General features: G+C 49.6%; 53 protein-coding genes and 1 pseudogene (2 of these 54 cut by a window edge). 11 read left to right on the forward strand and 43 right to left on the reverse strand.

The features are described from left to right. Window positions 1-881: the 3' portion of a glycosyltransferase family 4 protein gene (locus AC50Y5_RS23955; RefSeq protein WP_494863984.1), read on the forward strand. 292 nt of this gene lie to the left of the window's left edge; the window shows 881 of its 1173 coding nt (coding positions 293-1173); the start codon falls outside the window, past its left edge; it ends in the stop codon at window positions 879-881. On the opposite strand, the gene AC50Y5_RS23960 is transcribed toward AC50Y5_RS23955, so the two are convergent. Further along, the gene (locus tag AC50Y5_RS23960; protein ID WP_494863985.1) at window positions 878-2824 is read right to left on the reverse strand and encodes a DUF4214 domain-containing protein; all 1947 of its coding nucleotides are present in this window, start codon (window positions 2822-2824) and stop codon (window positions 878-880) included. The genes AC50Y5_RS23955 and AC50Y5_RS23960 overlap by 4 nt on opposite strands. 209 nt (window positions 2825-3033) lie before the next feature. Here AC50Y5_RS23960 and AC50Y5_RS23965 point away from each other — a divergent pair, with 209 nt between their 5' ends. Together AC50Y5_RS23965 and AC50Y5_RS23970 are read left to right on the forward strand one after the other, a co-directional pair. Continuing rightward, window positions 3034-3696: an acetyltransferase gene (locus AC50Y5_RS23965; RefSeq protein ID WP_494863986.1), complete on the forward strand. Its 663-nt coding sequence runs from the start codon at window positions 3034-3036 to the stop codon at window positions 3694-3696. A 15-nt stretch (window positions 3697-3711) separates the two neighbouring features. Continuing rightward, the gene (locus AC50Y5_RS23970; protein ID WP_056038409.1) at window positions 3712-4827 is read left to right on the forward strand and encodes a DegT/DnrJ/EryC1/StrS family aminotransferase; all 1116 of its coding nucleotides are present in this window, start codon (window positions 3712-3714) and stop codon (window positions 4825-4827) included. 590 nt (window positions 4828-5417) lie between these two features. On the opposite strand, the gene AC50Y5_RS23975 is transcribed toward AC50Y5_RS23970, so the two are convergent. The 4 genes and pseudogenes from AC50Y5_RS23975 to AC50Y5_RS23990 all read right to left on the reverse strand — a co-directional run bounded on the left by AC50Y5_RS23975 (window position 5418) and on the right by AC50Y5_RS23990 (window position 6602). Continuing rightward, window positions 5418-5885, reverse strand: a complete 468-nt coding sequence (locus AC50Y5_RS23975; protein WP_494863987.1) for a DUF6985 domain-containing protein — start codon at window positions 5883-5885, stop codon at window positions 5418-5420. Window positions 5886-5902: 17 nt separating this feature from the next. Next, window positions 5903-6043: pseudogene (locus AC50Y5_RS23980) on the reverse strand (HNH endonuclease); the annotation flags it as partial. After that, on the reverse strand, window positions 6018-6362 hold the full coding sequence (locus AC50Y5_RS23985; protein WP_056038416.1) for a hypothetical protein: 345 nt from the start codon (window positions 6360-6362) through the stop codon (window positions 6018-6020). The pseudogene AC50Y5_RS23980 and the gene AC50Y5_RS23985, both read right to left, overlap by 26 nt. Window positions 6363-6392: 30 nt before the next feature. Further along, a complete protein-coding gene (locus tag AC50Y5_RS23990) occupies window positions 6393-6602 on the reverse strand; it encodes a hypothetical protein (RefSeq protein ID WP_494863988.1) in 210 nt (69 codons plus the stop codon). A gap of 28 nt (window positions 6603-6630) precedes the next feature. Here AC50Y5_RS23990 and AC50Y5_RS23995 point away from each other — a divergent pair, with 28 nt between their 5' ends. After that, window positions 6631-6804 carry a hypothetical protein gene (locus AC50Y5_RS23995; RefSeq protein WP_494863989.1) on the forward strand — a complete coding sequence of 58 codons (174 nt, stop codon included), beginning with the start codon at window positions 6631-6633 and terminating at the stop codon, window positions 6802-6804. Window positions 6805-6858: 54 nt separating this feature from the next. Here AC50Y5_RS23995 and AC50Y5_RS24000 read toward each other — a convergent pair whose 3' ends face one another. From AC50Y5_RS24000 to AC50Y5_RS24045, 10 genes are all read right to left on the reverse strand, one after another. Further along, window positions 6859-7338 (reverse strand): SitI3 family protein, encoded by a 480-nt coding sequence (locus AC50Y5_RS24000; protein WP_494863990.1) that lies wholly within the window; start codon window positions 7336-7338, stop codon window positions 6859-6861. A gap of 30 nt (window positions 7339-7368) precedes the next feature. Then, window positions 7369-10119 (reverse strand): CdiA C-terminal domain-containing protein, encoded by a 2751-nt coding sequence (locus AC50Y5_RS24005; protein WP_494863991.1) that lies wholly within the window; start codon window positions 10117-10119, stop codon window positions 7369-7371. A gap of 329 nt (window positions 10120-10448) precedes the next feature. Next, entirely contained in the window at window positions 10449-11564 is a 1116-nt protein-coding gene (gene gmd / locus AC50Y5_RS24010) for a GDP-mannose 4,6-dehydratase (RefSeq protein ID WP_494863992.1), read from the reverse strand. Between the two features lie 187 nt (window positions 11565-11751). After that, window positions 11752-13752, reverse strand: a complete 2001-nt coding sequence (locus AC50Y5_RS24015; RefSeq protein ID WP_494863993.1) for a beta-galactosidase — start codon at window positions 13750-13752, stop codon at window positions 11752-11754. Next, the gene (locus AC50Y5_RS24020) at window positions 13752-14579 is read right to left on the reverse strand and encodes a carbohydrate ABC transporter permease (protein WP_056038436.1); all 828 of its coding nucleotides are present in this window, start codon (window positions 14577-14579) and stop codon (window positions 13752-13754) included. The genes AC50Y5_RS24015 and AC50Y5_RS24020 overlap by 1 nt, the downstream gene beginning before the upstream one ends. Next, window positions 14576-15457 carry a carbohydrate ABC transporter permease gene (locus tag AC50Y5_RS24025; protein WP_430154609.1) on the reverse strand — a complete coding sequence of 294 codons (882 nt, stop codon included), beginning with the start codon at window positions 15455-15457 and terminating at the stop codon, window positions 14576-14578. The genes AC50Y5_RS24020 and AC50Y5_RS24025 overlap by 4 nt, the downstream gene beginning before the upstream one ends. 95 nt (window positions 15458-15552) lie before the next feature. Then, window positions 15553-16848 carry an ABC transporter substrate-binding protein gene (locus AC50Y5_RS24030; protein WP_494863994.1) on the reverse strand — a complete coding sequence of 432 codons (1296 nt, stop codon included), beginning with the start codon at window positions 16846-16848 and terminating at the stop codon, window positions 15553-15555. A 152-nt stretch (window positions 16849-17000) separates the two neighbouring features. Then, window positions 17001-18062, reverse strand: a complete 1062-nt coding sequence (locus AC50Y5_RS24035; RefSeq protein ID WP_056038444.1) for a response regulator transcription factor — start codon at window positions 18060-18062, stop codon at window positions 17001-17003. After that, a complete protein-coding gene (locus AC50Y5_RS24040; protein WP_494863995.1) occupies window positions 18055-19881 on the reverse strand; it encodes a sensor histidine kinase in 1827 nt (608 codons plus the stop codon). Before AC50Y5_RS24040 ends, AC50Y5_RS24035 begins: the two co-directional genes overlap by 8 nt. Before the next feature lie 94 nt (window positions 19882-19975). Continuing rightward, complete coding sequence (locus AC50Y5_RS24045) at window positions 19976-21316, reverse strand: glycoside hydrolase family 30 protein (protein ID WP_494863996.1); 1341 nt, start codon at window positions 21314-21316, stop codon at window positions 19976-19978. Window positions 21317-21449: 133 nt separating this feature from the next. Between AC50Y5_RS24045 and AC50Y5_RS24050 the strand changes: the two genes are divergently transcribed. Beyond that, window positions 21450-22355, forward strand: a complete 906-nt coding sequence (locus tag AC50Y5_RS24050; RefSeq protein WP_494863997.1) for a helix-turn-helix domain-containing protein — start codon at window positions 21450-21452, stop codon at window positions 22353-22355. Window positions 22356-22814: 459 nt separating this feature from the next. On the opposite strand, the gene AC50Y5_RS24055 is transcribed toward AC50Y5_RS24050, so the two are convergent. The 3 genes from AC50Y5_RS24055 to AC50Y5_RS24065 are packed head-to-tail and all read right to left on the reverse strand — an operon-like array spanning window position 22815 to window position 25005. Beyond that, entirely contained in the window at window positions 22815-23831 is a 1017-nt protein-coding gene (locus AC50Y5_RS24055) for a Gfo/Idh/MocA family protein (protein WP_494863998.1), read from the reverse strand. Beyond that, the gene (locus AC50Y5_RS24060; RefSeq protein ID WP_494863999.1) at window positions 23828-24598 is read right to left on the reverse strand and encodes a sugar phosphate isomerase/epimerase family protein; all 771 of its coding nucleotides are present in this window, start codon (window positions 24596-24598) and stop codon (window positions 23828-23830) included. Before AC50Y5_RS24060 ends, AC50Y5_RS24055 begins: the two co-directional genes overlap by 4 nt. Window positions 24599-24648: 50 nt before the next feature. Next, window positions 24649-25005 (reverse strand): cupin domain-containing protein, encoded by a 357-nt coding sequence (locus tag AC50Y5_RS24065; protein ID WP_056038461.1) that lies wholly within the window; start codon window positions 25003-25005, stop codon window positions 24649-24651. Window positions 25006-25181: 176 nt separating this feature from the next. On the opposite strand from AC50Y5_RS24065, the gene AC50Y5_RS24070 reads away from it, so the two are divergent. Both AC50Y5_RS24070 and AC50Y5_RS24075 read left to right on the forward strand, forming a co-directional pair. Continuing rightward, window positions 25182-25736 carry a helix-turn-helix domain-containing protein gene (locus AC50Y5_RS24070; protein ID WP_056038465.1) on the forward strand — a complete coding sequence of 185 codons (555 nt, stop codon included), beginning with the start codon at window positions 25182-25184 and terminating at the stop codon, window positions 25734-25736. 56 nt (window positions 25737-25792) lie between these two features. Further along, window positions 25793-26767: an aldo/keto reductase family protein gene (locus tag AC50Y5_RS24075; protein WP_494864000.1), complete on the forward strand. Its 975-nt coding sequence runs from the start codon at window positions 25793-25795 to the stop codon at window positions 26765-26767. 182 nt (window positions 26768-26949) lie between these two features. Here AC50Y5_RS24075 and AC50Y5_RS24080 read toward each other — a convergent pair whose 3' ends face one another. After that, window positions 26950-28164 carry an MFS transporter gene (locus tag AC50Y5_RS24080; protein WP_056038469.1) on the reverse strand — a complete coding sequence of 405 codons (1215 nt, stop codon included), beginning with the start codon at window positions 28162-28164 and terminating at the stop codon, window positions 26950-26952. 231 nt (window positions 28165-28395) lie between these two features. Here AC50Y5_RS24080 and AC50Y5_RS24085 point away from each other — a divergent pair, with 231 nt between their 5' ends. Genes AC50Y5_RS24085 through AC50Y5_RS24095 form a run of 3 tightly spaced genes read left to right on the forward strand, consistent with a single transcriptional unit; the run spans window position 28396 to window position 30520 of the window. Beyond that, window positions 28396-28767: a YhjD family protein gene (locus AC50Y5_RS24085; protein ID WP_056038472.1), complete on the forward strand. Its 372-nt coding sequence runs from the start codon at window positions 28396-28398 to the stop codon at window positions 28765-28767. Next, window positions 28764-30032 carry a DNA polymerase IV gene (locus tag AC50Y5_RS24090; protein ID WP_494864001.1) on the forward strand — a complete coding sequence of 423 codons (1269 nt, stop codon included), beginning with the start codon at window positions 28764-28766 and terminating at the stop codon, window positions 30030-30032. The genes AC50Y5_RS24085 and AC50Y5_RS24090 overlap by 4 nt, the downstream gene beginning before the upstream one ends. Further along, window positions 30029-30520, forward strand: a complete 492-nt coding sequence (locus AC50Y5_RS24095) for a YhjD family protein (protein WP_494864002.1) — start codon at window positions 30029-30031, stop codon at window positions 30518-30520. Before AC50Y5_RS24090 ends, AC50Y5_RS24095 begins: the two co-directional genes overlap by 4 nt. Before the next feature lie 84 nt (window positions 30521-30604). Here the strand turns inward: AC50Y5_RS24095 and AC50Y5_RS24100 are convergent, their stop codons facing one another. The 15 genes from AC50Y5_RS24100 to AC50Y5_RS24170 all read right to left on the reverse strand — a co-directional run bounded on the left by AC50Y5_RS24100 (window position 30605) and on the right by AC50Y5_RS24170 (window position 48624). After that, entirely contained in the window at window positions 30605-31405 is an 801-nt protein-coding gene (locus AC50Y5_RS24100; protein WP_494864003.1) for an undecaprenyl-diphosphate phosphatase, read from the reverse strand. Beyond that, entirely contained in the window at window positions 31405-32142 is a 738-nt protein-coding gene (locus AC50Y5_RS24105; RefSeq protein ID WP_494864004.1) for an ABC transporter permease, read from the reverse strand. Before AC50Y5_RS24105 ends, AC50Y5_RS24100 begins: the two co-directional genes overlap by 1 nt. After that, on the reverse strand, window positions 32135-33055 hold the full coding sequence (locus tag AC50Y5_RS24110) for an ABC transporter ATP-binding protein (RefSeq protein WP_046230629.1): 921 nt from the start codon (window positions 33053-33055) through the stop codon (window positions 32135-32137). Before AC50Y5_RS24110 ends, AC50Y5_RS24105 begins: the two co-directional genes overlap by 8 nt. Before the next feature lie 59 nt (window positions 33056-33114). Further along, complete coding sequence (locus tag AC50Y5_RS24115; RefSeq protein ID WP_056038486.1) at window positions 33115-34140, reverse strand: sensor histidine kinase; 1026 nt, start codon at window positions 34138-34140, stop codon at window positions 33115-33117. Next, window positions 34130-34843, reverse strand: coding sequence for a response regulator transcription factor (locus tag AC50Y5_RS24120; protein WP_056038489.1), 714 nt, complete (start codon window positions 34841-34843; stop codon window positions 34130-34132). Before AC50Y5_RS24120 ends, AC50Y5_RS24115 begins: the two co-directional genes overlap by 11 nt. A 301-nt stretch (window positions 34844-35144) precedes the next feature. After that, window positions 35145-36044, reverse strand: a complete 900-nt coding sequence (locus AC50Y5_RS24125) for a carbohydrate ABC transporter permease (RefSeq protein ID WP_056038491.1) — start codon at window positions 36042-36044, stop codon at window positions 35145-35147. A 24-nt stretch (window positions 36045-36068) separates the two neighbouring features. Then, window positions 36069-36980 (reverse strand): ABC transporter permease, encoded by a 912-nt coding sequence (locus AC50Y5_RS24130; RefSeq protein ID WP_056038494.1) that lies wholly within the window; start codon window positions 36978-36980, stop codon window positions 36069-36071. A 43-nt stretch (window positions 36981-37023) separates the two neighbouring features. Continuing rightward, complete coding sequence (locus AC50Y5_RS24135; RefSeq protein ID WP_494864005.1) at window positions 37024-38646, reverse strand: extracellular solute-binding protein; 1623 nt, start codon at window positions 38644-38646, stop codon at window positions 37024-37026. Between the two features lie 352 nt (window positions 38647-38998). Continuing rightward, window positions 38999-41272 carry a helix-turn-helix domain-containing protein gene (locus tag AC50Y5_RS24140; RefSeq protein ID WP_056038500.1) on the reverse strand — a complete coding sequence of 758 codons (2274 nt, stop codon included), beginning with the start codon at window positions 41270-41272 and terminating at the stop codon, window positions 38999-39001. A 269-nt stretch (window positions 41273-41541) separates the two neighbouring features. Beyond that, a complete protein-coding gene (locus AC50Y5_RS24145; protein WP_494864006.1) occupies window positions 41542-42960 on the reverse strand; it encodes a DUF2515 domain-containing protein in 1419 nt (472 codons plus the stop codon). 152 nt (window positions 42961-43112) lie between these two features. Then, window positions 43113-43400: a stage VI sporulation protein F gene (locus AC50Y5_RS24150; protein ID WP_494864007.1), complete on the reverse strand. Its 288-nt coding sequence runs from the start codon at window positions 43398-43400 to the stop codon at window positions 43113-43115. A 71-nt stretch (window positions 43401-43471) separates the two neighbouring features. After that, window positions 43472-45523: an ATP-dependent DNA helicase RecG gene (recG, locus tag AC50Y5_RS24155; RefSeq protein WP_494864020.1), complete on the reverse strand. Its 2052-nt coding sequence runs from the start codon at window positions 45521-45523 to the stop codon at window positions 43472-43474. 12 nt (window positions 45524-45535) lie between these two features. Beyond that, window positions 45536-46390: a DegV family protein gene (locus AC50Y5_RS24160; protein ID WP_056038505.1), complete on the reverse strand. Its 855-nt coding sequence runs from the start codon at window positions 46388-46390 to the stop codon at window positions 45536-45538. 56 nt (window positions 46391-46446) lie between these two features. Next, window positions 46447-48246 carry a DAK2 domain-containing protein gene (locus AC50Y5_RS24165; RefSeq protein ID WP_494864008.1) on the reverse strand — a complete coding sequence of 600 codons (1800 nt, stop codon included), beginning with the start codon at window positions 48244-48246 and terminating at the stop codon, window positions 46447-46449. Between the two features lie 18 nt (window positions 48247-48264). After that, window positions 48265-48624: an Asp23/Gls24 family envelope stress response protein gene (locus AC50Y5_RS24170; protein ID WP_046230618.1), complete on the reverse strand. Its 360-nt coding sequence runs from the start codon at window positions 48622-48624 to the stop codon at window positions 48265-48267. A gap of 396 nt (window positions 48625-49020) precedes the next feature. Between AC50Y5_RS24170 and rpmB the strand changes: the two genes are divergently transcribed. Beyond that, window positions 49021-49209 (forward strand): 50S ribosomal protein L28, encoded by a 189-nt coding sequence (gene rpmB / locus AC50Y5_RS24175; protein ID WP_046230617.1) that lies wholly within the window; start codon window positions 49021-49023, stop codon window positions 49207-49209. A gap of 107 nt (window positions 49210-49316) precedes the next feature. Here the strand turns inward: rpmB and spoVM are convergent, their stop codons facing one another. The 9 genes from spoVM to fmt form a co-directional block, all read right to left on the reverse strand. Then, a complete protein-coding gene (spoVM, locus tag AC50Y5_RS24180; protein WP_040711006.1) occupies window positions 49317-49397 on the reverse strand; it encodes a stage V sporulation protein SpoVM in 81 nt (26 codons plus the stop codon). A 183-nt stretch (window positions 49398-49580) separates the two neighbouring features. Further along, window positions 49581-49862, reverse strand: a complete 282-nt coding sequence (locus tag AC50Y5_RS24185) for a hypothetical protein (RefSeq protein WP_056038513.1) — start codon at window positions 49860-49862, stop codon at window positions 49581-49583. Window positions 49863-49989: 127 nt separating this feature from the next. Next, on the reverse strand, window positions 49990-50634 hold the full coding sequence (rpe, locus tag AC50Y5_RS24190; protein WP_056038516.1) for a ribulose-phosphate 3-epimerase: 645 nt from the start codon (window positions 50632-50634) through the stop codon (window positions 49990-49992). 7 nt (window positions 50635-50641) lie between these two features. After that, window positions 50642-51583: a ribosome small subunit-dependent GTPase A gene (gene rsgA / locus AC50Y5_RS24195; RefSeq protein WP_056038519.1), complete on the reverse strand. Its 942-nt coding sequence runs from the start codon at window positions 51581-51583 to the stop codon at window positions 50642-50644. Further along, entirely contained in the window at window positions 51567-53759 is a 2193-nt protein-coding gene (pknB, locus tag AC50Y5_RS24200; protein ID WP_056038522.1) for a Stk1 family PASTA domain-containing Ser/Thr kinase, read from the reverse strand. Before pknB ends, rsgA begins: the two co-directional genes overlap by 17 nt. After that, complete coding sequence (locus tag AC50Y5_RS24205; protein ID WP_056038525.1) at window positions 53746-54528, reverse strand: Stp1/IreP family PP2C-type Ser/Thr phosphatase; 783 nt, start codon at window positions 54526-54528, stop codon at window positions 53746-53748. The genes pknB and AC50Y5_RS24205 overlap by 14 nt, the downstream gene beginning before the upstream one ends. A gap of 6 nt (window positions 54529-54534) precedes the next feature. After that, window positions 54535-55581 carry a dual-specificity RNA methyltransferase RlmN gene (gene rlmN / locus AC50Y5_RS24210; protein WP_056038530.1) on the reverse strand — a complete coding sequence of 349 codons (1047 nt, stop codon included), beginning with the start codon at window positions 55579-55581 and terminating at the stop codon, window positions 54535-54537. A gap of 104 nt (window positions 55582-55685) precedes the next feature. Beyond that, window positions 55686-57221 carry a 16S rRNA (cytosine(967)-C(5))-methyltransferase RsmB gene (gene rsmB, locus AC50Y5_RS24215; protein WP_494864009.1) on the reverse strand — a complete coding sequence of 512 codons (1536 nt, stop codon included), beginning with the start codon at window positions 57219-57221 and terminating at the stop codon, window positions 55686-55688. Further along, a protein-coding gene (gene fmt / locus AC50Y5_RS24220; RefSeq protein WP_056038536.1) for a methionyl-tRNA formyltransferase crosses the window boundary here: on the reverse strand, window positions 57218-57671 show its final stretch. It continues 524 nt past the right edge of the window; 454 of the gene's 978 nt are visible here — the last part of the coding sequence; the start codon falls outside the window, past its right edge; the stop codon is at window positions 57218-57220. Before fmt ends, rsmB begins: the two co-directional genes overlap by 4 nt.

Below are 57671 nucleotides of genomic sequence, written 5' to 3' on the forward strand. Positions count from 1 at the left end.
CCGTCTGCACCTTTCACGATACGACGATGTTCGATTATGTACCGCCATTTACGGATGGGGAGCAGCTTAAGAGCCACTGGATTTTATCGAAAAAATGGCTGGACCACGTCACGTCCGTCGTCGTTTCTTCGGAGCATGTGAAAAATCGCCTCATTGCCCATTTCGGCGCCCGCAATCAATCGGCAACTGTTGTGCCCCATGCCATTACACCGATTGCCGCACAATATGCAAGCCAGGTCTCTCCAGCCACCGCTGCCCGCATTCCGTCCAAATACATCATCTACCCATCCAATACTTCGCCGCATAAAAACCATAACAATCTGCTCGAAGCCTTGTCCCACTGGAAGGGGCGCACGAAATGCCCGCTAGTGCTCACCGGCTATTTAACTGAAACGCTGCGGCAGCCGTTTCCGGATTGCACACCGCAGCACAGCTGGATTCCAACGCTCATTTCCACCATTCGCCGAACAGGCCTTGTCGTCAATCGTGATCTTTACCCGCTCGGCTTTGTAGGGGATGAGGATATTCCCGCGCTCATTAAAAATGCCTGGGCGCTCATTATGCCCAGCCTTTCAGAAGGTGGCGGGAGCTATCCTGTCGAAGAAGCGCTTCGCCTCGGTACTCCGGTGCTCTGCTCGGACATTCCGGTCATGCGCGAGCATCTGGCGCGGCATAGTGCCAAAATCGCCTGGTTCAACCCCCATAGCCCCGATTCCATCGTTCAAGCGCTTGAAGATTTGACTGCAAATTATGATGAATACAAAAATGCCGCCGTAGCGGGCATTCATGATCCAGCTGAAAGCTGGGATGATGTGGCAAAGCGTTATTTGAACGTTTTTCGCGATACGTATTGGCGGTATTATGGCAAGCAGCTGCGCTAATCGGCAGCTGCTTGCACCTCATCAATGACGTTTGCATAATCTCCTGCGACATCCAGCCATCTCCTGTTCAACGCGCCGCTAAGTGCGGCCTGCTGAAGTGGGACAACCTCTTTTCCCTCCAGTGACAGACGTGCGATAGCGTCCGCCATCTCCTGGATATTATGCGGATGGAAGGTTGCGAAGCGGCTCATGTCACTGATAACCTCCTGCACCACTTCCAGTCTTCCGAAGGCGACTGGCGTATTCATCAGCAGCGACTCGAGTATAGGAAAAGGGCAGCTTCCCTCGAAGAGCGTCGGGACGATTGTGCCTGCGGCATAGCGGTATAGGGAAGGCAAATCTGCCGAAGCTATGCGCCCCATAAACACAATTGAGCCGCGGATAACGGGATCGGCAATTTCGTTGAGCGCTGCCAAAATTTCCTGCTGCCGCGGGCGGTTTCCAAGATCATCTGTAAAAACAAGCTTCATCCCAGAAGCTCTTCCTGCTTCCGTCTGCTTGAACAGCGAAAAGGCTTTGATGAGGCCTTCATGATTTTTATGCAGCCTTACCACCGACGGGAAGGTCAAATATGGACCATCCAGCTTGTAGGCATGGCGGAACTTCTCCTCGCTATGCGTTTGAAAAACCGCATATTCCTCATGCGGCGCTGCAAAGCGCACGACAGCCGTTTTATGGACAGCCAGCTTAAGAAACTCCAACCCCTCATGATTGCGCGTAAACTCGGAAGCGAAGACTACCTTCGCCGCTTTTTCCGTCACCTTTTGCGCTACAGAATGGATATATTGGTAATGCTGGGTATACGCGCTGTACAGCTCAGGCAAATGCAAATATACGAGATCATGCAGACAAACCATATAAGGTTTTTCCAAATATTGCGCGAGCGCCATCCCTACATACGGCACAATCCATATATCCGCAGGCACGCTGCGATTCACCGTATCCATGCTGTCTGTACGGTGCAGCCTCAAGCGATTGCCATAAACCGCGAGCAGCGGGGCATAAACAGCCGCAGCCTCGGCATAATTTGCTTCCGTTGTCGCCACATGAAGTGTGAACTCATGCTCCAGCGCCAGTAAACCTTCCGACAAACGAACGATGAAACGGCCAATGCCTTCGCCATCCATCGCAATTTGCACCCCAAAGCAAAGGAACATACCGATTTGACGGCTGTTTACACGGGCTGCACTTGCTGCAAGCGGAGGCAAATAAGCCATTTCAATGAGCAGGCCGAACTCCTTCGACATGACAAGGCTCGCTATCCATGCGCGCCGCAGCAGTCCTTGCTTCAAGGCCGTCGTGTATCGTCCTACTTTATTGCTATCCGGTGCCCGATTGAGCATTTGCACGTGAATGCCATGAATAAAATCCAAATCCGCAGCGGGGAACAAATGCTGAATCAGGTGGGCAGTCGTATTCGCTTCTCCAGATGGCACGCGGGAAAAAATAGCTTCCGCCTCTGCACTCTGAAGAAGAGCCGCAGCAATAACCGCCCGAGGCGTACCGTGGGCCAAATGGCTGCGATGGCCGTTGAAGCCTTCGATATCCGGTTCGCGCTGGAGTACCTGACGATACAGCTCCCATATAAAATCTTCGTCCCCCAACCGGAATACCCGGCGCAGCAGCTCTACAATTGGTGCCCCTGCGGGCAATCCGTGCCGGAATGCCGCATTATTCGCTTTTAACTGCTCCGTATCTATTGGTGCTGGAGGCGGCTCGACCGGTGCCGGCGGCTCGACTGCAAGCTGTATCTGTTCGATTGCCTTCTGCCTATTCCTGCTTTTTTTCGAGCCGCGCAGTTTCCTGCCGCCCCGCTTGCCTTTGCGTCTTCCTGTCCTTGCTACTTTTCCAACTCGCGCCTGCTTGCCGCGTTTTCTTCGCGATATGCGGCTATGCGAGCCGCGCTTCGCTGTTCCTTGTTTACGAGCTCTTTTGCGTTTCATATCACGCCTCCAATCGCTCTGCCTTCTCCATAGCGTATTGTCCCGCTGATAAATAGCAACGGCACATGCCCCCGCCTGCTAGGGATTTCAACTATATTTGAAAAAATGGACGACTGCCCGGCTGCATGTGAAGCAATTTTCCGGCCTTTGAATATGATGGGAGTAGCTGCATCACCCCCTCATTTTATAGTTGAAGGAGCCTATACGGCATGAATGCTGTTTCAGCGAATCCTTATCGTACCATTGTTGTTGGAGCCGGCGGACATGCCAAAGTCGTCGTTGATATTTTTCGGACCAGCCAGACATATGAGGTTATTGGCTGCATCGGCCGCGAGCAAGGCGGGCAGATCTTGAATGTCCCTGTGCTTGGCGATGATGCCCTGCTCCCTCTGCTGCTGGAGCAGGGCGTACGCCATGCTTTTATCGCGATTGGCGATAATGCGACGCGGCTGCGGCTCGCCCGCCATGTGCAAAGCCTCGGCTTTGAGTTGATTAATGCCATAAGCCCGTTAGCTTATATCGCTCCTAGCGCCAAGCTTGGCTATGGCATTGCGGTTATGCCGGGAGGCATCATTCAGCCGGATGCCCGAATTGGCTCCCTCACTATTATTAACACGGCTGCAACAGTTGACCATGATTGCATCATTGGCGAGGCTTGCCACCTGGCACCTGGCACCACGCTGTCCGGCGGCGTAACCGTCGGCGACGGCTCTTTTCTTGGAACAGGCACCGTTGTCATCGATGGCATTCGCATTGGCGCAGGCTGTATGATTGGTGCCGGTGCCGCCGTCATTCGGAATATTCCGGACCAAACGCTTGCCGTCGGCGTTCCCGCCACAGTGAAGCGTCTTTTGAACCATGAGCGAACGTAACACGGAGGAGGCATAATGTTGGGCGACAAATTTTATCCGGTTGCCGTTCCGATTTTTAATGGAAATGAGAAAAAATACGTGATGGATTGCCTGGATTCCACCTGGATTTCCTCAACAGGCAAATATATTCATACGTTCGAGGAAGCTTTCGCCAACTATTGCGGGACGAAATTTGCTGTCTCCTGCAGCAATGGCACAACCGCTCTGCATTTGGCGCTGCTGGCTCACGGGGTAGGCCCGGGAGATGAGGTCATCGTCCCAACGCTGACGTTTATCGCTACAGCCAATGCCGTCACGTATTGCGGAGCCACTCCGGTCTTCATTGACAGCGAGTCGGATACGTGGAACATGGACCCGGAGCTGCTGGAGGGACTTATTACTCCGAGGACGAAGGGCATCATTCCCGTCCATCTGTACGGGCATCCTGCCAATATGGATGCTATTTCGGCAATTGCGGAGCGGCATGGGTTGTTTGTGCTGGAGGACGCTGCGGAAGCGCCCGGTGCAGAATACAAGGGCAAGCGGACCGGCTCGCTTGGCCATACGGGAACGTTCAGCCTATTCGGCAACAAAATCATTACAACCGGCGAAGGCGGCATGATTACGACCAATGACGAGCAGCTTGCCCGCAAAATGCAGCTTTTGCGCGGACAGGGCATCGATCCCGCCCGCAAATATTGGTTTCCTGTCATCGGCTACAACTACCGCCTGACGAACTTGCAAGCGGCGGTCGGCTGCGCGCAAATGGAAAACATCGACTGGCATGTCGGCGAGCGCATACGCGTCGCCTCGCTTTACCGCAAGCAGCTCGAAGGAAACAGCGCCTTCACGCTGCCTACCGAGCAGCCATGGGCGAAAAACGTTTATTGGATGTTTAGCATCCTGCTGAACGGCTATAACGAAGAGCAGCGTGGCGCTTTCATGGAACGCCTGAAAGAACGCGGCATTGAAACGCGGCCGTTCTTTTATCCGATGCATGTGCTTCCGCCGTATCAAGGCATGCAGCGCAACGAGGAATTCCCCGTCGCAAACCGCATTGCTGCGCAAGGACTGAATGTGCCGACCTACGGCGGCTTGAATGAACAGGACATCGCCTACATTTGCGATTGCCTGCGGGAAAGCCTGTTATAAAGCGGCTGATTGCTGGGCCCCCTTTCCAGTCTTCATCTATGCTGCTCCAAGACAATAAACTTCCGGCTCCACGCTATTGGTGGGGACGGAAGCTTATTCGGGCTGATGGGTATGGGGCTACCCTTTTATACTACAGCGGCTTGTTTACTTGGGTTCGCTCGTACCTTAGTAAGTTTTCTTTATTCGTCACTGGTATTTCCCACCATTTAGGTCTAGAGTTTCACCTCTTTAAGATTGAGAAGATTATGATTCATAAGTAGTTCTTTCTTGAAACTGCTATACGTCGCGTTGAATTATGTTTAAATTTCTCCATGTTCATGGTTATTCATCTCCTTGATACGATCCTGTTAGTGCAGTTGCCCCAACTCGTATGGAGTGGTTTTATTTCACCTCACTTTTCAGGGTCATTTCCGTTACAAAAAAAGCATACTCCATCTTCTCATTTAAGTGGAATATGCCTTTCAATTTTAGTTGTTTTTGATTAAATCAATAAAGCATGAAAATTATAATTCATCCGGATTTGGTTTGCAAAAAATATTTATATAAGTAAAATTCATGCAGTTACAATAGATAGAAAACTTGCTAAAACTCTAGAGGGCAACATCTTGGTATCCTACCCTAGCGACTTCTTCATCGATTAGACGAATGCCAACCCCATTTTCCATGTCCCATTTACAGTCAAACGTTAGTCCAATATATCTAGCTTCAAATCGTCTTGCATAAGGTACATAAATCCCTACTAGCCTAATATTTTCAAAAAGTTCGTCGATGTCTTCAATTAATGGATAAATCTCATTGTATGAAACATCATATCCAAGCTCAAACCGTTTTTGTTTATAATAATCTAATATCGGTTGCAAAATACTTTGTTGAAGATGCCCCCAGTTTTCTATTAAAGAATTATACGAAGCATACTGTTTCTCACTAAATTCACCATTGTCGTCTCCGTCTACCATCAAAGCAATATTGGCTTCTGTTCCACAAAATTCAATGGTAGTATTCCTGCTCCACACATAATCATATTCAAGTTCACCGAAAACCACATCATTTATTTTCACTTTGAGAAAGCTCCTTTCTAATTATTTGTAAATCCACCCGGCTTAAATGCTCCTGCGTTTATCTCTCCTACGCCACCTAGATGTCCGAACTTGCTATTAATTTCTGATGGCACAAGTTGTATCGTTTACCCATCATTTACTTCGTACCATGTTAACCGCGGGTACAAGATTGTCACCCATCTTCTTAATCGTCATAGTAGCATTCTGAAGCTTCTTCCAACCAGTAGCTGCTGCATCCTTGATATCCAATACATCACGTATCAATTTCGCTTTAACCACATCTGCGGCATTCCCAATCCAGCCCGTCATTTTGTTCAGCGAATTGCCAAATGCGTTGCCCAAGGATTTAACCATTTTCGCATTTGCAATCTTGCTACCAATTGCTTTATTGAGACGTGAATCCATTATACCACCGGTTAAACCGCCAATTCCCATATCCAGCGCCATTGTGCCAAAACTATGGCCTTTGCCTTCCATCGTCTGACGAATGACACTCTCGAACCCACTCTACACTGCACCAAACGCCATACGTCCACCTAGATTCGCCATCGGTCCGAACGGGCCAAACACCGCCCCAGATATCGCCCCAATGACCGTCTCTCGGAAGGCCGTTGAAACATACGTGCCCATATCGCTGACCTCACCGCGGGCAATATCGGACACTGCTTGGCTCACAACAGCAGTGGTACCCGCAAAGGCTGCTCCAGCCAGTACCATTCCTTTGTAGACCGCAAAAAGGACATTGATGACTTACATCAACTTTTACAAATACGAACGATTACGGGCGAAACTAAACGGCCTCAGTCCGATGAAATTCAGGACTAAGGCCGCTCAACTGATCTTATTTATGGATAAAAAAATGTTTTTAGGTTTTATTAAGCAAATAAATTTGGGGTCTATGAAAGGATGCTGTAAATGAGTTTACATAAACTATTTTACAGACTCAATAGAACCACAAAGACTCAGTGAATTCTCATTTGATTGGTTTTAGATTTTTATAATTTAGTTTTTCAATGAACCTATGATAGTTCTCATTATCCCAGTAACCAAATTCATTATTAATATAATATTCTCCATTATTTCTATATAATATCTCTGTATCATTTAACAACAACAGTACATTCGTGTTAATATGACTCAATATATTAAATATTATTGCAAACATATTCACAACAGCTAGTTCTGTATCATACTCATTGTTTAATCTGAAATCCAATCTTTTTAAATTTTTAAAATCATTCTCTAAAAACTCTGATTCCCACCCATACAATAAATCAGATGTTGCCATTAAAAATACATAAAAACCTAATTCATTGAATAGATTGGCGATTTGAATACCATTCTTTAGATTAACTATATCTTCACAACAATACCCCAATAATTCTAGTTCATCGATAAGAATTTCTTGTGTTAGTGTGTCATCTTCCATTTTTAGAGAGTATTCCGTAGCCATAGTTCCTCCTAAATTCATTTTAATTTTATTTTACGGGTAAAAATTCAACACTTTACCATCCTTTGAGATCACGATTATTTCTTCTAATCCCTCTACAGGGTAATCCACGAATTGCTTTTTCAAAGCACTTATATCTCCTTCCCAATCTGCAAGATTCAAAACAATCCTACTGGCTTGGTTATCTTCTACCTTTTCTTTAAGTTTAGATGCTATATTTCGAGGAGATTTATTTTTATCGGGTGCAAAACAATCAAAAACTTTATTTTCGATAAGAAAATCAGGATTTTTAACCGTATTAGGTATATTAGGACTTTGTTCAATGTCATAACCATTTTTCGCTAATATTTTAGCAGCTTCATTCTCTCTAGTTCGCCCTCGTTTAGTTGCTTGATCGTCTTGAGGTCTTATCTTTGCCGGATTCCCTCTTGGAACAGCGTTTGGATCAGGCACTCTACTCGGGAGAGTATTACCCGTCCCCTCAGCCTCATTCTTCAAACGATCCGCTAATTCCTTCTTACCCGCTTCAGATTCGCTAAAGAAATCCTTATGATGCTGTGACGGACTTGAAGGTATCGAATCAGGACTATCATGAAGTTTAACATTTCCTCCAGGACCTGCGGGAACAAGATCATCCCCCACCTTCTTAATCGTCAAGGCATTCTGAAGCTTCTTCCAACCAGTAGCTGCTGCATCCTTGATATCCAATGCATCACGTATCAATTTCGCTTTAACCACATCTGCGGCCTTTCCAATCCAGCCCGTCATTTTATTCAGCGAATCACCAAATGCGTTGCCTAAGGTCTTCACGATTTTCGCACCAGCGATCTTGTTACCGATTGCCTTCGTGAGACGTGAATCCATTATACCACCGGTTAATCCGCCGATTCCCATATCCAGCGCCAGTGCACCAAAACTAAAGCCCTTGCCTTCCATTGTCTGACGAATGACGCTTTCAAACCCATTCTGCACCGCACCAAATGCCATTCGTCCACCTAGATTCGCCATCGCTCCAAACGGGCCAAACACCGCCCCAGATATCGCCCCAATGACCGTCTCTCGGAAGGCCGTTGAAACATACGTGCCCATATCGCTGACCTCACCACGGGCAATATCGGACACGGCTTGGCTCACGACTGCGGCGGTTCCTGCAATCGCCGCTCCAGCCAACACCGCACCTACAACGACTGCTCCCGCTCCCAGCGTCGCTACCGTAAACGCTGCCGCTACAGCAACTACCGCAACAACAGCCAATCCCGCCAGTACATTCCTCGCTAGTTTGCCCCAACTGAATGGCGGCTTTTCCGGCGGTGGCGGTGGGGGAGGTGGCTCGCCTTCTACTGGCGCATCGTCGTAAGGCGCATAGCTCGTCCGATCCTTTCCTTCCGTTCGGATCTGCGCCCCCATGAGATTGTACTCGCCTTCCAGCGTGATCCCGCTTGGCGCACTTGTCTTCTTTGCGACCAGTAACGCTTGTGCACCAATAACTACACGCTTCGGTGTGAGCAGCGAAATCTCTTCCTTCGCCGTCAGCGTCAGCTTGCGCGGACTACTCAAGATAATGCCTACGGCATCGTCCAGCTTCAAAAACAGCGGCTCCTTGCTTCCGCCTGTAAACTCAACTCCTGTTGGGGACAGCTTCATTTCACTGCCATGCTCCGTCCCAAAATAACGGTTATTCGGATCTGCCGTCTTCTCCGCACTCGCTCCGTTTGTTCGCACGCCGCCAGTGACGATGGCTTCTTGACCGCCTGCATCTGCCAGATACAGATTCGCTTTCGTCCCTACCTGCGGCATACTGTACATCGCGCTTCCCGTCTCTGGGGCATAGCGGTACCAGTGCGCTGTTCCCTTGTCCTGCTTATCGTCAATGGCCAGATGCACCTGCACCTGCTCTCCCTTCACCGCCAGAATTTCTCCTTGCAGTGTCAGACCGGACAGTCTTGTATTCACGATCTGCTGCTCTCGTATCCCCGCTTCCCGCGACAGACGGTAGTGGTAGATGAGCTGACCCTTCTCTAAACGCGCCGTCATCGACGATACGATTAGCTCAATATATCCTCGAATCTTAAAGCGGTCGCCTAAGCGATAGAACGTCTTGGATTGTATTTCATAGCCGAAAAAATCCGTATCATGCAGGCCTGCTGCCTCTCCGCCTGCTTTTTGAAAAGCCGCCAAATCCTTGCTCACCGTATACGATGCGCCATCAGGCAGCTTATGCTCTTTTCCCTCCGGCATCCCAATAAACAGCTTCGGCGTTTCTTCCAATATATCACAGACGACAACCGACTGGAACTGGCTCGCTAGACGTTTCATCAGCTCCCAATCCGTTTCCTCATATTGAAGGACAGGCTCGGATGGCTTTTCCTTCTCTCCCTGTTGAAGCAGCACATCCCCACCTGAATATGCACGAAGCACGGTGGTCATAATGGCCCCATATGTCTGGCTCGTATCCTGAAAAGATCGCTTCCGCTTCTTCAGATCGCTATAGATACTTCCCGATACCGCCTCGATCTCGACCGTGTACACCCCATTGCGATGCACCGTCTGCACGGATGTGACGACTCCCTTAAACAGAGGCTTCCGCGCGCCTTCTTCTTCGTCGTACAACGCGATTGTATCCTGCCACACCGCTTCCAGCGTGGCATTCGTCCGCAGCTCTTCCTCGACCATTCCGCTAATTCGCAGCGTCCCATGCTCGCCCGGTTTCCAGCTCATCGCCACATCCGTGATATGTTTCAGCTTGCAGGGGCCTTCTACCCGCAAGCGATCATATCCAATCACATGTATGCCTCCTCCCAGGTTGGTTTCTTTTTTGTACACTTTCAAGTTGCCATTTTATTAACCAATTTGTATTTCAACCCCATACATCAGTAGTCGATCTACTACCAGTACCACTTGGAAACATGTGTTATTTCATTGATATAAATGGATATTCGACAAAATAAAACATTTTCCTCCAAATCCTAATACTTCTATGTTTTTGACTGAATCATTCCTCAACTCTAACGGTTCCAGCTTTTAAAATCGCTTCAGCCCATACAAAACAAGCGGACAGGCGACCTTTCCGCCCATCCGCTTGCTTTTTGCTTTTTGCTTTTTTCTTTATGCTTTTATTCCATATCCAAACTCACATCATAACCCAGCTTGCGCAAATCTGCTACGCGCTGCGTCTCCTCCAAGTCGGCGGCGACCATATCCTTGACGAGATCAGCAAGGCTGCTCGCTGGCGTCCAGCCGAGCTTCGCCTGCGCTTTTCCCGGGTCGCCAAGCAATAGCTCCACCTCGGTCGGGCGATAATATCGCGGGTTAACCTGGACGACCAATTGGCCAACTGGAAGCTGGTATTCAGGATGCTTGCAGCTGACCACATGGCCCAGCTCATCCGCTCCCTCGCCCGTAAAAGCAACCTCGATGCCTGCCTCGGCAAAAGCAAGCCGCACAAACTCACGCACTTCTGTTGTCTGCCCCGTGGCAATGACATAATCCTCCGGCTCGTTTTGCTGCAGAATGCGCCACATCGCTTCTACATAATCCCTCGCATGGCCCCAGTCACGCTGGGCCGACAAGTTGCCCAGCTCCAGCGTCTGCTGGAGGCCAGAGGCGATGCGGGCAACAGCGCGGGTTATTTTTCGCGTGACGAACGTTTCTCCGCGCACCGGGCTTTCATGGTTGAACAAGATGCCGTTACAGGCATACATGCCGTATGCTTCCCGGTAATTGACCGTAATCCAATAGCCATACAGCTTGGCGACCGCGTAAGGGCTGCGGGGGTAAAACGGTGTCGTCTCGCTTTGTGGAACCGCCTGCACAAGTCCGTACAGCTCTGACGTGGACGCCTGATAAATTTTCGTTTTATGGGTCAGACCAAGCAGCCTTATGGCTTCGAGCAGGCGCAAAGTACCGATGCCATCGGCATTTGCTGTATATTCCGGCATATCAAAGCTGACATGCACATGGCTCATCGCCGCCAAATTATAAATTTCATCCGGCTGAATGTCCTGTACCAGCCGTACCAAGTTTGTCGAATCCGTCAAATCGCCATAATGCAAATGCAATCGCTGCTCTACGCGATTCGCTTGCTCCACAATACGGTCGATCCGCCCTGTATTCGCCAGCGAGCTGCGCCGTCTCAAACCGTGAACAATGTAACCTTTAGCTAGCAGCAGTTCGGTTAAATACATGCCGTCTTGTCCTGTCACACCTGTAATGAAGGCGACCTTATTCATGGCTCCCTCCGCATTCTCTCATATTTGGATAATGGCTATCCTATTCCACTATCTTATGAATAAGGGAGGAAGGTCGGCATCAGGCAAAACACCATTTTTCACAAAAAAGTATATTAACCATACAAAGGCGCGACGCCTTCGCAAAATGCGAAGGCGTCGCGCCTTGTTTACTTCTCTATATTTCGAGTTAGCCTGCTTTAATTATTTGCACGCCCCACGGTGCAAGCGTAAGCTGCTCGCCACTGCCAACCGAACGGCCCTCAAGCAATTCATGTCCCGCTGCATGCGGATAAACGAAGGATACCGGCTCAGCAGAGTAGTTGAAATAGTAGCGCAGCTGCGCTCCCTGCCCATTAACCCCATGCTTCACGATGATCGGGAAGCTGACCTGCTGATCTTCACCCCATAGTCCCGCCTCTTGAACGGTGCCCTTCAGCACCTCATGGGCAGAAGCTCCATCCGTCAGGCAGCCAATGTATGTCGCCGTACCTTTGCCGTAGCGGTTGCGGGTAATGGCCGCATATTCGCCCCACTGCGGATGGTCATAATGCGCCAGCACCTCAACTTCGCCGGTAAGCGGCGTCAGCAGCTCCATCCAGCTCGTAACCGTGCCTGGCGCTGCATCCAGCCCTGCACCTTTCAGCCCGACATTTTTCGGATCGATAAACAGGCTGTAGCCGACGCCGCACGCTTTTCCAATAATGCCCGGCTGCTGCGAGGTCCGTACTTTTATCCGCTCGTCGGCAAAGCCGCTTTTGAACGAATATACGGCATGCCCGCCCTGCTCGACAAAAGCATTTAGCCGCTCAAGCGTCAGATCCGGTACGGCATACAAAGCCGGAACAATGACGACCTTGTAATCATCCAGCTTCTCGCAAGCTGGCGTAATAAAATCGCAGCCGATGTTCATTTTGTACAGCTCGTCATACAACCAGCGCACAACATCATTGTACAATTTGCCATCCGGCAGCTTGAACCACTCCATCGCTGTCAGCGCTTCGTTGCTCACCATAACGGCAACGTTGTTTTGCTTGCGCAAATGCACCAGTTCATCGCTCAGGCGGGCAAAATCCCGTCCGATCGTCCCTGCTTCGTTATAAACCGGATTAGGCAGAAAATCGTGGCTGAGCAGCCCTTTCCAATACGTCTCGAACGAATTATGGATCGAGTGCCAGTGCCAATAAGCAACCATATCAGCGCCAGATGCCACATGGCTGAACGCCTGCAGCCGCAGCTGCCCCGGATATGGCGTCCAGTGCGGGAATGCCTGCGCCTGGGTTTCCAGCACCAAATAGTTGCTGCCCTTCAGTGAACGCGTCATGTCGCCGCCAAATGAAATTTCAATGCCCGTCAGCTCATCCTGTGACGGATGATAGATGTCTACACCAGCAATATCGAATGGCACCGCCGCTTCGAAATGGTTGACCGACGGCTGAACGCCAAAGGAATAACCGCGCCATTCAAAATCGAAGTTTTGCGTCACGAACTGCCCTGGCTGCTTGTATTCATTGACAAGGCCTACCTGCCATGCAAGAAACTCATTAACCAGCCCGCGTTGGAATTTGGCAAATTCTGCGCCTAAGCTGCCATTGATGGTTCCGACAACGGACGGAAAGTCCTCCCAGCTGTTAATGCGGTTGCTCCAATAATCGAGGCCGAATAGCTCATTGACCTGGTCCAGCGTCTCGTAAGTATCGCGCATATATTTGACGAAGCGCAGCTGTACATTCGGCCCAGCCGTGCCGTAGTGTTTTGTCTCATTGTCCGTCTGATAGCCGATTACCGCCGGATGCTTGCTGACGCGCTCGATCAGCTTGCGAATGATCCGCTCAGCATGGAACAAATACACCGGATGCGTAATATCCATAATTTGGCGCGCGCCATATTTGCCAGGTCCGGCTGCTGTTATAGCAAGCACATCCGGGTGCTCCTTGACCATCCAGGTCGGTATCGCATAAGTTGGCGTTCCCACGATAACATGGATACCTGCTTCATGCATCGCATCCAGCACGCGGTCTACCGAGCTGAAATCAAATACGCCATTTTGCGGCTCATGCGTGCTCCAAGTAGATTCGGCAATACGGACTACGTTAATGCCCGCTTCCTTCATCATGCGGATATCTTCACTCAGCCTCTCATAAGGCATATATTCATCGTAATAAGCAACGCCGTATAATAATTTATCCATTAGCCCTTCACTGCTCCTTCTGTAATGCCCTCCATAATAAAGCGCTGGAAGAAGGCGTAAATAATAATAACCGGAATCGCCGTCAGTACAAGCGAAGCGAGGATGAGTGTCCACTCTTTGTTGTATTCGCCAAACAATGTGTTCGTGGACAAAATAAGCGTATAATGATCCGAATCCGTCAGCATCAGCATCGGCAGCAGGAAGTCATTCCAGATCCATAGGAAATCGAGAATGGCAATCGTCACCGTAATCGGCAGCAGCAGCGGAAAAATAATCCGGAAAAACGTCTGGAACTCGCCGCAGCCGTCCATATGAGCCGCTTCCTCCAGCTCGCGCGGAATCGATTTTACGAAACCATGATAGAGAAATACGGCCATATTGACGCCTAGTCCAATGTAAATAAGTGCCAAGCCATAAGTACTGCCCTGTACGGACAAGCCGTTCGCCATGCGAGTAAGCGGAATCATAATCGAGTGAAAGGGCACGAGCATCGAAGCGACGAATAGGAAAAAGATGGCCGCGCTCGCCTTGCCTGGTGTCCTAGACAGCTTATAGCCCGCTAGAGCGGCGCAGAACACGATGCCGCCAATGCCCAGCACCGATACGATTACCGAATTTATCGTGCTGTTAAGCATATTGATTTTGTGAAAAGCCTGCACGTAGTTGTCAAAGGTTGGCGCAGACGGCAAAGCCACGAACGATTGAAACATTTCTCCTTGCGTTTTAAACGAGTTGGCAATGGCCATATAAATCGGGAAGAAGGAAATGGCGGCGCCGATCGAAAGAAACAGCGTAATAAATAACGAGCTCGCGCTTCTGTTTCTCATGCCTCCACCTCTTTTCTTTTCATGACTGCAATCTGAATGAGTGTGAAAATCAAGACGATAATGAATAAAATAACCGATTTCGCGCTGGCATAGCCGTAGCGGAAGTTGTTCGAGAAGGCCTCTTCATAAATATTCATCGTAATAACCTGCGTCGACCGGCCCGGACCTCCGCCCGTAAATCCATATACGACCTCGAACACTTTAAAAGCGCCGTTCAGCGTCAAGAAGAAGCAAATCGTAATGGCATGTGTAATCATCGGCAGCGTAACCTTCATAAAGCGCTGCAGCGGATTCGCACCATCGATAATAGCCGCTTCCATCAAGCTTTGCGGCACCCCTTGCAAGCCGGCCAAATAAATAATCATCATGTAGCCGACGCCATTCCAGAGCGAGATAACCAAAATCGCATAGAAGGAAAACTTCGGATCGCCAACCCAGGATTGATCCAGGAAGGTGAACATTGTTTTTTCCGCCAGCTGCGGCAGCACTTGTGTAAACACGAATGTCCACATAAAAGCGCTAATAATAATACTGATCATGTTTGGCATAAAAAATATCGTGCGGAAAAATCCTTTGCTTTTGCTCCGCGATTCAATGAGAACGGCAAGCAGCAGTGCGATTACATTTTGCAGCACAAGCATATACAGCACATATTTTAATGTGAACAGCAGCGAGTGGACAAAATCCGGGTCGTCCTTCAGCGCCTCCACAAAATTGTCGAGACCAATAAATTGATAGTTGGTGTTCAGTCCATTCCAGTCTGTAAAGCTGTAATACATACCGCCAATAGTCGGAATCAGCAGAAAAATGGCGTACAAAATAAATGCAGGCGCGACGAAGGCCAGCAGCGATACATATCTTTTTAAAACACCCTTCATTGGCACGGTTGCTCACCTCTCCTAAGATGATGATGGGAAGGCTCTGCAGGGTGGGAAGCCTCTCGCTCTATCCCGCCCTGCTCGCCATTCCTTCTTTATTTATTTACTTTGTTAAACGATTTCCATGCCTTGTCGAGTGCCGCTATAACACCATCCTGCGACAGTTGTCCAGCGTAATACGATTGCAGCGCTTTGCCTGACTCATCCTTAACCGCTTGCGGGATGGAAGGATCCAAATACGATTTGCCTTCTTTAACGTAAGTCATTGCATCTTCTACCCAAGGATAAGTGGTGAACGAATGATTTTTGGCAACCGGATTAAATTTGAGCTCTTCGTAAAAAGCATTAGAGTCTTTGTCATCCAGCACGTAGTTGACGAAGTCCAGTGCCACTTCCTTGTTCGCACTGTTTTTCGATACAACGAGTGAAGTAGATGTACTCAGGTTGATCATCGTTGCATTAGGATCATCATTAATCGGCAGCGGAGCTACGCCAAAATCCATATCGGCATTTGCTTTTAGAATCGATTCTGCAAACCATGGTCCTTGGATCCACATAGCCGCTTTGCCTGTAGCGAAAGCTGCTGATCCATCGTCGCCGCCTACCTCCATCGCTTTATCCGTACCATTCTGGTTGACCAGATCGATCACTTCGAACATCGCTTTCATTTCGTTGAAGGAGCCTTCGTCCTTGTTCATTCTTTCCACAAAATCTTTATCTGTCGTATTTGAGATAGCTCCTACTGCCAGCGGCAGGAACAGCTGCGGAATCCATGATTCCTTGTAGGACAGCAGGAATGGCGTTATTTTATTTTCCTTCAGCTTCGCGATAACCGCTTTCATTTCTGTCAAAGTAGTTGGCGGCGTCAAGCCGAGGTCTTTGAAAATCTTTTTGTTATAAACGTATCCCCATGACAGCGTTTCCATAGGTACGGCAACGATTTTACCGTCTGTTGTCGTAACGGAAGGCTTCACGCTGTCCAGTAGCTTGTCGACAAATGGCTGTCCGGACAAATCCTCCAAATAGCCTGCTTTGTAAAACGAAGGAATTTCATTGATCGCATGAACGGCGAACACGTCCGGGGCATCATTGGAAGCCAGTCTTGTTTTCAAAATTTGCGGAGCCGTGTCTGCTGTCGGCATTTCAAGTTGAACTTGAACATCAATGTTTTTCTCTGCTTTTTCCTTCGCTACAAATTGAGCAATGTATTTATCGTAGCTTTCTTTGAGCCTTGGCTGAGCGATAAACATTTTGAGCTTGACCGTTTTCGCGCCGCCTTCGCCTGTCTCTGTGCCATTATTGGTTGCCGTACCGCTGTTCGAGCCGCAGCCTGCCAGCAGTGTTGTAATTAATGCTGCGCTTAGCGCTGATTTCCAAAGCTTCTTTTTCATCTGTAATGACCTCCCGTAAGCTTGTTTGTTTACGCTTTCATTGTATCTGATTTATGAAAGCGTTTAATTGGACAGAATTAGACTGTTCACTTGGACATTTTTAAACCAAGTTAAAGATTGTCCAATCTGTCCAACCTGTCCACTTAATCGCATTAATTCTCGCTGCCACGACGCATTTCTCCTGGGGCAATGCCGAAATGCTTTTTAAACACGCGATAAAAATACGTTACATCTTCATAGCCTGCCATTTCCGCGACTGTTTTAATCGGCAATTTTTCATCAAGCAGCCACTCCCGCGCCTTATCCATGCGAAGCTGCAAAATATAATCGGTCATATTGCAGCCATATTCCTGCTTAAACGTTTTACTCAAGTACTCCTTGCTAACGAAAAAAGCGCGAGCTACCTGCTCCAGGGAAATCGGCTCGGCAAACCGCGCCTCCATATACTGCCTAACCTCGTCCAAATTAAGCCGTTTCTTGAATTTCCGCTGCTGAATCAGCTGCTCCAGCGCCTCCTCATAGCGGGCAGTCAGAAAAGCGGCTGCATTCGCGCTTGAGGCGAGCTCCGCCCCGTCTCTTGCGCCATCCATCGCATTTGCCTCCAATGAATTAGCCAGCAGCAGCTCCTTCAGCATGAGCAGCAGCTCTTGGATAATGCGCTCCAGCAGCTGCGGCTTGCCAGCACCACTGCTATCCATCTCTCTCTCCAGCTCCCCGAACAGCTCCTGCATGCCTTCGCGGTCCAGCTCATTGAACCGGGCACGCAGCCGCTGCTTCATCGATGTCAGCGACAGCAGCCATTCGAGATCCAGCGTCAGCATGCGCCGGCTCTCCGCCGCCGCCGCGATCCCCGCTGCACATTTTGAGAGCACTGCGTTCAGCTCTTTCGGATCAATCGGCTTCAGCAAATAATCTACAGCCTGGCAGCGAATCGCATGCTGCATGTATTTGAAGTCATCATAGCCGCTAATGACGACAATTTGAATATGAGGCAGGCGTTCATGCAGCTCATTCAGCAGCTTCACACCATCCATGCCCGGCATCCGCATATCGGTAATGATGAGCTGTGGCATATGCTTCTCAGCGAGCCGCAGCGCCTCTTCGCCATCCTCCGCCTCGGCGACAATTTCCATCTCATATTCCGGCCAGCGGCCGAATGTGCGAACGATGTCTCGTCCCCAGCTTTCATCATCGACCAGCATTACTTTAATCATGCAGTTCTCCCCCTTGCCTCTCACCAGGAATATGAATGGTTATGCGCGTGCCAACCCCGACTTCACTGTCGATCGCCAAGCCATACGCTTTGCCAAAATGCATTTGCAGCCTTGAGGCCACATTGCCCAGCCCAATCCGCTCCCCGTGTGTCCAAACCTGCCCATCCGCATAGCTGAGCCTTTGGCGAACTTCCCGAAGCCGCTCAGCGCCAATCCCTACTCCATTGTCACTGATTGTAATGGTTACTCCTGCTAATGCTAATGCCCCAACTCCGCCTTCCGCTTCTGCGATGCTGGCTTGAGCTACCTTTACGCTCAGCTCCCAGCCTCCGGCCTGCGAATCGAGTCCGTGCATAAATGCATTTTCCACGATGGGCTGCAGCGTCAGCTTCGGAATGCGGCTTTGCAGCAGCCGCTCGTCCACCTCCAGGCTGTATTGCAGCCGCGACTGAAACCGCTGCTGCTGAATGACCATGTAATTGTTCATATGCTCCAGCTCCTGCTTCAGCGTAGCAAGGTCATCTGGCTCGCGAATGACATAACGGAACATTTCGCTAAGCGAGCGAATCGTTTCATAGCTTTCAGCGGGCTTTTTGGAAAAGAGCATGCTGCCGATCATTTGCAGCGTATTTTGCAAAAAATGCGGATTGATCTGCGCCTGCAGCGCCTTGAGCTCCGCTGTCTTTTTTTCCAAATTCATGCTGTATTCGCTCTTAATATGCTCCCTAATTCGATGAGACATATTGTAAAGCTTCGTCTCCAGCAAGCCAATTTCATCCATGCGTCCACTCAGCGGCTTATCTCCCTGTCTGATAAGGTTCAGCCCTTGCATGGAGCGCGCAAGCAGCACAATCGGCGTTGCTGTACGCCAGGCAAGCAGCACGGCAATTAAAATCGCGGCGGCAACCGTTATCGTGCCAATCAATATCCCATAATGCATCGTCGCTTGCGCGCTTTGGTTAATCGCGCTCAGTGGAATAATTTTAATGAGCTTTAGCTTCATGGGATCAATCGTATTGTAAAATACATATTCATCCCCCTGTCGCTCATAGCCAGGCTCTGTACCGCCCTTCACGATTTTCGCAACCTGCTCGGCCGAAAGGGCGTCGCTGCCCATTTGGTACAAAATTTCTCCATCCGGTCCTGCAATAATCACGGTTTGGTCATTGGCCGGATTAAGCAGCGACAGCGTCTGGTCGAGAATGGCCCAGCGCACCTCCAGCGTAATACCGCCAAGAATTTCACGGTTTTCAAACCGGTTAATGCTCCGTATCAGTTGAAAACGGTCGCCTTCCGGACTGTTTTGAATCATAAAATCCTTGCGCTGATTAAACAGTTCATTATAAGGCACAGGTACGCGGTCTAGCGTTTTAATTTGATTTTGAGACGCATTCATCGTGAACAGCTTGCCGCTTCTTTTCAAATAAAGCTCAATGCCCGATATATAATGATTGCCCGAATAAAAAAGCGAGGCCATTGCATCCTCAATGTTGCGCTGTGCCGAAAACTGGCTGGACAGGCCCGATTCCTCCTCGCTGGCAATGTATTCATTCAGGTTCGGGTTAATGAGGACGGAATATAAAACGCTGTTCATTTGCGAAAACTGCTCCCCGAGATAAATGCTCGTCCACTTCATATTGGATACATTCGTCCCAATAAGCTCGGTCTCCATCGATTGGCGGTTATTGTCCACGGCAAGCGCAGTTACCGCTATAATCGGCAGCACCGATACAACCACCATAATGAAAATCAGCTTATTGCGAATGCTGCGCCGGAACGGGTGCAAAATCGCCCGATATATTTTAGACAACAGCCTCATTGCTCTTCCCTCCCTGCTTTTTACTTTCAATAACGACAAAACAAACGCCATGCTTAAGCGCAAAGGCGTTTGTTCATTGAATTTATATTATATACTAAGACAGCACAATCGTATGGAAAGATTCCGGCTCCAGCTCGAATACATGCTCCGCTTCGCCATCGAACAGCCTAAGCTCTCTTGTATCGGTATACGGATTCGTAATTACTACGACCCGCGAGCCGTCTTCGCGCTTGAAAGCAATGGAATGGCCGCTCCACGGGCCTTCCAGCCCGATACGCTTCGAGCCCGGTGCCACAAAATGGCTGAAATGCTTCATCACGTAATATTCCGGATTGTTCATAGCCCGCTTCGTATCCGGCTCTATTGTAATCATGGCATTTTGCTCCCAGCCCCATGTGCTGCGCCCTTTCGGCTCCAGCGCCATATTCCAATAAATGTAGCTGTTCACGCCATTGCTGAAATAATGCTGGTACAGATGAAACACATATTTGGCATACGCCCACGTGTTTTTGCCATCCCCGCATTCATTCTCCGTCTGCATATAACGCAGCTCCGGATAGCTCTGCGACGTCCGGGCTATCGCATATTTGCCTGCCCACTGATAGCCGACGCCTTTAATATATTTATAAGCTTCGGGGTCGCTCAGCACAAGACCCGCATAAGCGTCATAATCGTTCGTCGTCCCTTTCATCAGCTCCAGCCATGGATCGGGCGCATTGATCGTTCCAAGCCAAATTTCCGTATCCAGCCCATGCTGTTCAAAAGTAGGTCCTAAATAATCGCGGATGAACTCCTTAAGCTGCTCGCCCGTCCATACGCAGGAAGGAAACTTCTGATCGGCTACGACTTCATTTTGCACATGGACCTGATGAATCGTAATGCCTTCCTCTTGGTAGGCCTGAACGAATTTGACGAAATACAGCGCATAGGCTTCGAGAATTTCCTTCTCCCAGCGCAGCGTTCCGTAGTTATAAGCCTTCGGCGTCTTCATCCACGTCGGCGGGCTCCATGGCGAAGCGAACAGCTTCAGCTCCGGATTAAGCGCCAATGCTTCTTTTATATAAGGAATCAAATACTTGCGGTCGCGTTCAATGGAAAAATGCGCCATCGCCACGTCGCCGTCCGTTTCGTTCAAGCTGTACCACTCCAGCGCATAGTCGCTGGCGCCGATAGGCAGGCGGCAAATGCTGAAGCGCTGCTCGCCTTCCGGGTGGAACAGCTCGTGCATGACTGCCGCGCGTTCTTCCTCCGTTAAGTGGCTCAGTGCAGTAAAGCCCAGCTCATTGAAGCAGCCGCCAAAGCCCTCTACTGTTTGGTATGCGCTTTCAGTTATTGCCAAGTTAGATAGAGCAGGTGAAAAGGTGCGTGTTTGTGTGCTTTTCTCCGTCCAGCTCGCTGTTTGTGTGCTTGAAAACCATTTTGCCGTTTGTCCCATATCGACACACCCCTATCGTTTCATCACTTTTGCTTATTGCTTTAGCTTGCCCTCTTAGTATAAATTAAATAGAATAAATCGCCGATTGTCCAAACAACGTGAAATTTACCCAAATCAAAGGTGGTTCTGCCTAATGGATCATGAAGTGACACTTTCGCCGTGGATTCAAAATGTGCGCTTTCTGCCCGCTATCGACTGGAACATTAAGTTTTTTGGCGCGCATGAACAGCGTGTAGACAAGCATTGGCAGATGCCGCTGGAATCCCATATCGGCTTTGAAATGATTTTTATTCAGGAGGGCGCGCAGGAGACGGTCATTGGCGAAAGCAAATATCAGCTGGGCGCCGGCGACTTTCTGCTTATTCCGCCCGGCTTTAAGCATAAGAGCCGCTGCATTTCGGAGGAAGGCATGGCTTATTTTTGCGCCCACTTTAATGTGGACGATCCGGCTTTTCGCCAAGAAATGATTCGGAGTGGCCGCCTGCTGTTCCCTGCCGGAAGCGCGGATCATGAGCGGCTGCTGCCTATTTTGAAGCAATGGATTGCGATGCTTAGGCGGGGAGGCGGCTATACGACGGCGGATCGCTTTCGGCTGCAGGCGGATTTGTTTGAGTTGTTTGGGCTATTAGTGGGCACGATCTGTTTGCCGGAGGAGGAGATGGCAGCTATGCCGCCAGCGTCGGTGCAATATGCCAAAGCGATTGCCGAGGCGATCAAGGGGAATTTTGACCCGCATAAGCTTCCAGGCGAGCCTGCGGCGGAGAGCGCTTTTTCTATTGAAGAGATTATGCGCTCACTCGGCATCAGCCCGGGCTATGGGCTTGAGGTGTTTCGCAAAGTGTATGGCCTGTCGCCACGTCAGTTTTTATCTGAGCTCAAGCTGCAGGAGGCTAAGGTGCTCATTCGCCAGCCGGAGCTGTCGCTGAAGGAAATCGCTGTGCGTCTGGGCTACTCCCAGCTGTCGCATTTCAGCAGGCAATTCAAACGCTGGACCGGGATGAGCCCGCTCCATTACCGCCAGCAGCATTTTCAGCTGTAAAGGTTCACCCTCGAAAATGCGATTAGCCTACGTGTTTTGCCAGCGCGGATAGGCTCTCTAATAGGACCTCTCCTTTTTGGAGGACTGAGGTTCCGCTATTTTAGCTTTTTTTGTGATTTAAGTATGTAGGCGGACAGGAGATCCTTTATTGGTCTCATTATCTCGGCAAAATAGTGATTGGGGGACCATTAGCGGCTTCTGTGTCCGCGAGGCATCTCCATGACCGTTTACTTGAGTAAATAGCGGATTTGGTGTCCGCCAAAATAGGGGCCATCGAATCAACGCTCGAAGAGCCTAGAATATGAAATAAGGCGCAAAATTTTCGCTGCTGCGAAAATCCTGCGCCTTATTTATTTTTCTTAATTGATTACAATTGTACAAAGCTCCTTAGATGTATTCTTGCAGCTCTTGCAGCTCTTGCAGCTCTTGCAGCTCTTGCACTTGCAAGCTCTACCCGTTCTACCCTAGCAGTCCTTCCTGAAAGGCAACAACCTGATTATTCTTTGCCGACTCGTACGCGCCATCCAGCAATGAAACCGTATGCAAATTGTCAAACGCGCTATTTTCGGCTTCTACTCCCGTTTCCAGCCAGACGAGCAGCTGATTGAGGCCGTCAAATATCGCCTCCTCTATCGGCAGCGCATGCTCCCATGTCTGCACAGGCTGCGGGTTCCAGTTCGGCTCCCCGCTCGGTTCGCGGCGATACAATCCGATCGTATTGGACGTCGTGCTGAGCACGCCTTCACTGCCAAGCACAACGAGATCATTTTTATGAAACGGACTGGAGAAGCTTTGGGTAAAATGGGCGCGCACGCCGTTCTCAAACGTCATCAGCACGGTCGCATCCGTCTCCCCTAAACAATCGACCGCCTCCGAGGAGTAGGCGCTGCAATAAATGGAAGCCGCCTTGGCACCCGCGATTCGGCGCATACCGTCAAACCAATGAATCGCCATGACGGACAAGGCATGACGCTCCGTGTGTACTCGCCAGCCTGCATCCTGCCGATAAAACAAGGAATCAAATTGAATCGACTCCAGCTTGCCAATTGCGCCTGACTTGACCAAATTGCGAATAAAATCAAATTGATGATGCTTGCGAAAATTTTGATTAATGCATACCGGAACGTTCAGCTGCTTTGCAAGCTCCGCTATTTGCTGGGCCTCGGCAAACGTGTCGGCGAAAGGCTTTTCCAGAAACACCGGAATGCCTGCTTCCAGCAGCGGCCGCATGATGCTTCCGCGTATCGTCGAAGGTGTACAGACTACTGCGGCATCTAGCCCGCTATGCGCCAGCATTTCCGCAAGGTCCGTGTATCTCCCCGCAATGCCGAACTCATCTGCCCGCTCCTGAACGGCCGCTTCGCTTGGGTCGCAAATCGCAACGACTTCCACGCGATCCTGATGATTGGCATAACCTCTCAAATGCAGCCGCGTGACAGCCCCCGCGCCGACAAATCCAATTTTATATTTTTTCATTCCGCCACTCTCCCAACACCTGATTTCATGAACGGCAAGCATTGCTGCATGCCCGTCACTATCTCACCGCCGCTTTCCTCATCCGCCGACATCCAGCCCGCATAGCCTATCCGCTTCACTTCCGCCATAATCGGCTGAAAATCAATCGAGCCCTCTCCTAATATCCGATATTCGCCAGCCGCAAAATCCTTCATATGAAAATTATTGATAAATGGCGCAAAGCTGCGAATGACCTCCGCCACATCGGAAATGCCCGACTTCACCAGATGCGCCGTATCGACCGTCAGTCCAACCCCGTCCTCCGGCCGCAGCTCGCTGAAAAATATATCAAAGTCCGCCCGGTGCATCACCGGCTGATCATAATGATGATGCAGCGACAGCTTGAGTCCGCTGTCTTGCGCCTCCTTGCCCAGCTCCGCGAACAGACGCGCAAAGCCAGCAATAGCTTCCTTTTCCAGCCCCGTCCTTGGGACGCTGTGGCAGTAGACAATTAGCTCCGTGCCCACCTGCTTCCCAAAGCGGAAAATACGGCGCAGCTCCTCCTTGCTATCGTCGCTAAGCAGCGTACCTCCCGTAATAAGCGCGGATGCGAGGCCCGGCGGCTGTCCCCAGCGTTCCATAAACCGCTCCGGCTCCTGCACGTGAGGCATATATTGATTCCATTTGAGCTGCAAACCCTCGTAGCCTGCCGCCTGATAGCCATGAATTAATGCCTTCTCTTCCTCTGCCCCTGCCGTTGGCCGGGAAAAAGCATACCGGATTCCCACTTATCGTCCTCCCTGCTTATACTAGGTCGCCCAACGCTCGAATGGCCGCCCTATTCGCCCACCGTCTGCCGATCGACTGCGGAATACGCAATGATCATCCGGCACGGCTCCCAGCCGGTTACCTTGGCATGATGCAACACATTTTGCGGAATGCGCAGTGCCATGCCTGGCTTCAGATGATACGTTTCATCCCCCAGCGAATGCTCGCATTCGCCCGACAGCACAAAAATAATTTCCTCGCAGTTCGGGTGCCGATGGCGTCCATTTTCCTGGCCTGCATTAATGTAAACCTGCCCAAATGTCATTTGGCCCGCAGGATCAATTTCTTGGCCGTACAACCACGATATTTTGCCCCAGCCCATATCCAGCACATGCTGCTCCTCATTCAAATCCGCCGCTTTGACCATTTTGTCCCTCCCTGTTTCGTCTATCCTTCAATGCTTCAAGCACTTAGCTTAAGATGATTGCAGGTTTATTTTAATTCAACTAAGTTGAATTATCAACAACTTTATTGAATCGTTTTCAACTCGGTCCTTTTATGATACGATAGAAAACAAGTATGACAAATAAAGGTGTGTGACTGATGAGCCTCGGCAAAAGAATCCGGCTGATCCGCATGGAACAGAAGCGGACGCAGGAAGAAATCGCAAAACAGTGCGGCTTTACGAAGAGTCTCCTGTCCAAAATTGAAAACGATCTATCCGCTCCTCCGGTTGCGACACTGATGAAAATTGCCGGAGCTTTAGGCGTCCGCGTGTCCGACCTGATTGAAGAGCAGAGCGCCAATGCGACCGTGTTCAATTCTAGCCTGCAGTACAGCGATAAAGACAGCTGGCTCCGGACAGACAGAGGGTATTCCTTCTACGCGTTTGCCAGCGAGCGCAGAGACAAGCTCGTCCAGCCTTATTTGATTACGGCCCGCAAAGGCGAGGTCAAGCCGCACGGCTTCTCCCATGAGGGCGAGGAATTTATTTATATGATCAGCGGCGAGATGACGTATAAGGTTGGTGCGACTGAATATTCGCTGCATCCGGGGGATACGCTTTATTTCAATTCGCTGGAGGAGCATCTCCTCTGCCCCGTATCGGACGAAGTGACGTACATGGCTATCTTTACGCAAAAATCACTGGAGCAATAACGGCTGCGGCCAGAGATGAGCATTTACTTTTTCAACGAAAGCGGAGGAATCAGGGTATGAAATACAGACGCATCGGTTCAAGCGGCATTAAAGTAAGCGAAATCGGTCTTGGAAGCTGGCTCACTTATGGAACAGCTACCGAGCAGCAAGCGGCTGACGCTTGCATTCAGCAAGCCTTTGAAAGCGGAATCAATTTCTTCGACACTTCCAATGCCTATAACCGCGGCGAAGGCGAGCGGGCGCTTGGTTCTGCCCTGCGGCCATTCGAGCGCGCAAGCTACGTGCTTTCGACGAAGGTCTTTTTCAATATGGGTGACGGCCCCAATGACGGCGGCTTATCGCGCAAGCATATTATGGAGCAGTGCGATGCCAGCTTGAAACGTCTGGGCACAGACTATATTGATATTTATTTTTGCCATCGCTATGATCAAAATGCTCCGCTGGAAGAGACGCTGCGGGCGCTGGACGATTTGACCGCGCAGGGCAAAATTTTGTATTCCGCTGTCTCCGAATGGAGCGCCGCTCAAATCGCCGATGCGACTGGCATTGCGAAGCGGCTGAATTTGCGCCCACTTATTTCCAACCAGCCGATCTACAATATGTTTGAGCGATATATTGAGCAAGAGGTCATCCCTGTCAGCGAGCGGGAAGGCATCGGCCAGATCGTCTTTTCGCCGCTGGCGCAAGGCATCCTGACCGGAAAATATAGAAAAGGCCAGCAACTGCCTACAGATAGCCGCGCTGCCAATGATTCGATCAACCATGTGCTGAAAAGCTATTTGCGCGACGATGTGCTTGACTGCGTAGAACAGCTTGACGGGCTGGCTAGCCAGCTTGGCGTCTCCATTTCCCAGCTGGCGCTGGCTTGGGTACTGCGCTTGCCGGGCATCAGCTCCGCGCTGATTGGCGCGAGCCGTCCGCAGCAAATCGTCGAAAACGTCAAAGCTGTCGAGCTTGAGCTTTCCGCAGATGTGATTCAGGAAATCGAAGGCATTTTGGAGCAAGTGAAGCATTTCGCGCCGCTTAGGTAGTAGCTGCGGGTGCTAAATTCTGCATCTTGCTGTCTATTTTCAATGAAAGAACCCCTCTCCTTGATCGAGCAGCGTTCGGCTTGCCGGAACTGCTATAGCTCAGGAGAGGGGCTTTTTTTCGCCTAAAAGCTAGAAAATATCGTGTTTGATCCTCATTCTAGCCCCGCCGCAAGCTTCGGCGCTTAACGGTCAGGATCGATTCCTTTTGTTTCTTTACCTAGGAAAGCAACCGCCAGCGCACCGCATACGATCGCCACAAAGAAAATGATGAACACCGTTTGAATCGATGTGCCGCCCGCCACGAGCATCCCTACCATGTAAGGGCCGATGATGCCGCCGATCCGGCCGAAGGAGGCAGCAAAACCTGCTCCCGTTGCCCGAACCGCCGTCGGATATTGCTCCGGCGTGTAAGCGTACATCGCTCCCCAAGCGCCAAGGTTGAAGAAGGACAGGCAAGCTCCGGCAGCAAGCAGCATGCCTTCTGTCGTCGCGCTGCCGAACCAGATGGCACTTACCGCCGTCAGCAGCAAATAGGTGACCAGCACAAATTTGCGTCCCAGCTTCTCGATGAAATAGGCCGCCGTAAAATAGCCCGGAAGCTGCGCAAGTGTAATGAGCAGCACATATTGAAAGCTTTTGACCAGTCCGAAGCCTTTCAGCACCATGACGGTCGGCAGCCACAGAAACATGCCGTAATATGAGAAGACGACCGTCAGCCATAGCAGCCACAGCATAATGGTCGAGCGGCGATGCTTCGGTGACCAAATCGCCGCAAGCCGCTGGCGCAGCGGCAAAACGTTCCCCTTTTGCGCCACATAACGCGGTGAATCCTCAATGGCTCTGCGCAAATACAGCGCGTACAGCGCCGGAACTGCTCCAATAATAAACGCCGCTCGCCAGCCATAGGCCGGTATAACAAAATACGAGACGAGCGCAGCGACAATCCAGCCGCCTGCCCAGAAGCTTTCCAGCAGCACGATCGCTCTGCCTCTATCCTTCACGGGAACCGACTCGGATACGAGCGTCGAAGCGACGGGCAGCTCGCCGCCAAGTCCAAAGCCGCCAGCGAAACGCAGCAGGCACAGCACGGTAAAGGTGCCCGCCAGCGCCGACAAGCCGCTTGCTGCCGAGAAAATGAGCAGCGTCCATAGCAAAATCGTCCGGCGTCCGTAGCGGTCCGCAAGCGCACCCGCCGCTGCCGCGCCCACCGCCATGCCAATGGAATTAATTGCAGTCAGCTGTCCGATCTGCTCGGTGCCAAGCCCCCATTCTACGCTTAGCGCAGCCACGATAAAGGACAGCATGCCGACGTCCATCGCGTCAAACATCCAGCTGAGCCCAGCGCTGAACAGCAATTTGCGTTGTTTTTTGTCTTGCAGCAGTGATGCCTGTTTCATTTTGTTCTAACTCCTTATGTAAGCATGTGATTTATTCATCATCGCATCTTCTGACCTTTTGGACAAGCTTCATTATTATAACCGCCCCCGCAAAACGCTAGCCTCCTGCCACTTCCCGAAGCAAAGCCCAAGCTGGTCGAAATTACCTGTTCAAGAAACCTTGCATAGAGAACATACATTCGGTATATAATACAGAATACGAATAAACGTTCGCGTCATGGTGGTGTAGCTATGAGTGTCCATTCAATCATCGAAACGGAAGAGGATCTGCAAATTATTAAAAAGTTTACCTTGCTGCCGATTCTTCTCGATATGCTAGCTAGAGACATCAACGAATTAAAAATGCATCGAAATAAAATCATTTATAACCATATCCTTTTTTATCTCAATGAAATGGAGCAAAGCATCTATCTTGAACTGCAAAGCATTAAGAAAAAGATGAGACAGCGGAACATTAAAGCGTTAAACACCGAGATGAATGCACGGGGGGTCCATGTTGAATATAAAGTTCGCGGTTATATCCACCATTTCACCATGCTGAGAAGCTTAGTGAAAGCCGAGCTAATGACCATGCTGATGAATATGCGGAGGCGGTTGGAATGAGGGAAACAGCTGAAAGAGTTATATTGCTCGCAGATTGTCAAAGTTTTTACGCAAGTATTGAAAAAGCCAATCATCCGGAGTGTAAAAATAAACCCGTTGTTGTAGCCGGCTCTGTTGAGCGCCGCTCAGGCATTATTTTAGCGGCTTGCCCCATTGCCAAGCAATACGGCATCACGACAGCCGAACGGCTTGGAATCGCGTTAAATAAATGCCCGGAGCTCGTCGTCCTGCGTCCCCGCATGCAGCATTATATCGATGCCTCCCTGATGATTACGGGCATTTATGAGGAGTTTACGAATCTGGTTGAAATCTTTAGCATTGATGAGCAGTTTCTGGACATTACGGCAAGCCTCCCTCTTTTCGGAGACCCTGTTACGATAGCTAAAGCCCTTCAACAGAAGGTTCTCCTGCAAACAGGCGTATGGATAAGGGTAGGCATAAGCTCCAATAAAATGCTCGCTAAAATGGCGACTGACATCTGGGCAAAAAAGAATGAGGACGGCATCTTTACGCTGCCTAAAGCAGAACTCGAAGCTTTGCTGTGGCCGCAGCCGGTCCATAAAATGTTTGGGGTCGGCTCACGCATGACCACCCATTTCACCCGTCTTGGCATGCATACAATAGGCGATATTGCCAAAACGCCTCTGCCGCGTCTTAAGGACCAGTTTCGCTTTCGCTTTGGCAAGCAATCCGATATTCATGCCGAGGTGCTGTGGCGAACGGCCAACGGCATCGATGATAGCCCGGTTACGCCTGGAACATTCAACAACCCGCCAAAATCGGTTGGCCATATGATGACTTTGCCAAGAGATTATATGGAGCCATGGGAGGTAGATACCGTTTTATTAGAGCTGACCGAGGAGGTTTGCCGCGATTGCCGCCGCAAAAAATATATGGGCCATGTCGTTACGGTCAACTGCATGTGCAGCCCCTACGAAGCGCCCACCGGATTTTCGCGCCAAATGAAGCTGCTGGACCCCACTAACCATACCAAAACGGTTTTTGAAGCGGTGAAGCAGCTGTTTTATAAATTTTGGGATGGCATGCCTGTGCGCCGGGTCGGTGTGACCATCAGCCAGCTCATGGACGATCAAAACTATCAGCTCACCCTCTTTGAGGATCAGATTAAGCTTAGAGCGCTGGAGAAAGTGACAGACGGCATCAAAAATCGATACGGAAGCACCGCAATTGTAAGAGCTTCATCCCTTACTGCCGCAGGGCAAGCAGCAGATAGGTCTATAAAAATCGGGGGGCACTACAAATGAGTAAAAAACTTGAAAAGAACGGGCTCTGGGAATCTAGCCGAATGATGCTTCCGCAGCATAAGGAGGCTTTTCAGAACAGGTTCCAAAAGCAAGCACTTCAGCCTGTTCGTCCAACAGCGGAAGAAATCCATATGATGAAGGATTATGTGCTGCTGCCGATGATGCATGCGATCATCGTCAAAAAAGCCCGCGAGGCAGAGCAATCCTCAGAAACGCTAAGACTGCTCTATTCTAAAGCGGCCCAATTGCTGGCTAGAAATGTTCATGATGACTTAAACCGATTAAAGAAAGGATTGACGGAGAAAAGCATCCGCGTTTTTGAAGAGGAGATAAATCATCAAGAGGCCCGTTACCGCTATATTTGCCGGGAATATGAAGATCATTTCACCATCACCAGAGACTACATGCGTGCCGAGATAAGCATTCGAATAGGACGTTATGTGGACGGTCTTGTGGCAACCGTGACCGGTGTTGAAAGGACGAATTGATTTATCACACTTCAATACACGAAGTGAAATAAAAGGAAGAATCCAAAATCAAAGTGGATTCTTCTTGAATTCCATATAAATATCTCACATTACAAAGATGAAAAAGACCGCAGCAAGCGCAAAACGATAAAACGCAAACCACTCCAATCTCAGACGTTTGATCAGGTTCAGGAATGTGACCACGGCAATCATCGCTACTACAAAGGCGGTAATGAAACCAATAAGGAATAATAGAAGGGTATCCCCGTTTAATAGCTCACGACTATCGTACATGTCCAATATCGTTGCACCAAGCATAACCGGGACGGCGATGATGAAAGTAAAGTCTGCAGCGGCTTTCTGGCTAGTTCCAAGCAGCAGCCCGCCGGATATTGTCGATCCTGATCTCGAGAACCCAGGCCATAGGGCTAGACATTGGAATAATCCAATACCAAATGCTTGCTTGTAAGTAATGTCGTCCGTATTCTCGGCGGTTACCTTTCGTTTGACCCTTGCGGCTATAATCATCAGGATGCCGCCGATGATCAAACCGATCAGGACGGGGGCTGGTCCGAACAAATGCGATTTGATATCATCTTTAAAAATCAAATAAACTATTAAAGCGGGAATCATGGCAATCACCATGTGAATGGCATTCAATTTGTTTTTAGCCGAAAAATTAAAAGTTAGCAAATCCTTTAGAATATCCATATACCTTTTCCAATAAAGCATAAATACAGCCATCACGGCTCCCAACTGAATCACGATCTTGAACGTTGTCGCCTTATCCCCTTCAAAGCCTAATAAATTACCGGCCAAGATCAAGTGACCGGTAGACGAGACAGGCAGAAATTCCGTCAATCCTTCAAGGATGCCGAGTATTATGGCGCAAATGATTTCGTACATTAGTGAATATCCGCCTTCCTAAAGTAAACTAGAGTAGCGATGAATCCAACAATCGAAGTAGCCCCAATGGCAATATAAGAATATTCCGGTGGATAAACTGGCAAAAGCGTGCCGTTGGCAATGTCAAATGCGGCTGTCCAAGGCACCAGCCCTTTATATTCAGAATTGGAGCTCATGACATTGATCAGTGTGATGACGATCGTCAAAACGATGGTCGGTACAAAGTTTTTCAGCACGATGGTGATCAGGATGATGGGGGTTGATAAAATAAATAGAAACGCTCCGGCGATTATAAATTTCTGCAAGGATTCCACGAGCAGCAAAGTGCTCAGCCCTTCGAACTGGCCAAGTATGCCGAGCAGCAGCGTTAGCCCCCATGCAAGTATGGTCAGCAGCATAATCCACAAGAACAAGAGGAGCATCTTGCTCAACATAAGGCTAATTCGGGATACAGGGATCGTTAACAGGTTTTTGAGAGTATCTTCCGCATATTCCCGGTTAAAAAGATATGCCGTAACTACACCATACAAAGGAACTCCAACTAATAAAACCGTATACAAATTGGAATCGAAAAATAGCTCCTCAAAAGGAACAAACAACGTGGGGTCCTTCGTCTTGATATGGATGTAAGTGGAGACCACTACCAAAAAAGGTGCTACCGCAGCGCCAATCATGCTTAATAGAAACATTTTGGAGCGTTTAAGCTTCAAAATTTCCGTATACAGCAAATCAACCAATTGTGCCGCCTCCTACCAAATTCGTAAAATAATCTTCCAGTCTATCCTCGCTAAGCATGATCTTGGATACTTCAATTTCATGCTGCACAAATACTTTATTGATCTGCCCCTGCTGCCCCAAATGAGAATATACGCGGATGAGGCCTTCATCATGTACTTCATAATCATAAATATGGAAGTGCTTCTCCAGCAGCATAGCTGCTTTTTTGTCATTCGACACCTGTAATTCCATGTATTTTCGATTGATTTTCCGCAGCTGATCAAACGAAATCTCTTCCAGAAGCTTCCCCTCGTGAATAATTCCGATATGATCGGCCACCTGCTCAATCTCTGATAAAATGTGGCTAGAAACCAGAATGGTAATCTTTCTCTCTTCGGCCAGCGCTTTAATAAGCTTTCGCATTTCTTTAATGCCAATCGGGTCCAGCCCATTCATAGGCTCATCCAGAATCAGCAGCTCAGGATAATGGAGAAGCGCTCTGGCAATACCAAGACGCTGCTTCATACCCAAGGAATATTTCCCCACCAGCTTCCTTGTTTCATCCTGCAGCCCTACCATTTCAAGGGTTTCCTCGATGACATTTTTCTTATGAATACCCATGATTTTGGCGTTAATCAGCAGATTTTCCTTGCCCGTAAGGTTTTCGTAAAAACCCGGAACCTCAACGATAGATCCGATCCGACGTAATATTTCCTTTTGATTGTTCAACAAATTTTCGCCAAAAATTTCGATTTGTCCATGGGTAGGTTTAATTAACCCGACCAGCATGCGGATTGTGGTTGTCTTGCCTGCGCCATTACGACCAAGAAAACCATAAATTTCGCCTTGCTTCACTGTCATATTCATAAGATCCACCGATTTCTGATTACCATAAATCTTCGTCAAATCAGTGGTTTTAATAACAACACTCAAAATGCGGCCCTCCTTCTATAAGCTATAAACCATTATAAAAAGGAAGATTTAACTGCTTCTTACCTATTCTTTAACAGTTTCTTAAATGATGTCCCGAAAACCGTCTTTTGCCACGGCTCACTCTCCACCCATATTGCACCGCCGTTTTTCTCTATAAGAGCTTTGGCAATGGCAAGACCCAAGCCGCTGCCTCCTTTAATCAGCGTTCTGGCTTGATCGGCCCGGTACATTCTCTCGAACACATTAGCAAGATCCACTTTTGAGATACCAGGTCCCCGATCCCAAATGAGCAACTGGTGTTCTTGAGCGGTTTGAGTGAGCTCAACCCCTATCACTTTCCCTTCTCCCCCATAGTAAATGGCATTCTTGATGATATTGCCTATGATTCGCATAACGCTTAGATGATCTGCATGGATAAGGCACTTTTCATCCGGAATACTGACATGCAGATCAATTTCATTTTTGTTCAATTCAGGTAAAAATGCGATTAGCGACTCTCTAATCATTTCTGCCAAATCAAGAGAAACCGGCTTATGAGGCATTTCGTCCGCATCCAGCTTCGCTATCATAAATATTTCATCGATTAATTCCTTCAACCCGTTAGATTTTTTGGATATGATCTCAATGTATTCCTGTTTTTCCTCTTCCGAAATTGCGATATCATCTTTAAGGGCATTCACATAGCCAATAATAGACGTAAGAGGGGTCCTGATATCGTGCGAAATATTGGACAGCAGGCTTCTTCTTGCTGCTTGGGATTTGATCGTCTCGATTTGAATGTTTTCCAACTGCTCCAATAATTCATTAATCGAAAAAATCACTTCATTCCACACGTCATCATCTTTTGCAAATAATCTCATCTTCAAATTCCCGCTCGTTGCTCGTCTTAGCTCCGCCGTCATTTGCTTTAGTCTGGTGCGAGTACGAAATCTAGTGAAGAAAAGAAATGCGCTTGTCAAGCAAAGTGCTGTGAATAAAATCCATCTGAGTACCCCGGACGCATCGTCATTGAATTCCAGAATCAAAAGCCCGGCGATGATGACTGATTGAATGATAAGAACAAAGAAAAACTGATTATGATTCATCTTTTTCACCTGTAAATTTGTATCCAATTCCCCAAATCGTTTGAATAAATTGCGGATTAGAAGGATCCGCTTCTATTTTTTTACGAAGCTTTCTGATATGCACCATCACTGTATTATCGTCTTCTATGTAGTTGCTGTCCCACACATTGCGAAAAAGCTGCGTCTTCGTAAAAACCTGTTCAGGATGGGAAATGAAAAACTTTAACAATTCAAACTCTTTCGCAGTTAGAGATATCTCTTCACCGGCAATATTGACCGTATATTTTTTAAGATCAATCGAGATGCCCTTAAATCGGATCATTGTTTTCTCATAGCTGTGTCCATCACTGCCCAGAATTAAAAATCTCCTTATGAGCGCCTTCACTCTAGCGACAACCTCGTTGATGCTGAACGGCTTGGTGATATAATCATCCGCACCTATACTAAGGCCCAAAATCTTTTCAACCTCATTGTCCTTGGCCGTGAGCATCAGAATGGGGACATTGGTTTTGTTACGGAGTCTTCTGCATACTTCTATACCGTCCACCTTAGGCATCATGAGATCCAGTATGACAAGGTTATAACTGTTTTTATCGAACATGCAAAGAGCCTCTTCTCCATTTTCAGCAACATCCACCTTGTATAATTCTCGATCTAAATATTTTTTTAATAAATCACTAATTTCCCGTTCATCCTCAGCGATGAGCACTCGAACGTCTTCCATACTTCACCTTCCTTTAGTCCAGATCTTTAGCAAAATGCGGGCATTCAAAAGAGACCGGAGAATGGCGTCTTTATGCAGCGCCAAATACGATCCTCAAAGAGCTATACGAATTGTTCGAGGGACAGCATCTTACCTTACTAATTGGTCAAAAGTCCACAAATTCCTTTTTAAAATTCAAATTATTTTGCAAACGACTGCGAAGCCAGCAATGCTAGCTCGCTTTTATTCAGCAGCAAGCTATATAGAATCGTTCCATTAGAAAGGACCACCGGGCAGCAGCCTGCCGCAGTGGTCCCCCATTTTACCCTTTAATCGAACCGATCATAACACCCTTCTCAAAATACTTCTGCAAAAACGGATACAGCACTAAAATCGGCAGCGTAGACACGATAATGACGCCATATTTAATCTGATCTGCATATTTCTGCGCGTAGCCGCCGGAGTCGCCGCCTGTCCCCGCCCCGCTGGCAAACACCTGGTTCGACAATAAAATGTCGCGGAGAATAATTTGCAGCGGCTTCAGCTCGTTGTCGCGAATGTAAATAAGCGCAGTGAAAAAATCATTCCAGTGCCCGACCAAATAATACAGGCCGATGACGGAGATCAAGGCTTTGGACAGCGGCAGCGCCACCTTGACGAAATAGACAAAATGCGAGCAGCCGTCAATTGCAGCCGCCTCATAAAGCTCCGAAGGAAGCGTCGATTCAAAAAAAGTACGGGCGATAATTAAATAAAATACGTTAACGCTAAACGGCACGATAAATACCCAAGGCGTATTTGTTAGATGCAGATCCTTCATGAGCAAATAAGTCGGAATGAGCCCGCCATTGAAAAACATCGTAAACACAAACGCAAACATAATGTATTTTCTCGCCTTAAACTCCTTGCGTGACAGCACGTAGGCAGCAGGCAGCGTGAACAGCAAATTGACTAATGTGCCCACGGATGTGTAAAAAAGCGTATTGCGGTAGCCGGTCCATATGCGTTCATCCTTAAAGATCTCTCCGTAGCCGAAGAAGCTCGTTCCTTTGGGGAACAGCAGCACTTTACCGGTTGATACGAGTGTCGAGTCGCTTACCGACGCGATAATAATAAAATAAAGCGGGTAAGCAATCGTCAGGAAAATAACGGCACAGACGATGACTAGCACGATTCTAAACAAAATTTCACCGCCGCCAAGGCGCGGGCGTATTCTTTCCATTGCAGTGCCTCCTTCCGCTGTAGGCTAGAACAGACTCGTGTCGGACACCCGTCTAGAGATAGCGTTCATCGTATACAGGAATATAAAATTAATGAGCGTATTAAACAAGCCTATAGCTGAAGCATAGCTGAATTGGTTGGACACGATCCCCATTTTGTAGACATAGGTCGCAATCACTTCGGATACGGGCAAGTTCAATGCATTTTGCATCAAAAATATTTTTTCGAAGCCCGTACTCAAAATGCCTCCCATGCTTAAAATGAACAAAATGACGATCGTTGGCATCAGCGCCGGAAAATCGATATAACGTATCGTCTGCCAGCGGTTTGCTCCGTCTATTTTGGACGAATCATAGAGCTGGGGATCGACACTTGACAGCGCTGCCAAATAAATAATGCTGTTCCAGCCGCAATGCTGCCAAATATCCGAAATCACATAGGTAGGTATAAAGGTATTGCTTGAGGCCAGCAAATTGATATGTCCCAGCCCAATCGCCTTCATCAAATGACCGACGATGCCAGTCTCAGGGGAAAGCAGCACGTTCAACATGCCAACCAGCACGATGACCGAAATAAAATGCGGCAAATAGACGGTCGTCTGCATCATATTTTTGAACGATTTCCGGCGAATCTGGTTCAGCACCAGCGCGAGAATAATTGGAGCGGGAAACCCGATAATAATGGTCGCCAGACTGATCAAAAACGTATTTCGCATCAGATCGCTGAACAGATAGCTTTCGATAAACTGCTGAAAGTAGAATAATCCCTTCCACTCTCCGCCAGTCAGCCCTTTGCTGAAATCGTAATCGCGAAAGGCCAGTTGTACGCCATACATCGGAATATAGTTGAAGATAAAAATAGTGGCAAGCGCCGGCAAAATCATCAGCCATAGCTGATAGTCACGCTTAACGGTGCCGAGCTTCGCTGCTGTACGCATCGCCGCGCCTCCTTTCATGAGTAAACCTGCACTACAGCCTCCGTTACAGCTTGCTTACAAATTCATCGTAGTACTTCTGCATAATTTCAACATTTTTATCAAGGCCGGCTTTCTGGCTTTCCTTCACATAAGCATCCCATTCCGCCTCGATTCCGCCTTTCGTAACCCATTTGGCGAACGTCGTATTGGCCAGATTCATAATGTTCGTATTGTTTAAGCTCATCGCATTGTTGTCTTCATTCGTATATTTAACAAAGGTGCCCGGATAAATATCGATCTGGGAATCTACTTGCGCAAGTGCCTCTTTAAGCGGCTCCGACTGGGTCAGCACCTCCTGCATATCCTTGCCGAGTGTCAAGTCGATCGAATCCGAAATGTAGAAAGCGCCATTATCTGCCCAAGTGGACGTCCATTTCCAGGTGCCGGGGTCCATCTTCGCATCCTTTGGTGGAAGCACCGCATAGGAGCCATTGCCCTTGTCCTCAATGTTAGGGCCAATCGAGCCGAACAGCACTTGAATGCCAATTTCCGGCTTATACAGCTCATTAATGAAGCGCATAGCTGCTTCCTTGTTTTTCGTTTTGGCGGACATCACAATATTATTGGCGCCATAATTTAGCGTGTAGCTGTCATAGCTCCAGGATACTGGGCCCGAATAGCTGGAAGAGGATTTAAGCGGCGAAATCGACGCATACTGCGGAGCAAGCTGCTCTCCAAACCGATCCGATGCTACCCAGCCCCACGTAAAGCCAACTTTGGCTATATCCCCTTCCCCGCGGGCAACAGCCTGCAGCTTCGTATAATCGTGAGTAAACACCTCAGGGTTAATGAGCCCTGCCTTGTATAGCTTGTTCAGGAACATAACGAGCTCCTTGTAGCGAGCATCAGTCAGGAAATTTTTCACCTTGCCGTCCTCAACAAAGTAGCCTTGCCCGCTTACATCGGAGGACAGCTTAATGCCCATGCCGCCTAGAAGCACAGCTGGATTGAAGAAGCCGCCGATTCCGCCCGACCAGTCCATCGGAATTTCATCATTAGGATCTCCGTTGCCGTTCGCATCCTTCTCCTTAAAGGCTAACAGCACATCATACAGCTCATCCCATGTGGTAGGCATCTCTAGGCCAAGATTGTCCAGCCAAGTCTGATTAATATATTGTCTGTTAACCGTATCCGGCCAAAATCGCTGATACTTCGCAAGTCCATAAATTTGACCATCGCGCTGCGTGGAAATTTGTTTGGTTTCCGGCTTCTCTTCGAACATTTTCTGAACGTTGGGAGCGCCTTCAATTAACTCGCTCATGTCCTGAAATAATCCCTTGAATTGGGCAAAATCAGCGTCTGTAATCACATTCGGGCCAACGAATAAATCTGGAACATCACCGCTGGCGAGCATCGTTCCTTTCTTTTGCCCCCAATCCGCGGTTATTTCTTGCCACTGGATGTCTACGCCAGCCGCTTCCTCAATCTGCTGAAGCCATTCCATCTCGGCAAGCGGCTTCGTTAATGGATGCTTGACGATAACGCCAGTCAGCTTAACCTTCGAGCCGCTTTGCCCGGCACTTCCGCTCGGGTCGCTTGCGCTGCCTTCATTAGAGCCGGAACATGCCGCCAAGAGTGTCGTCCCGACCACCAACAACGACAACATCGTAATGATCTGCTTCTTCATGTGCATTCTCCCCCGATATACATTTAGTCTGCCGATCTGTTGTTTCTGCTTGCTCGCTGCTAAAGGGAGCAAGCCTGCTGCCTGTATCTGCTCGGCTCCCTTACTCTAACCGTTCTGACACAAAGCTGTATACAAACAGTTTTTGACTGATCAGCACTTTTTGAAAACGCTTTATATTTGGTTTTGCAAGCGATTTCATTCAAGGAATAGCCTCTCTTTGAAATATTGCATATGCTCAAAAAATGTACGTTCTGCATAAAACAAGCGACTGCTCCAGGCTGCTTGACCCGGAATTGCAGTTTAAAAAAAGCTGCCACCATGCCCGAACGGCATAGCAGCAGCTTGATCACGCTTACTTGCAAGAGTCCCGGTATTGGCCGGGAGTTGTTCCAACCATTTTCTTAAAGGATCGAATAAAGCTCGATGTGTTGGAATAGCCTGTCTGCTGCGCGATAGAGTCCAGCGTCCCTCCTGTGCTCCGCAGCAATTGGATCGACTTCTGAATGCGCAGCCTGTCGATATACTCTTTAAAATTATGTCCGATTGTTTTTTTAAAATGATAACTGAAGCCTGACTGCGACATGCTGAAATGGTCGGCGAACATTTGCAATGAAAAATTAGAGTCAAAGCCCTTTTGCTCAATGACCGCCAAAATTTCCTCTTGGGTTGCGGTACGGGCGGCAGGCAGCGTCTCGCGAATAATATCGCATAGCTTGCTGCAGCTTTCTCGCATAATGCCCACCATCTGCTCAATCGTATAGCGGTGCGAAAAGGCAGCATCCGTAAGCCTGAGCAAATTGCCATCATCCTGATGGAACCTTTGCAGCCCGCTCAAAATAACGCTGATCGTATTCGAATAGACCGTTCTGATCATATGTGGCGGCATGCCGCTGCTTGCCAGATAGTCAATGATTTTCTCAAGCACAGATTGTACGATGTTAGGCTCGTTTTTGAGAATCGCCATTTCCAGAGATTGCAGCAGCTCGGCAAAATAAGATACCATCCCATTTGGCGAAATTTCGATTTCGCCAAACTCCAGCAGCTCATCATGCTGGCGAATACGCAAATATTCAGCAGCACGCACCGCCTGCAAATAGGACAAATGCACGCCTTCCGGCGACAACCCGCTCTTAGCCAAGCCGATGCCGACTAGCACCTCCCGCCCCAGCTGCTCCTTCAGCTTGCTCTGCACGCTGGACAAATACGTCTTGACGTCGATGCCCTCATGATGCGAGCAGACAAATATCCATTCCTGGTTGTAAATGCTTGCGAAGAAATGACCATCTAACGTTTCAGGCAGCTGCTGCTCCTCCTGCCGCAAAAAATCGGATACTTCCTCCCTATCCTCCTTGCTCGCATCGAAAGAGAGAACAGCAGCCGTTACCGCATCGCGGTTTTTAAATACGCCGTAATCCGCCCCTTGCGAATGAAAAGCCTCCCAAGTCGCATAATGGCCGCTGACGAGCTCAAACAACATATTGTCGCGCAAAATCGGCAGCGATCTCTGAACCCGTTCATCCAGCTTCGTATTCGTTAAGGAAAGCCCATCCAAGGCGTAACGAATCGTATCGATTTCATTCATCCGGCCTGGGCCGCTATCCTTATGCTTGAACACCTCTGTGGCAAAGCCCACAAGCCGCTTGATCGGATGATAGTTTTTGCGAATGGAAATATAAATAACGATGCCCTCTACCAGCAGGATCAGCAGAAGAATAAGTATCGTATTCCACTGGATGGTGCGTATATCCTGCAAAGATTCGGTAACGGGCAGCATGCTGACATATTGCCAGCCGTTTTTGTCCGATACATTATGCGAGACAATATAGGCTTTGCCGTCAATCGTCTGAACGGTTGATCCTGCTTCACTAGCGCCGAGCTGCTTAACCATCTGGCGGAAATCATCCGTCTCGCTATATGCCGCTTCTTTGGACGCAACAAGCTTGTTGCCCTTCTGGTCAAAAATATAAAACTCGCCATTATACGATTCGGATACCGAATTCATCATGCGAATAATCGTTTCTTCTTTCACAAGAATGAGCACCGATGCCGGGGAATGCTCCCCTCCTAGCGGCATTGGCAGTATAAAGGTCAGCATCCTGATGCCATTATTGCCCGGAACAATGACATTTTCGGCTGGCCTTACGGAAGGCAGGGTGAGCTTGTTCAGCTCCTGAAACATTTCATCATGAGGCCATGCTTCATAATAATAGCCTACGCCACGATCCGCAAAATCCTGCACGCTGTAGACACTGCCCGTCTTGGCGAACAAGTAGCCGATGTTTTTGACATACAGCAGCGTATTGTAGATAAAATCATCGGTTGCATTATATTTGCGCATTTCATTGGCAATGATGATACGCCGATAATCGTCCTCCATCGCCATGTACATCCTCATGTCCCCATTGAGCATTAATTCCGAGGGCAAGTCATAAACATAGCGGGTAAAAATATCGAGAGAGGTCATGAACTGCTCCGTCACATGGGCATTCCATTCCATTTCCTTCTCCTTGGCCGCTTTGGTCGAGTGAGGATAATAGTAGAGCAAAATGCTGACAATCGGCAGCAGCAGCACCAGCACATATGAAATTAGAAATTTGGCCAATAAGTTCACTTTTATTTTTTTCAAGCAGACCCGCCCTTCCTTACCTTTCCTATGAACTGTGCCTCGTCGGCTTTTTGAGCGTATGGATAACTTTAGAAAACGCTTACATTTCAATGCAGCAAACTAGTCGCTTCTTGCTATGGGCTTGCCCTTGCCTGTATGTTCCCGTTGTCCCATAGTCCATTGTCCCGTTATAGCATTCACGGCCCCTCTTTCCCATTTTATAGGATCAGCCTAGCCCTTTCAACCATTTGCTCACACATCCAAGCCGCAAATCTATTTATTTTGCCAAATCATGGCTTCCACTGCTGTGAAGCCAGCACAGCCAGTTCAATTTTATTCAGCAGCAGACTGTATTCATTGGTTATTTCAAAGGAATGCGGCAGCGGCAGTTTTTGAAAATAAGGAAGCACCTGCGCTGCCCCCCGGAACCAATCGCCAGGCTCAGGCGCCTCAACCGCTCGATCCGGCCAGACGCTGCTCAGCTCCGGACTGAATAATGGAGCCGCACCCGGCGCCAGCCGTCTCCCCGATAGCCGCTCCCTGTAAGGCTTCTTTGGCGGATCACGCCTAACTACTGCAAACAAATGAGGGGCATAATCCGCACGTGAACCCGTATGACGAATGGCCCGCGCGAAAGCAATGGCGCCGCCATGCACCTCCGGCACACTGAACAGCAGCGCATACAGCCGTTTGCCGAACTCAATTCGTTCTTTCAGATTGTCGAAGTTTTCCAAAATGAGCCCCGCCAGCTTCATTTCTTCACCTCCGGAGCGATAACAAAACACAACCGCATTAAGCTGCAATAACGACTGCAAGCCAAAAAACACCGTATCCAGCACCTCCTTGCGGAAAAAGGGATGCTGTACAATTCGCTTTTCAATGTAGTTTTGCTCATTCACGATCAGCGCAACTGTCAAAATAGCGGAATCGCCGCTCTCCCAAAACGTTTGCCAGACCGGTATCATAAAGCGGGAAACACCAAGCTGCGGCAGCAAATGAAACAACGGACGCCCAGCTCTGCAGCTCGCCTCATACAGCAGCAGCTGCGGAAAAGCATCCTGAAAAATCAACGCATTCGCGCGCTCTAAAAAGCGGAATACGGCCTCGCGGGCGGAACGGCCGAGCAAATACGGCAGCCACTCTCCTTGTAAATCGGTCATATTCCAGCCGCCATTACGCGATACCAAATGCGCCAGCAGCGCCCAGTGCAGCTCGGGCCTGCGTTCATAGATCGCCAAATAAGCTTCCGTTCTCGTCACATTGTTGCGATTCAAATGAACGGCGTCTGCTCGAATTGCTGCAAGCAGCTCATGCTCAGCTTGGCTGGCAGCGGCAGTGCTGTTCACAGGAAGGTTGGCATTAGAGTTAGCATTGGGACTGGCATTTGGGCTGGCATTTGGGCTGGCATTTGGGCTGGCATTTGGGCTGGCATTTGGGCTGGCATTTGGGCTGGCATTTGGGCTGGCATTTGGGCTGGCATTGGAGCCGCCAGCTTCCTGCTCCCGCTCAAGCAGCGTCCATGAGGCCGCAAGCTTAGCAACGATTGCGGGCTGCATCACAAGCGGGCGCGCCGCAGCAGCCATTTTTTGCGACTCGCCAAAGCTATGCCATTTGCCAACCGCATACAGAAAGGCGTCTGCCGGCAGCTGGATACAACGCCGCAGCCATGCCCTAAAACCGCTCCCAAGCTTTTCAACTGCGCCTCCCATGAGCTCTCCTCCATCCTTTTTCACAAACGCCATATCCCAAAAGCCACAATGCTGCTAAAAAGATAGTATAGCCGGAAAAGAAGCGCACTAGCAGTGCAGCTGCAAGAAAATCAATATATCCGCTTATATTAAAAAAAGCTGACCGCAGACGGTCAGCGAAACATGCCCCAAAGCTTGAGCAAGTGAAACGTATTGTTGGGGTCGATCTTCTGGGCGAGAACGAACGCGACGATCTGCTCCTCCTGCGTATCCGTAAGCGGCTCCTGCAAGATGCTAGCGGTTGATTTCACCAGCTTTTTAACTTTGACGCGATCCTGTAGGTCGAATTTAGTGACATTAGCGAGCAGCAGGCGCACGCGATCCTTCAAAAGCGGATTTTTCAGCTTTCCTTTAATACGTTCGACCAATTGCGGGCGAATACCGTACTTTTGGTAGCTCAATGTTCCAGACACCTCCATCTTGGCATACCGTTTTCACGTTTAACTATATGCCAGAGCTTCCCGGAAATTGCCTAATCGAGCTGTTCTCCTTGAAAAAGTTGATCCCGATTCAGCTTAGCCTGTATTCTTGCATAAGCCGGATTATCCCAAAAATCATCGCGGGCGCACAGCTCAGCCGCATCATCCCGCGCCATTTCCAGCACCTCAAAGTCCGCCGCCATGTCCGCAACACGAAATTCCGGCAAGCCGCTCTGCTTCGTTCCGAAAAAATCGCCCGGCCCCCGGATTTCCAAATCCCGGCGCGCTACCTCGAAGCCGTCATCCGTTTCCGTCATGACCTTCATGCGCTCGCGCCCTGTCTCCGACTTTGGATCGGCGACCAGCACGCAATAAGATTGATGGGCGCCACGGCCAACCCGGCCCCGCAGCTGATGCAGCTGCGACAAGCCGAACCGCTCGGCATCCATGACGATCATCAGTGTCGCATTCGGAACATCGACGCCAACCTCAACTACAGTCGTAGCCACGAGTACATGCAGCTCGTTCGCACCGAAAGAGCTCATGACCTGTTCTTTCTCAGCCGCGCTTAGGCGCCCATGCAGCAGGCCGATTTTCAGATCGGGAAAAGCTTGCTGAACCTGCATATACTGGTCAATGGCATTTTGCACATCCAGCTTCTCCGACTCCTCAATAAGCGGGCATATCATATAGGCTTGTCTGCCCTCTCCTACCTCGCGGCGGATAAAACCAAGCACGCGGTCCATCATGCTATGCTTGACCCAATATGACTTAATCGGCTTGCGCCCATGCGGACGCTCGCGAATCGTCGATACATCCATATCCCCGAAAGCAGTAATCGCCAATGTTCGGGGAATCGGCGTCGCCGTCATCGTCAGCACATCGGGATTCATTCCTTTGCGACGCAAAACGCTGCGCTGATTTACGCCAAAGCGATGCTGCTCGTCCACTACAACCAGACCGAGACTGCGGAAAAAGACCGTCTCCTGAATAAGTGCATGCGTACCGACGACAATATCGATCAGGCCCATCTGAAGGCCAGCGAATACATCGCGGCGGCGGCGCTCCGTCATGCTTCCCGTCAGCAGTCCAACCTCTATATCCATGCCCTCGAACAGCTTCGTCAAGGAACGCATATGCTGCTCCGCCAATATTTCCGTCGGAACCATCAGTGCGCCTTGATGGCCGGACTTCACTGCTCCATACAGCGCAATGGCGGCAACGACCGTTTTACCCGAGCCGACGTCTCCTTGGAGCAGCCGATTCATGCTCGCAGGCTGGCGCATGTCGACCAACAGCTCATTTACAACCTTCTTCTGCCCATCCGTCAACTCGAATGGCAGCGTAGCCGCGAATTGCCTAATCGTCTCCGCTTCAATCGAATGAGCGATGCCATCGCCCCGCTTGCGGCTGAGCATTCGGTACGCCTGCAATTTCAGCTGAAATAGAAACAGCTCCTCATAAACCATCCGCCGCCGCGCTTCGAGACCTTCGCGTATATCACCCGGCTCGTGAATGTGCAGCACCGCATCACGGCGAGGAATGAGCCGGTGCCGCTCCATAAGCTCAAACGGCAGCACCTCTTCGATCATCGCGCCATATTGCTGCAAAGCCTGCTTAATCGTCTTGCGCATCCATGGCTGCGTAATCGCCCCGCCGACGGAATACACCGGCTGCAGCGTCCCTGATTTGGCAGAGCCGGCCCCTTCCGGAAACTCGGACTCCGAGACGGTCATCTGCTGGCGATGCTGCTCCCACTTGCCCGTCAAAATAATCGTACGGCCAGGCGTCAGCTGATCCCTTAGAAAATGGCGGTTAAACCATACCGCCGTAACGAGCAAAAAATCGATCTCAATTTTACAAGTGAGCCGCGATTTATTTTTCCCGTAACGCTGCAGCACGGGCATGCCCCGCACAACTCCTTGCACGGTAGCTTTGTCTCCATCCTTGACATCCGCTAGCGCGCGAACGCGATAATCCTCATAACGAAATGGAAAATAGTCCAGCAAATCGGCAACGGTATGAACGCCAAAGGCGTGAAGCTCTTGCTCCTTCGGAGCGCTCACGCCTTTAATTTGCCGGACGGAATATTGCTCCAGCGTCATCATAATCATTCCTCACACTTTATACATAAATACGGCCGATGTACCAGGTCCCACATGAGTGCCAATCGTCGCACCAATCGTTATAAAATCAATGAATGCCACATTAGGCTTGTCTCTCAGCAGCGCCGCAAGCTCCTGCGCCGTCTGCTCGCCGTGCGTCCAGCCAATCGCAACCCCAACGCGATCACTGCCAAAATCCTTGTCGAGCATTTCCATGATGCGCTGCATCGCTTTTTTCGTACCGCGCACCTTATCGACAGACTGAACCGTACCTTCCTGGTCCAGCGAAAGAATCGGCTTAATATTTAAAATCGAGCCAAACAACGCCGCAGCCTTGCCGATTCGGCCGCCCTTCTGAAGAAATTCCAGCGATCCAACCAGAAAATAAAGGCTGAGCTCTTGTTGAAGACGAGCTACTTCTGCCAAAATCGCCTCTTTAGAGGCGCCTTCGCGAGCCATCCGTGCTGCCGTAACCACCTGAATGCCATAACCATACGAAGCCGACTTGGAGTCAATGACCGTTACGTCCGCCTGCTCATCCAGCATCGACTTAGCTATGACACCGGACTGATAAGTGCCGCTGAGTACAGAAGCCAAATGAATAGAAATAATAATCGCTTGCGGATCATCGTGCAAAATCCGTTCATATACTTCAAGAAACTCCGCCGGAGACGGCTGTGAGGTTGTCGGAAGAACAGGAGAAGCTATCAGCTTTTCATAAAACTGCTCTTTCCCAATTGTCACGCCATCCAAATAGGTTTCTTCACCGAACAGCACCTTCAGTGGAATAACCTGAATGCCAAGCTCTGCACATCGTTCAGCCGGAATATCGGAAGTGCTGTCGGTAATAATATGAATGTTCCCCATCTTCGCCACCCCTTTCATACCCTATAAACGATTGCTATTTCACTAGTTCTCCCTCCTTATTCCACTGCGAATAAATAGGGATAAAGCGGCTGTCCGCCCTCTTGAACTTCAAGCTCTGCATCCGGATAAGCCTCTTCCACCCATGCTTTCAGCGCTTCCGTATCTTCAGCCTTCGCCTCTGCTCCAGTCAGCACCGTAATGAGCTCGCCGCCGTCAGCCATAAGCTCAGCTATGAGCAGACGGCAAGTCTCGGCCAAATCTGCATGTGCCGCAACAATGGCCTTCTCCTTAATGCCGATAAAATCGCCTTCGCGAATGCTCACGCCATCGATCGTCGTGTCGCGAACCGCGTGCGTCACTTGGCCGGAAACGACTTGCCCGGCAGCATTTTTCATCCAATCCGTATTGCGCGAGACGGTCTCATCCTCTTTGAAAGCCAGTACCGCTGCAAGCCCCTGAGGAATCGTTTTTGTCGGGATAACCGTCACGTTGCGCTCACTAAGCTCCGCCGCCTGTTCAGCAGCAAGAATGATATTGCCGTTATTCGGCAGCAAATAAATATGATCCGCGACGAGCGATTCAATCGCCTTGACGAAATCTTCCGTGCTTGGGTTCATCGTCTGCCCGCCGGACAGCACAATATCCACTTCATTATCCAGAAAAATGTTCGAAATGCCTTCGCCCAGCGCTACAGCAATGATGCCGAATGGCGCCAGCTCATGAACTTGTCCAGGCGGCACAACCGCCCCCGACGTTCCCGCCAGCAGCTCTGGCGAGGAAATGCTTCCCGTCAGCGCATAATCAGGCAGTACCGCGTAGGATGGAATCGCTGCTTCCTCCTCTAGAAGCTCGCGGTGCTGATCACGCATATTCAAAATATGCAGGTTCGTCAGCTCGCCATACGGCAGCGCCAAATTCAGCACATCACCCGGCCTGCGGGAATGCACATGAACTTTAATGATATCGTCCTCGGCGATGACGAGAATGGAATCTCCATCTTTGCCAAGCGCTTTCTTGAAAGCGTATTCATCAAAAAACGGCGCAGCTTTGCCCCTAGGCTTGCGATTTATAAAAAACTCCATGTCATAGAAAAATTCAATATCCGCCGTCTCCAGACGGGATTGTGCAGCAAAATTCGTCGTCTTAAGCGGAGCGGGAGCTGGTTGTGCCCTCGGAATGCTTACTTCTTCAGGCGGCGCTGCTTCAGATAACAGCGAATAGCTTTCATACGACCCTTCGCCTTCAACTAAATAGCGCACAAACCCTTCATAAATAAGCACTAGTCCTTGACCGCCAGAATCAACAACGCCAACCTGCTTAAGCACAGGGAGCATATCCGGCGTACGCTGAAGCGTTTCATTCGCTTTATCGTAAACCTCTTTCATCAGCTCAGTGACATCATTCGTACGGCGTGCAAAAGCAACGGCATGCTTTGCAGCTTCCTTCGCTACCGTCAATATCGTTCCTTCCACAGGCTTTACAACAGCTTTATAAGCAAGATCAACACCGTGCTGCAAAGCCGCTGCAATCTGCTGGGGGCCTGCTTGCTCAGCGTTTACAAGCCCCTTGGAAAAACCACGGAACAGCTGTGACAAAATAACGCCGGAATTGCCTCTAGCTCCCATCAGAAGCCCTTTAGACAATACTTCCGTCGCTTTGCCCAAGTGGTCGGACGGCTTGCTGCGCAGCTCACGAATGCCCGAGGCAATCGTCAAATTCATATTCGTTCCCGTATCGCCATCAGGCACAGGGAAAACATTCAACGCATTTACCTTGTCGACATTTTGATTTAACAACTCAGCGCCCAGCACGGCCATGGCGGTAAAATCGGAACCGTTAATGAAGCCCTTACTCAATGAAAATTCCCCTTCCTGCTATGTAGATACCCTAACATCCTGCACAAATATATGGACCTGGTCCACGTTAAGACCAATAACATCGCTCATCACATATTTTACTTTCGTCTGAATATTATGCGCTACTTCTGAAATTTTCGTGCCGTAGCTCACAATAATATACAAGTCAATATAAAGTTTATCCTGTTCTCTGCGAACTTCAACGCCGCGGGCCAGATTGTCTCTGCCCAAAAGCTCAGCAATGCCGTCCTTTAATTGTTTGCGAGAAGCCATCCCGACAAGGCCATAACAATCCAGCGCAGCGGAACCTGCCATGACGGCAATGCATTCCTCTGTTATGAAAATTTGGCCAAGTTCAGTGCTGAGCGCAAGTGGCATGGAAATTCACTCCTTTATCGTGTAGATCTCACAGCTATTTCCCGTCTAGCATGAATTACCCCGTTTAAAGTCAAATGCTACTGAAGAAGCAAGCTAATTCCTTGACTATTTATTATTGTACTATAAACTGTTACGTTATAGAAGGGCAGACGGTGCCAACCTTGGGCAAAGCGCCATAAAAAACAACAGTTTTAGTTGCTCAGACATCACAACTATGATACGATATCAAAGTATGTTTTTGTGCAGGCTTCTTCGACGCTTTTTCAAGCCAATGAAGCGGTTTTGCTCACGCAGAACCGGGAGCTTATGCTACGATGCGGTTTTGCTTATGCAATAACTGACAGCTTATGCTAACAATGCGCTTTTAGCTCAGCACTACTTGAAGGAGGTGTACTCATGTCCCGCAAATGTTTTCTAACAGGCAAAAGCCCTGGTACAGGCAATAACGTTTCCCACGCTAACAACAAAAACCGTCGTTCTTGGGGAGTAAACGTTCAGAAAGTTCGCATTCTAGTTGACGGTAAACCGAAACGTGTTTATGTCAGCGCGCGCGCTCTGAAATCCGGCAAAGTAACTCGCGTATAATTCATCTCCTGCAGCTTTATGCTGTATGGTAGACAAAAAGCACCTGGGCTCAGGTGCTTTTTATTGTTCACATAAACCACGATCATTCGAAGGCGGCTGCAAAGGAACTAACTTTTTTGGAAGGTATTCAAAATCGCCTTTACGAACCCGCCCAAAAATTTCGGCAGCTTGATCGTGTAAAATTTCATGCCCATCCCTCCTCAGACACGCTCATCGAAATGGTGACTTACATGCTTTTTCTTCCCGCATACACATGCTATGTTTCACGCAAAAAAATGGCTACACGAACCTTCGTTCATGTAACCATCCTATGCGCTTAACCTTAGTCCTATTCCATTTCAACGAGTGTGGAAAACCCCTCTACGCAATGCTTACGCCATTGGTGGCGGATTTTCACTGACGAATTGGATTGCCGTATAAACCAATACGGCCAAGAAATAAAACAGCAGCCCCAGCACAATAACCGTTATACGTGCCCATAGCTTCTCAACCCTTTTGAAAAACTGAAAAATCAAATACAAAGCAAGCAAAGAAAAAACGTATTTGATTACCCCAGTCAAAATAGAGAAGGCTGCCAGCAGCAGGCCTATCCCGAGCGCAAATAGCAGCACCCACAGCCATGTCTTCCCTCGAGATGTCTCGTATTCTTCCATTACAGCCTCCCAAGTGCAACCAGCTGTGCCACTAGAGCCAGAGACATCAGCGTTCCACATCGAAATACAAGCCTATTCACTCGCAACCCTAGCAGCCATTATGTAACATCATAATAAGATATGCCACCTAGCGTAAAACGGATATAGCTGCCGCGCGGTCGGCTTGAGCAAATACCGCATTGCCGGCAACGAGTACATTCGCGCCCGCCTCCGTCACAAGCTTAGCCGTTTCTTCATTGATGCCGCCATCCACCTGCACATGCACATGCTGCAGCTCGCGCTCCATAAGCATGCTGCGAATTTGACGCAGCTTGTTAAGAGAATAAGGGATAAACTTTTGTCCGCCAAAGCCCGGATTTACCGTCATGACCAATATGAGATCCAAATCGCCCAGCACAGATTCCAGCACAGATACAGGAGTCCCTGGATTAATAGCTACCCCTGCCGGAAGGCCAAGCTCCTTAATTTGATAAATCGTACGGTGCAAATGCACACATGCTTCTGCATGTATGGTAATCCGATCAGCACCAGCAGCTGCATAATTCGCGATTGACAGCTCCGGACGCTCGATCATCAGATGCACATCAAAAGGCAGCTTCGTTGCTGGCCTTACAGCCGCAATGACAGGAGGACCGAAGGTTAAGTTCGGGACGAACTGTCCATCCATGACATCTACATGAATCCAGTCCGCTCCTGCCTGCTCAATACCTGAAATTTCTGCTCCGAGGCGGCTGAAATCAGCCGATAAAATAGAGGGTGCTATTATAGTCATGGGTTTGTCAGTACCTCCGTTTTTTATCTTTCATTTCATTTAAAAACTGCAAGTAATTTTCATGGCGGCTTGGTTCGATTTTCCCTTCTGCCAAAGCAGCAAGGACGGCGCACCCTGGCTCCTGCACATGCGTGCAGCCACGAAATTTGCAATCCGGAGACAACGCGCGAATTTCCCGAAAACAGTAGCCTAAATCTTCAATGCCAAGCTCGGTGAAATCTAGCTGGCTAAAGCCAGGCGTATCGGCTACATAACCTCCGCCAATTTCAATCAGCTCCACATGTCTCGTTGTATGCTTCCCCCGTCCAAGACGGTTGCTAATCGCATTCGTCTCAAGCTGCAGCCCCGGAACAATCGCATTAAGCAGCGAAGATTTCCCTACGCCCGATTGACCGGCAAAAACCGCCAAATGCCCTTGCAGCCGCTGCGCAAGCTCCTCAATGCCCTTGCCTTGTCTGGAACTTGTCCCATATATCTCGTAGCCAATGGCCGAATAAATGCGGTTGACAGAAGCAGCGGCTTCAGCAGCCGCTTCTGTCTCCTCGCCATCATGCTCCAAATCCTGCTTGCTGAGGCAAAGCACCGCTTCTATTTCCGCATGCTCGATATGTACAAGAAACTTATCGAGCAGCGTTAAATTGAGCGCTGGCTCCGTTACGGAAAACACCAGCATCGCCACATCAATATTGGCTACCGGAGGGCGTATAAGCTCGGATGAGCGGGGCAAAACCCGCTCTACCGTCCCCTCGCCGTTCTCCGTCAAGCTATACACAACTTCGTCGCCGACTAATGGCGTAATTCCTTTGTTTTTCAAAACGCCGCGCCCGCGGCATTGTACCGTTGCATCCTGAGATTCAGCATCATCAGGCAGTACATAATAATATCCACTGAGCGCCTTCACAATGCGTCCGCGAAGCTCAAGAGATGCGTGATTATGGCTGCTGCTCATCTTTTCCCTTGTCTTTTCCTTTCGCTTTTCCCTGGTCGCTTCCTTGGTCATTGCCGTTGTTAACCTCCGATTGGTCCGGCTCCACTGTCGGTTCAGGAGCTGGCGATTCCGATACGACCGGCTCTTCAGTAACAGGCGTTGTCACCTGTTCGTCTTCGCCCGGCACCGTGACCGTAGATGAACTGCTGCTTTGCGCCAGTTGATCATAAGTGACGGATTTCGTATCTACAAACTGGCTGTCCCGATAAATCGTAATCATGGCCTCGGTATTCGGTGCTAGGACAACAGTTACGGGAAACGTCTGGGTATCTTGAATTTGGTTTCTGCCCCATTCAATGTTTTGCCCTCTGGAGTCGGTGTAGACGATGCGGATTTCGCTCGTTTTTCCAGCCTTCGCAGGCGAAATGACAACATTGAACTGATGCTCTTTCGCTTCTGCAGAAGGACCTGAGCTGACTCGAATGGTGATTTTTGTGCCTTTCGGAACAAGGTCATTTGGCTTGTATTGATCTTGATTAAGCACAAGGCCCTTGGCCTGTACATAGCTCGGCTCATACAAAATATCATCGTCTGATAGCGTCAGCCCATTCGCCTTCACCATATCTTTAGCCTCAGCTACTGTCTTGCCAATTAAATTCGGCATTTTTATCGTTTCCATGCCTTTGCTGACCATAAACTGGAATTTCACCGTATTCGGATCAAAATCCTTTCCCGGCTCCGGCTGTTGTGTAACAACCGTATCCACTTCCTGCTCGCTGAATACTTCTTCAACATCGATTTGCGTATCCGGATCAATGCCCAGCGCAGAAAGCTCATCCTTAACCGCCTGCAGCGTCTTGCCCCGGTAATCGCCAAGCTTCTTCAGCATCGGCCCATCACTTACAGATAACTGGATGAACGAGCCCTGCTTGACGCGCATATTTCTCTTCGTCTGCTCAAATACCTGATTGACCGGTATATCATCGCGGTACTCCCGTATCGTCGGCTCCTGCACCTTCAGCCCGAGCTCCTTAAGCTCTGCCGTCGCCTGCTCCAAATCGAGGCCGACAACGTACGGCACATCCACTTCCTCAACGTCCAGCCGGTCGAGCAATGTTACGAATCCCCATATAATGAATGCCAGGACAACCAGCGTGCTAGCCACGATTATCGTCGGTCGCTTCCAGCCTTTTGCTTTCTTGTTCAGAACTTCTTTATCTCCCTGCCGGCCCGTCTGTCCCGAAGAAACCTCCGCCTTGTCATAGCTTGACTCGCTCTGGCGAATAGGGCGGATATCACTGCCGCGAATGGCTGGCATGACACGAGTCTCATCCAAATCATTCACATGGGCAAATGAAACCTTCTCCTCATTCCTGCGATTAGGCGCAAGGCAAGTTTCCAGATCGTTCAGCATTTCCTGGGCCGAATGGTATCGTTCCCCCGGATTTTTGCGCATCGCCCGTAAAATGACATTTTCCACACTTTGGGGAATATGAGGATTCACAACACGCGGCTCCTCAAATGTGTCCTGCAAATGCTTCAAAGCTACGCTGATCGGGCTTTCTCCCAGAAAAGGCAAATTGCCAGTCAGCATCTGATAGAGTACTATGCCAAGGGAGTACAGGTCGGATTTCTCACCTGTGCTTACCCCTTTCGCATGCTCAGGAGAAAAATAATGGACCGACCCTAGCACGGAGCCTGTCTGAGTAATTGTAGAAGAAGTAACCGCACGGGCAATACCGAAATCGGTTACTTTGACCCTGCCATTTTTACCAATCAAAATATTATGTGGTTTAATATCGCGATGAATAATATGATTCTGATGGGCATGACCGAGCGCATCGCAGATTTGAATGGCAATACGAACCGATTCATCCGCCTGCAGCGGGGCACGCTCCACAATAATCTCATTAAGATTGCTGCCTTCGATATATTCCATAACGATATAATGCGTATCTTCCTCTTGTCCTACATCATAGATGCTAACGACATTCGGATGGGATAACGCAGCTGCCGATTGCGCCTCACGGCGAAATCTGCGAATAAATTCTTCATCATGCACAAACTGCTGGCGCAGCACTTTAACCGCTACATTGCGGTTCAACAGGACGTCATGGGCTTTATAGACAAGCGCCATGCCGCCTCCGCCGATGCGAGTCAGAATTTCATAGCGACCGCCTAAATTATGCCCTATCATCAGCTGTACACTCCTCTCGATCTGCGCTGGAATTTACTTGCAGCAGCACGACGGTCACATTATCGTCCCCGCCGGCGCGCAGCGCCAAATGGATGAGATGCTCCGCTTTATCTTTCAGGCTCGCTCCACCCTTCGTTACTGTATGCATAATTTGATCATCGCTGACCATGTTCGTCAGCCCATCGCTGCAAAGCAGAATGAAATCATCGGCCGAGTAGGAAATCGTCTGTATATCAACCTCAACAGATGCATCGGTGCCTACCGCACGGGTGAGCACATTGCGCCGTGGATGAACGGCCGCCTCCTTCTCGCTGATCTGCCCTGATTTCAGCAGTTCATTGACAAGCGTATGATCCTCCGTCAGCTGCACAATGCAGCTTTTGGATATGACATAAGCGCGGCTGTCCCCGATATGCCCGATGACGGCTTCCCGCCCTTGAAACATGGCAGCAACTATTGTAGTGCCCATATTATAATATTGCTCATTGCGCGATGCCATATCATAAACGACATCATTCGCACCTACAATGGCTTTGCGCAAAAATGCTTTGCCTTCCTCAATAGAAAAGTCAGGTCTCGCCGTAATAGGCTCCAGCATTTCACGGAATGTATTCACTGCCAGCTGGCTCGCTACATCGCCCGCCTGATGGCCGCCCATCCCGTCAGCGACTATAGCAAACGTGATGCCATTATCCAGCTGTCCTACCCATGAATGATCTTCATTGACTTGACGAACTTTTCCGATATCGCTCAGGTTTGCCGTAATCAAACGTTATCACCTCGTCGTAGACTCCATGTGCTTCGCACGAAGCTGCCCGCAAGCGGCGGCAATGTCATGCCCTTGCTCCCTGCGAATCGTTGCATTTATTTTGTTTTTCTCCAGTATACGCTGGAACTCAAAAATATCCTCCCGCGGCGTACGCACATAATTTCGCTCCGGCACATGGTTGACCGGAATCAAATTGACGTGGCACAGCAGCCCTTTAAGGACATCCGCCAACTCCTGCGCATGCTCGGGACGGTCATTGACCCCGCCGATCAATGCGTATTCAAACGAAATCCGGCGGCCTGTCTTAGCCAAATAATAACGGCAAGCCTCCATCACATCGTCAAAAGGAAAACGGCGGTTAACCGGCATCAGCTTGGAGCGCAGCGTATCATTCGGCGCATGAATGGAGAGCGCCAGATTGATTTGCGTATTTTCGTCGGCAAATTTGTACATGCTCGGCACGATTCCGCTCGTCGAAACGGTAATGTGGCGCTGGCCGATGTTCAGACCTTTCTCGTGAATCATCGTGCGCAAAAACATCATCGTCGCATCATAGTTCTCGAACGGCTCTCCGGAACCCATAATAACGATGCTTGATACGCGCTCATTCGTTACGTCCAGCATTTGCTGTGCTACAACGACTTGGGCAATAATTTCTCCAGCCGTTAAGTTCCGCTTCAAACCGCCGAGCGTCGACGCACAAAAAGTACAGCCAATCCGGCAGCCGACCTGCGTAGTCACGCAAATGCTGTTGCCATAGTTATGGCGCATAATAACGGTCTCGATCGCATGGTTGTCATGCAGCCCGAACAGAAACTTGACAGTTCCGTCCTTGGATTCGAATTTCGTTATTTCGGAGAGCGTTACAAATTGAAATTGGTCAAACAGCTTCGATCTGAGCGATTTGGACAAATTGCTCATTTCTTCAAAGCTGGTTACACGCTTAACGTACAGCCAATCGTACAGCTGGCCGGCGCGAAACGCTGGCTCGCCATTCTCTTTCATCCAATCTTGCAGCTGTTCGAGCGTATAGTCGTAAATAAAAGGTTTCATTAAATTATCACACCTGACTGTATAATAGCGCGGCAAAAGCTCTCTACCTGCGCCGCTGATGATTTATTTTACCACAAACGTCCATCATGAACCACAGGCAACGATTAGGCGCGCCTCAACAGGCGGGCAATGAAGAAACCATCGCTGCCGTAATGCTGCGGAAGCAGCTGCGCATAACCTTTAAACGCCTCATCGATCGCTCCCGCCTCCTGCAAAGCATGGACAATAGCTTCCGGCCAGTTGCGGTCCAGTTCAAATTCAGGATGCGCCTGCAGAAAACGCTCCACCTGCTCCTCATTTTCGGACCGTTCAATGGTACATGTGCTGTAGACAAGCACACCACCAGGCTTAACAAGATCGCTCACCGCTTCAAGCAGCTCGCGCTGAATGTCCGCAATAGCTGCTACATCAGCTGCCGTCTTCGTCCACTTGATTTCTGGCTTTCTCCGGATGACGCCAAAGCCTGAGCAAGGCGCATCCAGCAGCACAGCATCCATTGAACCGCTGGCAAAACGCTCAGACAGCTGCGCTGCATCACTTGTTATGGCCTCCACGTTCGTCAAACCGAGCCGCGAAGACTGGTCAATAATAAGCTGCCGTTTATGCGGGTGCAAATCGTTCGCCCACACTTTGCCTTTATTACCCATGAGCTCAGCCAAATGCGTCGTTTTGCCTCCCGGGGCGGCACAGCAATCCAGCACCTGCATGCCGGCTGCTGGTGCGACGACCTCGGCTACGAGCATGGAGCTTTCATCCTGCATCGTCCACAGCCCTTCGCGGAAACCGGCCGTCTCCACCAAGTTGCCGCCGCGGCGAATCGTAATGCCTGCGGAAGCAAGCGGCGATGCTTCGGCGTCAAGTCCAAGCTCAGCAAGCTGCTCAATCGCTTCTGCCCTTGTTCCTCGGACGGGATTGACCCGTACGCTTCCATGCGGAGAATCATTGCCCGCTGCGCAAATGGCTTCAGTTGTTTGCTCGCCGTAAGCGAGCACCCAGCGCTTAACGAGCCAGTCGGGATAGGAATGAAGGATCGCGAGTTTTTCCGCCGGTGATCCAGCTTTAATTGCAGACGGTACAAGCTCTGCACGGCTGCGATCCATACTGCGCAGCACCCCATTGACCATGCCGGAAATACCTTGATGTCCCCGCTTCTTGGCAATGGCAACCGCTTCGTTAACTGCGGCATGCACCGGAATCCGGTCCAAATACAGCAGCTGGTAAGCACTCATCCGCAGCAGCTGATGAACCCATGGCTGCAGCTTATTAAAGCCCTTCGCCACGAATCGCGCCAGCCAATAATCGAGTGTGCGCTGATGCTGAATCGTCCCGTATACGAGCTCTGTAGCAAGACCCGCATCCGCACGAGATAAATTAGCATCCTGCAGCGACTGGTTGAGCTTGAGATTGCTGTAGGCACCGGCCCCAGCAACACTTACCAAAATATCCAGCGCCAGCTCCCTTGGCGTACGAGGTACACGCGTCGAGCTGCTTTTGCGCGCTCCCGCCTGACCTGCCGCTTGGTTGCTCCGGCTGGACGCTTGTCCTTTAGCAGCCCCAGCAGTGCGGGACTTGCTGCCTGTTTTGCCCCCGGCCTGCGGGCGGCGTCCTTGCGCAGGCTTAGCCTGCTTCTGCTCACTCATTGCTCTGCACCGTTTGCCATGCTTGCTTCGCCGAAGACAGTCCCTTCAGCCAGCCGTGAGCCTTTCAGCCAGTCAGCCGCCGACATTGCTTTTTTGCCTGCTGGCTGAATTTGCGCAAGCACGAGCACGCCATCACCCGTCTGTACGGTGATGCCCGCTCCACTTGCTTCGCGCACCGTTCCCGGCAGCGCTGCAGCAGCACTACCCGCGCCAGACGTCTCCGCTGGCTTGGCGCAAGCCCATACTTTGAACAGCTCGCCGTTCAAATAAGTGAATGCACCGGCCATAGGCGACAGGCCGCGCACTTGATTATAGATTTGGCGGGCGGACTTCGCCCAATCGATCCGTTCGTCCTCACGCGTCAAGTTAGGCGCGTAAGTAGCAAGCTCGTGCTGCTGCTCCGTAGCCGTCGCTTCGCCTGAAATAATGCCCGGCAGCGTCTGCTCCAGC

It is taken from the genome of Paenibacillus sp. JT22N7 (genome assembly GCF_059383875.1).

Excerpts from the sequence above, each read along its gene's own strand:
- AC50Y5_RS23960 (WP_494863985.1), bottom strand. The coding sequence starts at position 2,824 with ATGAAACGCAAAAGAGCTCGTAAACAAGGAACAGCGAAGCGCGGCTCG.
- AC50Y5_RS23965 (WP_494863986.1), top strand. The coding sequence starts at position 3,034 with ATGAATGCTGTTTCAGCGAATCCTTATCGTACCATTGTTGTTGGAGCC.
- AC50Y5_RS23970 (WP_056038409.1), top strand. The coding sequence starts at position 3,712 with ATGTTGGGCGACAAATTTTATCCGGTTGCCGTTCCGATTTTTAATGGA.
- AC50Y5_RS23985 (WP_056038416.1), bottom strand. The coding sequence starts at position 6,362 with ATGGAAGGCAAAGGCCATAGTTTTGGCACAATGGCGCTGGATATGGGA.
- AC50Y5_RS23990 (WP_494863988.1), bottom strand. The coding sequence starts at position 6,602 with ATGGTACTGGCTGGAGCAGCCTTTGCGGGTACCACTGCTGTTGTGAGC.
- AC50Y5_RS23995 (WP_494863989.1), top strand. The coding sequence starts at position 6,631 with ATGACTTACATCAACTTTTACAAATACGAACGATTACGGGCGAAACTA.
- AC50Y5_RS24000 (WP_494863990.1), bottom strand. The coding sequence starts at position 7,338 with ATGGCTACGGAATACTCTCTAAAAATGGAAGATGACACACTAACACAA.
- gmd (WP_494863992.1), bottom strand. The coding sequence starts at position 11,564 with ATGAATAAGGTCGCCTTCATTACAGGTGTGACAGGACAAGACGGCATG.
- AC50Y5_RS24015 (WP_494863993.1), bottom strand. The coding sequence starts at position 13,752 with ATGGATAAATTATTATACGGCGTTGCTTATTACGATGAATATATGCCT.
- AC50Y5_RS24020 (WP_056038436.1), bottom strand. The coding sequence starts at position 14,579 with ATGAGAAACAGAAGCGCGAGCTCGTTATTTATTACGCTGTTTCTTTCG.
- AC50Y5_RS24025 (WP_430154609.1), bottom strand. The coding sequence starts at position 15,457 with ATGAAGGGTGTTTTAAAAAGATATGTATCGCTGCTGGCCTTCGTCGCG.
- AC50Y5_RS24030 (WP_494863994.1), bottom strand. The coding sequence starts at position 16,848 with ATGAAAAAGAAGCTTTGGAAATCAGCGCTAAGCGCAGCATTAATTACA.
- AC50Y5_RS24035 (WP_056038444.1), bottom strand. The coding sequence starts at position 18,062 with ATGATTAAAGTAATGCTGGTCGATGATGAAAGCTGGGGACGAGACATC.
- AC50Y5_RS24040 (WP_494863995.1), bottom strand. The coding sequence starts at position 19,881 with ATGAGGCTGTTGTCTAAAATATATCGGGCGATTTTGCACCCGTTCCGG.
- AC50Y5_RS24045 (WP_494863996.1), bottom strand. The coding sequence starts at position 21,316 with ATGGGACAAACGGCAAAATGGTTTTCAAGCACACAAACAGCGAGCTGG.
- AC50Y5_RS24050 (WP_494863997.1), top strand. The coding sequence starts at position 21,450 with ATGGATCATGAAGTGACACTTTCGCCGTGGATTCAAAATGTGCGCTTT.
- AC50Y5_RS24055 (WP_494863998.1), bottom strand. The coding sequence starts at position 23,831 with ATGAAAAAATATAAAATTGGATTTGTCGGCGCGGGGGCTGTCACGCGG.
- AC50Y5_RS24065 (WP_056038461.1), bottom strand. The coding sequence starts at position 25,005 with ATGGTCAAAGCGGCGGATTTGAATGAGGAGCAGCATGTGCTGGATATG.
- AC50Y5_RS24070 (WP_056038465.1), top strand. The coding sequence starts at position 25,182 with ATGAGCCTCGGCAAAAGAATCCGGCTGATCCGCATGGAACAGAAGCGG.
- AC50Y5_RS24075 (WP_494864000.1), top strand. The coding sequence starts at position 25,793 with ATGAAATACAGACGCATCGGTTCAAGCGGCATTAAAGTAAGCGAAATC.
- AC50Y5_RS24080 (WP_056038469.1), bottom strand. The coding sequence starts at position 28,164 with ATGAAACAGGCATCACTGCTGCAAGACAAAAAACAACGCAAATTGCTG.
- AC50Y5_RS24085 (WP_056038472.1), top strand. The coding sequence starts at position 28,396 with ATGAGTGTCCATTCAATCATCGAAACGGAAGAGGATCTGCAAATTATT.
- AC50Y5_RS24090 (WP_494864001.1), top strand. The coding sequence starts at position 28,764 with ATGAGGGAAACAGCTGAAAGAGTTATATTGCTCGCAGATTGTCAAAGT.
- AC50Y5_RS24095 (WP_494864002.1), top strand. The coding sequence starts at position 30,029 with ATGAGTAAAAAACTTGAAAAGAACGGGCTCTGGGAATCTAGCCGAATG.
- AC50Y5_RS24100 (WP_494864003.1), bottom strand. The coding sequence starts at position 31,405 with ATGTACGAAATCATTTGCGCCATAATACTCGGCATCCTTGAAGGATTG.
- AC50Y5_RS24115 (WP_056038486.1), bottom strand. The coding sequence starts at position 34,140 with ATGAATCATAATCAGTTTTTCTTTGTTCTTATCATTCAATCAGTCATC.
- AC50Y5_RS24120 (WP_056038489.1), bottom strand. The coding sequence starts at position 34,843 with ATGGAAGACGTTCGAGTGCTCATCGCTGAGGATGAACGGGAAATTAGT.
- AC50Y5_RS24125 (WP_056038491.1), bottom strand. The coding sequence starts at position 36,044 with ATGGAAAGAATACGCCCGCGCCTTGGCGGCGGTGAAATTTTGTTTAGA.
- AC50Y5_RS24130 (WP_056038494.1), bottom strand. The coding sequence starts at position 36,980 with ATGCGTACAGCAGCGAAGCTCGGCACCGTTAAGCGTGACTATCAGCTA.
- AC50Y5_RS24135 (WP_494864005.1), bottom strand. The coding sequence starts at position 38,646 with ATGAAGAAGCAGATCATTACGATGTTGTCGTTGTTGGTGGTCGGGACG.
- AC50Y5_RS24145 (WP_494864006.1), bottom strand. The coding sequence starts at position 42,960 with ATGGGAGGCGCAGTTGAAAAGCTTGGGAGCGGTTTTAGGGCATGGCTG.
- recG (WP_494864020.1), bottom strand. The coding sequence starts at position 45,523 with ATGACGCTGGAGCAATATTCCGTCCGGCAAATTAAAGGCGTGAGCGCT.
- AC50Y5_RS24160 (WP_056038505.1), bottom strand. The coding sequence starts at position 46,390 with ATGGGGAACATTCATATTATTACCGACAGCACTTCCGATATTCCGGCT.
- AC50Y5_RS24170 (WP_046230618.1), bottom strand. The coding sequence starts at position 48,624 with ATGCCACTTGCGCTCAGCACTGAACTTGGCCAAATTTTCATAACAGAG.
- rpmB (WP_046230617.1), top strand. The coding sequence starts at position 49,021 with ATGTCCCGCAAATGTTTTCTAACAGGCAAAAGCCCTGGTACAGGCAAT.
- spoVM (WP_040711006.1), bottom strand. The coding sequence starts at position 49,397 with ATGAAATTTTACACGATCAAGCTGCCGAAATTTTTGGGCGGGTTCGTA.
- AC50Y5_RS24185 (WP_056038513.1), bottom strand. The coding sequence starts at position 49,862 with ATGGAAGAATACGAGACATCTCGAGGGAAGACATGGCTGTGGGTGCTG.
- rpe (WP_056038516.1), bottom strand. The coding sequence starts at position 50,634 with ATGACTATAATAGCACCCTCTATTTTATCGGCTGATTTCAGCCGCCTC.
- rsgA (WP_056038519.1), bottom strand. The coding sequence starts at position 51,583 with ATGAGCAGCAGCCATAATCACGCATCTCTTGAGCTTCGCGGACGCATT.
- pknB (WP_056038522.1), bottom strand. The coding sequence starts at position 53,759 with ATGATAGGGCATAATTTAGGCGGTCGCTATGAAATTCTGACTCGCATC.
- rlmN (WP_056038530.1), bottom strand. The coding sequence starts at position 55,581 with ATGAAACCTTTTATTTACGACTATACGCTCGAACAGCTGCAAGATTGG.
- rsmB (WP_494864009.1), bottom strand. The coding sequence starts at position 57,221 with ATGAGTGAGCAGAAGCAGGCTAAGCCTGCGCAAGGACGCCGCCCGCAG.